This window comes from Methanolobus psychrotolerans, assembly GCF_002243045.1.
Taxonomy (GTDB): domain Archaea; phylum Halobacteriota; class Methanosarcinia; order Methanosarcinales; family Methanosarcinaceae; genus Methanolobus; species Methanolobus psychrotolerans.
The window spans coordinates 1-52,544 of record NZ_MBKP01000039.1 but is presented as its reverse complement, the minus strand read 5'-3'; the positions used below and the strand labels follow the sequence as shown (position 1 = coordinate 52,544).

31 protein-coding genes and 1 pseudogene are annotated in these 52,544 nt (G+C 43.1%); 16 read left to right on the top strand and 16 right to left on the bottom strand.

Annotated features, from left to right (window positions below; translation table 11 throughout):
* Positions 1-2,210 (bottom strand): PAS domain-containing protein (locus BB781_RS11910; RefSeq protein WP_129582704.1); only part of this gene is annotated, 2,210 nt, incomplete at its 3' end.
* Positions 2,211-2,622: 412 nt separating this feature from the next.
* Here BB781_RS11910 and BB781_RS16195 point away from each other — a divergent pair.
* The 3 genes from BB781_RS16195 to BB781_RS11880 all read left to right on the top strand — a co-directional run bounded on the left by BB781_RS16195 (position 2,623) and on the right by BB781_RS11880 (position 17,362).
* Complete coding sequence (locus tag BB781_RS16195; protein WP_242492650.1) at positions 2,623-9,138, top strand: PAS domain S-box protein; 6,516 nt, start codon at positions 2,623-2,625, stop codon at positions 9,136-9,138.
* A 274-nt stretch (positions 9,139-9,412) separates the two neighbouring features.
* Positions 9,413-16,978 carry a PAS domain S-box protein gene (locus BB781_RS11885; RefSeq protein ID WP_094228705.1) on the top strand — a complete coding sequence of 2,522 codons (7,566 nt, stop codon included), beginning with the start codon at positions 9,413-9,415 and terminating at the stop codon, positions 16,976-16,978.
* Between the two features lie 6 nt (positions 16,979-16,984).
* The gene (locus tag BB781_RS11880; RefSeq protein WP_094228704.1) at positions 16,985-17,362 is read left to right on the top strand and encodes a response regulator; all 378 of its coding nucleotides are present in this window, start codon (positions 16,985-16,987) and stop codon (positions 17,360-17,362) included.
* 40 nt (positions 17,363-17,402) lie between these two features.
* Here the strand turns inward: BB781_RS11880 and BB781_RS11875 are convergent, their stop codons facing one another.
* The 5 genes from BB781_RS11875 to BB781_RS11860 form a co-directional block, all read right to left on the bottom strand.
* Positions 17,403-18,674, bottom strand: coding sequence for a PGF-pre-PGF domain-containing protein (locus BB781_RS11875; protein ID WP_164997867.1), 1,272 nt, complete (start codon positions 18,672-18,674; stop codon positions 17,403-17,405).
* A gap of 147 nt (positions 18,675-18,821) precedes the next feature.
* Positions 18,822-19,355 (bottom strand): GNAT family N-acetyltransferase, encoded by a 534-nt coding sequence (locus tag BB781_RS11870; RefSeq protein ID WP_094228702.1) that lies wholly within the window; start codon positions 19,353-19,355, stop codon positions 18,822-18,824.
* Positions 19,356-19,423: 68 nt separating this feature from the next.
* A complete protein-coding gene (locus BB781_RS11865) occupies positions 19,424-20,131 on the bottom strand; it encodes a type 1 glutamine amidotransferase (protein ID WP_094228701.1) in 708 nt (235 codons plus the stop codon).
* Positions 20,132-20,230: 99 nt separating this feature from the next.
* A complete protein-coding gene (locus BB781_RS15780; RefSeq protein ID WP_164997866.1) occupies positions 20,231-20,371 on the bottom strand; it encodes a hypothetical protein in 141 nt (46 codons plus the stop codon).
* Positions 20,372-20,551: 180 nt separating this feature from the next.
* On the bottom strand, positions 20,552-21,082 hold the full coding sequence (locus BB781_RS11860) for an O-acetyl-ADP-ribose deacetylase (protein WP_094228700.1): 531 nt from the start codon (positions 21,080-21,082) through the stop codon (positions 20,552-20,554).
* A gap of 177 nt (positions 21,083-21,259) precedes the next feature.
* On the opposite strand from BB781_RS11860, the gene BB781_RS11855 reads away from it, so the two are divergent.
* From BB781_RS11855 to BB781_RS11845, 3 genes are read left to right on the top strand one after another with little or no spacing between them, the layout of a single operon-like run.
* Positions 21,260-22,744, top strand: a complete 1,485-nt coding sequence (locus BB781_RS11855) for an aminoacyl-histidine dipeptidase (RefSeq protein ID WP_094228699.1) — start codon at positions 21,260-21,262, stop codon at positions 22,742-22,744.
* A gap of 30 nt (positions 22,745-22,774) precedes the next feature.
* Positions 22,775-23,743: a YbgA family protein gene (locus BB781_RS11850; protein ID WP_094228698.1), complete on the top strand. Its 969-nt coding sequence runs from the start codon at positions 22,775-22,777 to the stop codon at positions 23,741-23,743.
* A 24-nt stretch (positions 23,744-23,767) separates the two neighbouring features.
* Positions 23,768-24,871: a (Fe-S)-binding protein gene (locus BB781_RS11845; RefSeq protein WP_242492649.1), complete on the top strand. Its 1,104-nt coding sequence runs from the start codon at positions 23,768-23,770 to the stop codon at positions 24,869-24,871.
* Positions 24,872-24,900: 29 nt separating this feature from the next.
* On the opposite strand, the gene BB781_RS11840 is transcribed toward BB781_RS11845, so the two are convergent.
* The gene (locus BB781_RS11840; protein WP_094228696.1) at positions 24,901-27,099 is read right to left on the bottom strand and encodes a diphthine--ammonia ligase; all 2,199 of its coding nucleotides are present in this window, start codon (positions 27,097-27,099) and stop codon (positions 24,901-24,903) included.
* Between the two features lie 553 nt (positions 27,100-27,652).
* Between BB781_RS11840 and BB781_RS11835 the strand changes: the two genes are divergently transcribed.
* Genes BB781_RS11835 through BB781_RS11825 form a run of 3 tightly spaced genes read left to right on the top strand, consistent with a single transcriptional unit; the run spans position 27,653 to position 35,357 of the window.
* A complete protein-coding gene (locus tag BB781_RS11835) occupies positions 27,653-29,647 on the top strand; it encodes a PAS domain-containing sensor histidine kinase (protein ID WP_094228695.1) in 1,995 nt (664 codons plus the stop codon).
* 34 nt (positions 29,648-29,681) lie between these two features.
* Positions 29,682-32,759: a chemotaxis protein CheB gene (locus BB781_RS11830; protein ID WP_094228708.1), complete on the top strand. Its 3,078-nt coding sequence runs from the start codon at positions 29,682-29,684 to the stop codon at positions 32,757-32,759.
* Between the two features lie 24 nt (positions 32,760-32,783).
* On the top strand, positions 32,784-35,357 hold the full coding sequence (locus tag BB781_RS11825) for a response regulator (protein WP_094228694.1): 2,574 nt from the start codon (positions 32,784-32,786) through the stop codon (positions 35,355-35,357).
* A gap of 158 nt (positions 35,358-35,515) precedes the next feature.
* Here BB781_RS11825 and BB781_RS11820 read toward each other — a convergent pair whose 3' ends face one another.
* On the bottom strand, positions 35,516-35,902 hold the full coding sequence (locus BB781_RS11820) for a hypothetical protein (RefSeq protein ID WP_094228707.1): 387 nt from the start codon (positions 35,900-35,902) through the stop codon (positions 35,516-35,518).
* 258 nt (positions 35,903-36,160) lie between these two features.
* Between BB781_RS11820 and BB781_RS11815 the strand changes: the two genes are divergently transcribed.
* The 3 genes from BB781_RS11815 (at position 36,161) to purQ (ending at position 37,792) form a co-directional block, all read left to right on the top strand.
* The gene (locus BB781_RS11815; protein WP_094228693.1) at positions 36,161-36,748 is read left to right on the top strand and encodes a CDP-alcohol phosphatidyltransferase family protein; all 588 of its coding nucleotides are present in this window, start codon (positions 36,161-36,163) and stop codon (positions 36,746-36,748) included.
* 100 nt (positions 36,749-36,848) lie between these two features.
* Positions 36,849-37,100 (top strand): phosphoribosylformylglycinamidine synthase subunit PurS, encoded by a 252-nt coding sequence (gene purS, locus BB781_RS11810; RefSeq protein ID WP_094228692.1) that lies wholly within the window; start codon positions 36,849-36,851, stop codon positions 37,098-37,100.
* A complete protein-coding gene (gene purQ, locus BB781_RS11805; protein ID WP_094228691.1) occupies positions 37,097-37,792 on the top strand; it encodes a phosphoribosylformylglycinamidine synthase subunit PurQ in 696 nt (231 codons plus the stop codon). The genes purS and purQ overlap by 4 nt, the downstream gene beginning before the upstream one ends.
* Before the next feature lie 42 nt (positions 37,793-37,834).
* Here the strand turns inward: purQ and rnhB are convergent, their stop codons facing one another.
* From rnhB to BB781_RS11790, 3 genes are all read right to left on the bottom strand, one after another.
* Positions 37,835-38,491, bottom strand: coding sequence for a ribonuclease HII (gene rnhB, locus BB781_RS11800; RefSeq protein ID WP_094228706.1), 657 nt, complete (start codon positions 38,489-38,491; stop codon positions 37,835-37,837).
* Positions 38,492-38,560: 69 nt separating this feature from the next.
* Positions 38,561-40,744, bottom strand: coding sequence for a type II secretion system F family protein (locus BB781_RS11795; RefSeq protein ID WP_094228690.1), 2,184 nt, complete (start codon positions 40,742-40,744; stop codon positions 38,561-38,563).
* A 28-nt stretch (positions 40,745-40,772) separates the two neighbouring features.
* Positions 40,773-42,908 carry a type II/IV secretion system ATPase subunit gene (locus tag BB781_RS11790; RefSeq protein WP_094228689.1) on the bottom strand — a complete coding sequence of 712 codons (2,136 nt, stop codon included), beginning with the start codon at positions 42,906-42,908 and terminating at the stop codon, positions 40,773-40,775.
* A gap of 350 nt (positions 42,909-43,258) precedes the next feature.
* On the opposite strand from BB781_RS11790, the gene BB781_RS11785 reads away from it, so the two are divergent.
* Positions 43,259-44,101, top strand: a complete 843-nt coding sequence (locus BB781_RS11785) for a UbiA family prenyltransferase (protein WP_164997865.1) — start codon at positions 43,259-43,261, stop codon at positions 44,099-44,101.
* A gap of 129 nt (positions 44,102-44,230) precedes the next feature.
* On the top strand, positions 44,231-45,850 hold the full coding sequence (gene pheT, locus BB781_RS11780; protein ID WP_094228687.1) for a phenylalanine--tRNA ligase subunit beta: 1,620 nt from the start codon (positions 44,231-44,233) through the stop codon (positions 45,848-45,850).
* Between the two features lie 369 nt (positions 45,851-46,219).
* Here the strand turns inward: pheT and BB781_RS11770 are convergent, their stop codons facing one another.
* The 5 genes from BB781_RS11770 to BB781_RS11750 are packed head-to-tail and all read right to left on the bottom strand — an operon-like array spanning position 46,220 to position 51,505.
* The gene (locus BB781_RS11770) at positions 46,220-47,008 is read right to left on the bottom strand and encodes an ABC transporter ATP-binding protein (RefSeq protein ID WP_094228686.1); all 789 of its coding nucleotides are present in this window, start codon (positions 47,006-47,008) and stop codon (positions 46,220-46,222) included.
* On the bottom strand, positions 46,999-48,018 hold the full coding sequence (locus BB781_RS11765) for a FecCD family ABC transporter permease (RefSeq protein WP_094228685.1): 1,020 nt from the start codon (positions 48,016-48,018) through the stop codon (positions 46,999-47,001). Before BB781_RS11765 ends, BB781_RS11770 begins: the two co-directional genes overlap by 10 nt.
* Positions 48,019-48,020: 2 nt before the next feature.
* Positions 48,021-49,781 carry a radical SAM protein gene (locus BB781_RS11760; protein WP_094228684.1) on the bottom strand — a complete coding sequence of 587 codons (1,761 nt, stop codon included), beginning with the start codon at positions 49,779-49,781 and terminating at the stop codon, positions 48,021-48,023.
* A gap of 3 nt (positions 49,782-49,784) precedes the next feature.
* On the bottom strand, positions 49,785-50,408 hold the full coding sequence (locus BB781_RS11755; protein WP_094228683.1) for a class I SAM-dependent methyltransferase: 624 nt from the start codon (positions 50,406-50,408) through the stop codon (positions 49,785-49,787).
* 14 nt (positions 50,409-50,422) lie between these two features.
* The gene (locus BB781_RS11750) at positions 50,423-51,505 is read right to left on the bottom strand and encodes an iron ABC transporter substrate-binding protein (RefSeq protein ID WP_094228682.1); all 1,083 of its coding nucleotides are present in this window, start codon (positions 51,503-51,505) and stop codon (positions 50,423-50,425) included.
* 352 nt (positions 51,506-51,857) lie between these two features.
* On the opposite strand from BB781_RS11750, the gene BB781_RS15775 reads away from it, so the two are divergent.
* Together BB781_RS15775 and BB781_RS11745 are read left to right on the top strand one after the other, a co-directional pair.
* Positions 51,858-52,007, top strand: coding sequence for a hypothetical protein (locus BB781_RS15775; RefSeq protein ID WP_164997864.1), 150 nt, complete (start codon positions 51,858-51,860; stop codon positions 52,005-52,007).
* 12 nt (positions 52,008-52,019) lie between these two features.
* A pseudogene (locus BB781_RS11745) lies at positions 52,020-52,544 on the top strand (S-layer protein domain-containing protein); the annotation flags it as partial.

Below are 52,544 nucleotides of genomic sequence, written 5' to 3'. Positions count from 1 at the left end.
TCATTGACTCCTTCAACGATAACCTTGTAATCACCGAAGTGTTTAGAGGCATCGGCACGAGTATCGAGTTTACCCTTGACCGCAGCTTTGGACAGCATGTTGGCATCAGAAACAAGTGCATTTATTGCATCGATACACTGGTTCAGGTTGTTCTTGATCTCATTGAAGTCACCGTTGTATTCATCAGTGATCTTATCCGGGATCTCTCCCTTTGCTATCCTGTCAACATACTCTGCTGCAACGTTAAGTGGACCTATTACAGCGTCAAGTGTATCATTGACTCCCTGGACAACTGCCCTGTAATCGCCATAGTGTTTAGAGGCATCTGCACGTGTGTCAAGTTTACCCTGGACAGCTGCCTTTGACAGCATGTTCGCATCAGCCACAAGTTCATTAATTGCATCGATACACTGGTTGAGATTGTTCTTGATCTCATTGAAGTCACCGTTGTAGTTATCGGTGATCTTTTCTGGTATCTCTCCCTTTGCTATCCTGTCAACATACTCTGCCGCAACGTTGAGTGGTCCTATGACAGCGTCAAGTGTGTGATTAACACCTTCAATTATATTCCTGTAATTACCTTCAAACCTGCTAAGATCAGCACGCTCATCCAATTTACCTGCAATCGCAGCTTCTGCAAGTTCACGGACACCATCTGTGATCTCCATCTCTTTGCTTATATCAAGGACATATTCGAGTCCTCCTACAATCTCTCCCTTCTTATTTTTCAGAGGTGCTCCGGAATATCTGATTGGCAGCTCACCGGAAGGTAATTTTGCGATCGTGTCACTTGTACACACAGAGTCTGTCTGCATAGCTTTTGCCACCTGGCAGTCAGCCGTGTTACAATGACCCGTATTGAAAAGGTTGAAACATTTCTGACCCATGCATTTTTCAGGTGTGCTGTTAACAGCAGAAGCTCCCGCCATGTTCATGAACTGAACATTGAAATCCCTGTCAACAATCATTACTGGTGTCGGTATTTTTTCAAGATAATCTGCCTTTGTGCATGCGTCATCAATTGCCTGCTTTACTTCTGTTTTGTCCATCACGATCTCAAGTGCACCGATGATCTTCCCATTCCTGTCTTTAACCGGAACACCTTCATAATCAATGAATAGGTCCTTTCCACCCGGATGAGCATCTGTTTCACTGGATACATTCTGTCCGGTTTTGATCGCTCTTGCACAAGCACAGTTCTCTGTACGACAGTCAGACGTCTTGAAATGGTTATAGCATTTCTCGCCGATCAATTGTTCTGGTTCCTGACCAATAACAACTGCACCTGTCTTATTCATATAAGATATGTTAAAATCCGTATCTATTATCATAAATGGGGTTGGTATCTGGTCAATGTGACCCACTAAAGCATCAATTACCTGATTGACACTTGAAATAAGTTCTGCATATTCCCCATTAAAGTTCCCTACGTTGCCCCTTGTGGTAAGTCTACCTTCAATTGCTGCATCAACTAGAACATTTGTTTCTTCCATTAGCTTATTGAGAGAATCGATACACTGATTCAGGTTATTCTTTATCTCGTTGAAGTCGCCTTTATATTCATCTGTGATCTTTGCAGGGATGTCTCCTTTGGAGATCCTGTCTATGTACTCTGCGGAAACGTTCAATGGACCTATTACTGCATCAAGAAGCTGGTTGATACTTTCCATGGCTTTCCTGTCGTTACCATCATAGGCTTCGATCTGGGCACGCGTGTCAAGTTTTCCCTCTATCGCTGCATCTACAAGTGTCAGTATTCCGTTGACAAGCTCCTCGTTCTTGTTTTCGGTGATGTCAAGGACAAAACCGTCAAGATGCTGTATGGTTCCGTCTTTATCCGCTATCGCCTGGCCATCTTCGTGCATCCAGCGGATGCTGCCATCCTTATGGATCATACGATATTCGATATCCCATGATCTGCCGGCATTTATTGCCTCACTGATCTTCCTGTCAACAGCATCGGCATCATCCTGATGAATGATGCTTCCATAAGACCGGACAGAATTATTAATGAAGTCTGAGGCAGGATAACCACATGATGAATTGACCTTTGGGGTTATATCGATCATTGTCCGGTCTTTATCATACTTGCACCTGTAAATAAATCCAGGCAGATTAGATACAAGGAACTGTAACTTCGATTCTTTATCAGACAATGTCTTTTTAATGTTAACTATCTCTTCTTGGAGCTTATCTTTATTACCAAACATATACAACACACCTCTTATTGCATGAACTGTGACTAATTGTCACACATCAAATTATTCAGTACAGTAATATAAGTCCGCATATTATATATAAGGTTTATTATAAAGTAAATAGTGATAATTGTAACTCCTTAAACCATGTGACTAAAAGTAATGCGCTTCATGCTGTATACTCTGAAAATAAAGCAGCATATAATTGATAGGATGAACGCAAAAAATCACTGAATGGTTGTAATTTATAATTTCTTTCATTTGTAAAACTATCAAAAGTAATATGGTAACTTTTGAACTAAGTACCCACTGATAAATTATATATGTATACAAATATTAGTAGATAGGAAGGTTGAACTGTTATTGTGATGTACATTTATTAAAATACTCGGAAAATAGTTAAGGAACAAAGTAGATGAAAAAAATGTCTTCTGGTCATAAATCATTTTTATCCTCAGAAACAGACGAAGAAAACGCTTGGATATCTGACATTAATTATCTGTCAAAATGGCAGGCCAATTTTCTGAGAACTCTTCTGGAAACCATACCAGAACCTGTATTTTATAAAGATTCACAAGGGAAGTATACTGACTGCAATAAGGCCTTTGAGAAACTTATCGGACTGACCCGTGGAGAGATTATCAGTAAGACTGTGTATGAAATAGGACCAGAGGAAATAGCCGACAAGTATTCAGAGAAGGACAAAGAGCTCTATCAAAAACATGGTAAACAACGGTATGAAGGGCAAGTTAAGACCAAAGATGGCGATATCAGAGATGTCATCTTTGACAAAGCAACCATAACAGGTACAAATGGCAACGTGGAAGGTATCATAGGCGTGATTTCCGATATCACTGAGCAAAAAAGAGTTGAAAATGAGCTACTTCTTAGAGAGGCCAGATTACGGAGCCTTGTAGATATCCTGCAGTCCAGACACGATTCTATCCAGGAGTTTCTTGATTTTGCACTCAATGAAGCCATTAAGCTCACTGAAAGCAAATTTGGTTATATATATTACTACAGTGAAACAAAAAAGAAGTTCACTCTTAACACGTGGTCTAAAGATGTAATGAAGGAATGTGAAATTACCAAACCCCAGACAACTTATGATCTGGACAACACAGGCATATGGGGGGAAGCGGTCAGACAACGTAAGACAGTAATAGTAAACGATTTCAATGCCCCGAATATACTGAAAAAAGGTTATCCTGAGGGTCATGTTAAGCTCCATAGATTCATGACAGTACCAATTTTCAGAAATGACCGGATAGTCGCTGTGGTCGGGGTTGCCAACAAAGATTCAGCTTACAATGAGAACGATACACTTCAGCTTACTTTGCTCATGGATTCTGTATGGAATATTATAAGACATATAGGCGCAGAGGGGGCGTTGCGGGAGAGTGAAGAAAAATTCCGTGGCCTCTTTGAACATTCTATTAGTGGTGTGGCTATCCATAAGATGATCCGTGATGAACAAGGCAATCCGGTTGACTATGTGTTCCTTGAGGCAAATGAAACATTTGAGAAGCATACAGGATTGAAAGTTGACGATGTTCTGGGAAAACGTGCAACTGAAGTTCTTCCGGGTATTGAAAGAACGTCTTTTATTGAAAAATATGGTAAAGTCGTAAGTACTGGTATCCCTGTTAATTTTGAAGATTTCTCTGAACCATTGCAGCGATACTACAACATAAGTGCATATCGTGTAGACACGGATATCTTTGCTACTGTGTTCCAGGACATCACTGAACGTAAGAATGCAGAAAGGAAACTCAGTGAGAGCGAGGAACGTTTCAGGAGATTGGCTGAAAATGCCAATGACCTGATATATCGCTATGAATTTGCGCCTAAGAGAGGATTCACTTACGTTAGTCCTGCTGCCACAAAGATCACAGGGTATTCCCCACAAGAGCATTATGAAGACCCTGATCTTGGTTTTAAGCTTGTGCATCCTGATGATCGTCAACTGCTGGAAAGTATGTCAAAAGGCGATCCAGACAGGACTACTGCTACGCTCCGCTGGATAAGAAAGGATGGGGAAATTATCTGGTCAGAGCAAAAGAATGTCTTCATTTATGATGAAAATGGAAATTTAATAGCCCTGGAAGGAATAGCCAGAGATATTACTGACCGCAAGCTAATGGAAGATGAGTTGGCCCGGAGTGAAGAAAAATATCGCTTGCTCTCAGATGTAACATTTGAAGGCATAATTATTCATGAAAATGGTGTAGTCGTTGAGGTCAATGAGGCACTGACCCGCATAATGGGATATACACGCGATGAACTATTAGGCAAGAATATATTACCAATGCTCATTTATCCTGATGATCTTGATATTGTCAGGCAGCAGATGGCTAAAAATACTGCAAAACCCTATGAAATTCGTGGAGTAAGAAAAGACGGATCATTAGTGCCCCTTGAAATTGAAGCATATGATCTCACACGTGCTGATCGTCAGGTTCGTGTAGCAGCAATAAGAGATATCACAGAGCGTAAGAAGGCCGATGAGGCTTTGTCAAATAGTAATTTGTACAATAAATCCTTGATCGCAGCTATTCCGGATTTGGTATTTGTTCTAGATATTGATGGTGTATTTGTTGATTATAAATCAGCGGATGATGAAAAACTGGCTATGCCTAAAGAGATGTTTTTAAACAAAAACATATTTGAAGTTCTACCAAAAAAACTGGCTACTGAACTTAAAATAGGCATTGATAAAGTTATAAAAGAACAGTTAACAGAAACAATAGAATATCAAATGCCTGTTAAAAATGAAATGGGGCATTTTGAATGCAAGATGGCTTCTTTTGGTGAATACAAGGTTATTGCTGTTGTTAGAGACATTACCGACCGCAAAAAGGCAGAAGAGATACTTGAAAAGGAAAAGTCTCTATTAAAAAGCCTTCTTGATTCAATACCTGATATGATATTCTTCAAAGACCTTCAGGGAGTATATCTGGGATGCAATCCTGAATTCTTGACTTTTGTAGGCAGGGATAGAGAAAGGATCATCGGTCATACAGATTACGACCTATTCAATAAGGAGCTTGCTGATTTCTTCAGAATGAATGACGCAACTATGGTGCAAGAAGGTAAAGCCAGACACAACGAAGAATGGGTAGGTTATCCAAACGGCAAAAAAGTTTTACTTGACACGCTTAAAGCACCTTTATTCAACTCTGCAGGAGATATTCTCGGATTGGTGGGTGTAGGCCGTGATATTACAGATAACTGGTATGCAGAACAAACAATTAAAGATCTAAATTCCCTTAACCAATCCACCCTTGATTCTTTAGATGCGAATATTTGTGTACTGGATGAAACCGGCAATATCATAAAAACAAACAAGTCATGGATGGATTTTGCTATTGCTAATTCTGCAGATATTGGCAAAGTAAGTGAAGGATCAAATTATATTGAAATAGCAAAAAGTTCAGATGGTAAAGATTCAGACCTGGGATTGAAATTCGCCAAAGGTATTGAAGATGTAATGTCGGGAAAAATTGATTTTTTTAAACTTGAATACCCATGTCATTCCCCGGAAAAAGAAAGGTGGTTCATAGGTAAGGTCCGGCCTTTTGAAAGTACTGATTCTTTTCCACGCAAAGTTGTTATTTCTCATATAGATGTCACAGAACGTAAACTTTCAGAGAAAAAATTGCAGACATACGCAGATGAGCTTGAAAAAAGCCATGAACAATTTATTCTGGCTGTAAATGGTTCCCGGGATGGCATATGGGACTGGGACCTGCGTGATGACAGTTTATACCTGTCTCCCAGGTGGAAAGAGATGATAGGTTATGAGGATTCCGAGCTCCCCAATGATTTCTCTACATTTAAGGAACATATCCATCCTGATGACAGAGTCAGAGTGATGGACTATATGCAAAATTATCTGCAAGGAAATATCTCTGAGTATCACATTGAATTCCGCTTCAGACACAAAAATGGGGAATATATATGGATACTGGCAAGAGGTTCATCTCTTGTGGACGAAAATGGTATTCCTTACAGAATGGCGGGTTCCCATACGGATGTAACGCAAAGCAAACAGGCAGAGTTAGATCTGAAGCAGTCACTAAATAATTCTCTCCAAAAAGAAACTGAAATTGAAGAACTTCTCAATGCAACTCATGCCATCCTTGAAAGCAATAATTTTGAAGACGCTGGAAGGCGCATATTCGATGCTTGTGCACGGGTTATAGGGGCAAAGGCCGGATATGTGGCACTTTTGTCAAAATCAGGGGAAGAGAATGAATTACTGTTTTTGGAAGATGGGGGTATGCCATGTTCTGTGAACCCGGATCTGCCAATGCCTTTAAGAGGACTGCGTGCTGAAGCATACGCCACAGGGCAGGTAGTGTATGATAATGATTTCATGAAGAGCAAATGGCTGGAATATATGCCAGAAGGGCATATGGTCTTACCCAATGTCCTGTTTTCCCCCTTGAATGTAGATGGCAAAACCGAAGGAATTATGGGTTTTTCCCATAAAGATGGAGACTTTGACGAAAATGATGCCAGACTTGCGCAAACATTTGGTGAATACGCTGCCATAGCTCTGAAAAACAGTAAGAATTACAATGATCTGGAAAACAGCAGGGCACAACTGCAATCAATAATTGACATTCTTCCGGGAACTCTTAATGTAGTTGATACTGAATACAATATTATTACTCTCAACAATGCTGATTTCAGGTTGAAACTGACAAAATATGATTCTGCCAGTGATATTATCGGTACAAAATGCTACGAAACGTATATGCAAAGATCATCTCCATGCCCCTGGTGTAAAGTTCAGGAAGTCATATCGACAGGAAAACAAGTTTTCGATGAAACAACTCCTGAGGACATACGCGAGATCAAAACCGGGAAGGCACTTCAGTTGTCGATATCTCCTATTAAGGACAAGCTTGGGAACATAAAAGGTGTTGTGGAATACGGAATTGATGTGACTTCCCTGAGAAATGCAAAATTACAGGCAGAAGCTGCAAACATGGCAAAATCCGAGTTCCTCGCCAACATGTCCCATGAGATACGCACACCAATGAACGGTATTATTGGCATGACCGGGCTGCTTCTGGATACTGAGCTAAATGAAGAGCAAAGGCATTACGCAGATACGGTACAGAACAGCGGGGAGACATTGCTTGGACTTATCAATGATATACTGGACTTCTCCAAGATAGAGGCCGGTAAGTTAGAGCTTGAAGAGCTGGACTTCGATCTGCACGAACTACTTGAGGATATGGCTGACATGCTATCGGTAAAGGCTCATGATAAGGGTCTGGAATTCATATGTGCCGCAGAACCGAACGTACCTCCATGTATCCGGGGAGATCCTGGCCGTTTAAAGCAGGTAATGATAAATCTGGTCAACAACGCGATCAAGTTCACAGAGCAAGGCGAGGTAGTGGTACGTGTGACCCTTGGATCTGAAACAGACTCTACCGCCACATTGCGCTTTTCAGTCAAAGACACCGGTATTGGCATACCAGATAACAAAAAAGATATTCTTTTTAATAAGTTCAGCCAGGTAGATGCTTCTACAACACGCCAGTATGGTGGTACAGGACTTGGTCTTGCAATTTCCAAGCAACTTGTGGAAATGATGGGGGGTGAGATCGGTGTTCAGAGCAATGAAGGCAAAGGTTCAGAGTTCTGGTTCACTCTCAGCTTTGCCAATGGATCAGAGGCAGAAGGTCTATGCAAGGAGAAACTGTCTTCTGTGATCGAGGGTTCACATGTGCTTGTGGTGGACGATAATGCCACCAATCGCGAGATACTTGCCAAACAACTCTCTTCGTGGAAGATAAAAGCAGAAATGGCCGAGGACGGTCCAATGGCTCTTCAGGCTCTCAACAGGGCATATGATGCAGGTGAACCTTTCCAGGCAGCGCTGTTAGATATGCAGATGCCGGGAATGGATGGTGACTCCCTTGCCCGTGTCATTGGGTCTGATCCAAAGCTCAAGAACAGTTCCCTGATAATGCTAAGTTCTCTGGGACACCATCCCGGCTCCCAATTGCAGGATAGAACAAACTTCAAAGCTTATCTTAGCAAGCCGGTCAGAGCATCTGAGCTGTACAACACTCTGTGCAATATACTTAGCATGGACAAAAAAGTACCAAAGTCACATTCTCATCTAAAAGACCGTTATACGCATGAAATTTCCAGCAGCGATCTGAGGATCTTGCTGGTTGAGGATAACATCGTAAACCAGAACGTGGCCCAGAGCATGCTGCAAAAACTGGGTTTTAGTGCAGATATTGCAAGTAACGGTGAAGAAGCAATAAAGGCTCTTGAAAATAATTCATACGACCTGGTGTTTATGGATGTACAGATGCCCGGGATGGACGGACTGGAAGCTACCCGGCACATAAGAGATCCTCTGTCTGCGGTACATGATCATGATATTCCTGTCATAGCAATGACCGCACATGCCATGACAGGTGACAAAGAACGTTGCCTTGAAGCCGGTATGAATGATTATATCCCAAAACCGGTTTCAATGCAGTCACTTATTGATCTAATGAATAAATGGCCACACACTATTCAAGAAAAAAGTCATGCAGACAATACTACAGGAGAAATGGAGGTCCCGACAGATCCTCTGATATTCAATAAAAAGTCATTCATGGAAAGAATGATGGATGATATAGACCTGGCCAGACGCTTAATAGATATTTTCCTGAAAGATGCACCAATGCAGTTGGATGCATTAAAAAAGGCTATAGATACTGGGGAAATGGAGGGGGTCAATCAGTATGCTCATAAGATAAAAGGTTCATCTGGAAACATAGGAGCTGAAGATCTTAGCAAAACTGCTGCAGATATGGAAAGCCTCTCCAAGGCAGGCAAGATCAACGAGGCTGCAGCTTTGATGATGGAAATGGAAAGCAAGTTTGAATTGTTAGTATCTCATTTGAAAGAACTGTAATAGAAAATAGGCAATGGACTGTATACTCGAACTTCATAAGCGATTCGGAACATCTATATAAGAATACATCTTGGGATTATAAGTATAAAGCAAAAAGGGTTGTTTGATCTGTTATTCACTGATCAAATGTATGAACTTGTAGAATGCACTGATTTTTCAATCAGGTATGTGTCATACATTTTTATCTTTGCATCTTGCTGCATCGGGAATCCAGATATCAAGCATTGCAAATTGCCTTTTGATTGATTATCCTCTTTATAAGACATAAGGGATCATGACAAAAATTGCTCCTTCGGAAGAATACGGAAAAAACCGTCAATCAATTTCACATGGTAATGATGGTCGTACAGAGCATGTATGCAAGAATGGTGAAAATAACAATAATCCTGTTTTTGTGGAAGCATTACTTGAAACCATTCCTGAACCTGTATTCTATAAAGATATTTCCGGAAAGTACATTGGATGTAACAGGGCATTTGAAGAGTTTACCGGAAAGCCAAAAGAAGAGATCATAGGCAGGACAGTCTATGACATGGGACCGCGGGAACTTGCAGAAAAATATGAGAATATGGACCGGAAGCTGTTCGAGCAACAAGGCAAGCAGATATACCAATGGAAGGTAATGTCGCCGGATGGTTTGGAAAAGGACGTGGTCTTTCATAAAATAGCTTTTACTGATCATTCTGGTAAAGTCGCCGGCCTTATTGGATTAATAGTAGACATTACAGAGATGAATAGGTCACTCATGGACTTGGGAGATAGTGAGAAGGATATTCATGCTCTCCTTAACGCTTCCACTGAGTCCGTATTGCTTATTGATATCACAGGGAAAGTCCTCGCATCCAACGAAACCGTTGCGCAGCGCATGGGAACTTCTGTTGGGATGCTTAGGGGAAAGAATATCTACGACTTTGTTTCAGAAGATGTGGCAAAAAGACGAAGACAAAAAGCCGATGAAGTAGTTGCAAAAGGCAAACCTGTTCATTTTGAAGATGAGCGTAACGGACATATTATTCACAATTCTATCTACCCGGTTTTTGACCATGAAGGGAAAACAGAAAAACTTGCAATATTTGGTGTGGATATCACCGCTTTTAAAGAAGCAGAATACACAATAATTGCACGTGAAGAACTATACAGAACCACCATCGAGACCTCTATTGACGGCTACTGGCATCTGGACATGGAAGGTAGGATCTGTGAAGTGAACGATGCATACTGCAGGCTCACCGGTTACACACGTGAGGAACTGCTTGGGATGAGCATCTCCGATCTGGATGTAAACGAGGATCCGGAACAGGCCGCTGCCCATATCTGTAAGGTGAAAGAGAGGGGAATTGACCGTTTCGAAACAAAACACCAGACAAAAGATGGCAGGATATTAACTATAGAGGTCAGTACAGCATACTCGGAAAAAGCAGGTCAGGGTCTTTTCTGTTTCTTGCGTGACATCACTGAGCGCAAGCAAGCTGAAGAACGCGAACAGCACCTTAAACAGGTACTTCTGGCTGTCAGGAACGTAAATCAGTTGCTTGTGCGGGAGAACGATCCCGATCGCCTTATAGAGCAGGCTTGCTCCAACCTTACCGGAACGCTTGGTTATTACAATGCATGGATGGTGCTCCTGGATACGAATGGGTCTGTAACGGCCACGGCTGTTTCGGGGGTTGAGATCGGCTGTGCGGCTATAAAAAAGCAATTGGAAAGTGGCAATTTGCCATTCTGCATGACCCTGGCCCTTGAACATAACGATATTGTAATTGTCGATCACCCGGATGCCAATTGTGCTGATTGTTCTTTATCCTGTGAGCATACGGGAATGTCTGGAATGGCCAATAGATTGCAGTTTGGTGACAGGGTATATGGTTTACTTGCTGTCATGATCCCCTCCGAATTTGCCCATGACAAGGAAGAACAGGACTTATTCGTTGAAATTGCAGATGATCTGAGTTTCGCTCTTCACAAGATCGCTGCAGAGAAGGCATTCAGGGAGAGTGAACAAAATTACCGGACGCTTGCTAATACCGGTCAGGCTTTGATCTGGACTTCCGGAAAAGACGGGCTTTGTAATTACTTTAATTTGCCCTGGATGCAATTCACCGGACGTACACTTGAGCAGGACCTGGGTGAAGGGTGGCTTGACAATGTTCACCCGGATGATATGGAGAATTGTCTGAAGACCTATTCGGATGCCTTTGACAGGCGCGAAAAATTCTCCATGGAGTATCGTCTGCGCAGGCATGATGGTGAATACAGATGGGTAATTGATGATGGTTCACCCCGCTACGACAGTACAGGGCAGTTCATAGGTTATATAGGTCATTGCCTGGATATCACCGAACGTAAGGTAATGGAAGATGCCTTGCGTAAGAGTGAAGCCCACGTAAAAAGGAAGTTAAGTGCCATTGTGGAACCGGAAGGCGATATCGGAACTCTGGAACTTGCAGACATCATTGATCATGAAGCCCTACAATCATTAATGGATGATTTTTTCCAATTGACCCAAATTGGTGGTGGTGCTATTGTTGATCTTCATGGTAAGGTTTTGGTCGCTACTAGCTGGCAGGATATATGCACAAAGTTTCATCGAGTAAATCCAAAAACATGTGCTAATTGTATTGAAAGTGATACACAATTGTCAAAAGGTGTGTCTCCTGACACATTTAAGCTTTACAGATGCAAGAATAATATGTGGGACATTTCAACTCCCATTATGGTGGGTGACTCACATATGGGGAACCTGTTCTTTGGACAGTTCTTCTTCGATGATGAGGAACTGCCATACGAGACTTTCAGATTGCAGGCAAATAAATATGGATTTGATGAAAATGAATATCTGGAAGCTCTTGAAAGAGTACCACGCCTGGATAGGACAAAAGTGGAAACAGTAATGGCGTTCTACACCAAGCTGACTGATATGATCTCAACGCTAAGCTATAGCAACATCAAACTTGCCAGGACACTAAATGAACTTGGCCATTCTCATGAATTGATGCATTATATTATTGGGCACACCCAAAGCGCCGTCGCAGTTCATGACAGGGACTTGAAGTATATCTATGTCAGTCAGCGTTATCTTGATGAGTATAAGGTAAAGGAAGAGGATGTTATTGGAAAGCACCATTATGATGTATTTCCGGATCTGCCTCAAAAATGGAGAGATGTTCACCAAAAGGCTTTGCAGGGGATTGTATCCAGTTCAGAAGAAGATCCTTATGAGAGGGAAGACGGTTCAGTGGACTGGACACGCTGGGAATGCCGTCCCTGGTACGAGGCAGATGGCTCAATAGGCGGTATCGTAGTCTACACGGAGATCATTACCGAGCGTAAAAAGGCAGAAGAAGCGTTAGAGAACGAAGTGATCAGGCGTCGTATTCTTATCGATCAGTCCGGTGATGGTATTGTTGTCCTTGATGAGAATGGTAAGGTTTACGAGGCTAACCAGCAATTTGCTGATATGCTTGGTTATTCTCCGGAGGAGGTCTCTCAGTTGTATTTATGGGGCTGGGACACTGAATTTACACGAGAGCAACTGCTTGAGATGGTAAGGGATGTTAATGAAACCGGTGACCGGTTTGAAACACGCCACCGACGCAAGGACGGTAGTTTCCTTGATGTTGAGATCAGTACTAACGGGGCGATATGCAACGGTGAGAAACTGGTGTTCTGCGTGTGCAGGGATATTTCTGAGCGTAAGCAGGCCGAGAAAGCCTTGCGCCAAAGCGAAGAGCGCTTTGCCCAGTTGTTTGAACAAGCTCCTCTGGGTTACCAGTCTCTTGATGATGAAGGACGCTTTTTGATGGTGAACGAAGCATGGTTGGAGACACTGGGATACAAACGTGAGGAGGTCATTGGCAAATGGTTTGGTGATTTCCTTGCTCCGGAGTTCGTAGAAGTGTACTGTGAGCGTTTTCCTGTTTTTAAAGCGAAAGGAATAATTCAGTCGGAATTTGAGATGCTTCACAAGACGGGCGAGAGAAGGCTCATCAGTTTTGAGGGGCGGATCGGTCACAAGATCGATGGCAGCTTCGAGCAGACACATTGCATCCTTTTGGATATAACCGAGCGCAAACGTGCCGAAGAAGCTCTCCGGGAGAGCGAGTCATTCCTGAGCGATGCCCAGTCCATAGCAAACATTAGTTCCTTTGTTTGTGATCTTGAGAATGGTTCGCTGGAATACTCCAGTAACCTCTTGAAGTTAGCCGGGCTTTCAGATGAGACTTTCTCAGGTAACATAGATAGCCTCATGAGCGACCTGGTGCACCCTGATGATCGCAGCTTTGTAGAAGAAGAGAAAAAGAAAATGTTCGAGCTGCGCAGGGCCTGGCCTATAGAGTTTCGTGTTGTGCTTCCTGACGGGAAGGAGCGCATATGGCAGTCACGATCACGATTCATGCTGGACAGGAATGGCATTCCCATCAAGTGTATAGGAACGCATCAGGATATCACTGAAAAGAGGGAATCCGACGAAAAGATGCAGGTTCTGGCAAGCCTTATGACAACTTCTCCGGCTTCGATCACCGTTCATGATTTTGAAGGCAATATCTTGTATTCAAATCCGAATACATACAAATTGCATGGATACTCGCAGGATGAAGCTGCACAACTTAATCTGCAACAGTTAGATGATCCACAGACCGCTCAGAAGATCTCTGAAAGAATGCAGGAGATAATGGACAAAGGCAGTGCATCCTTTGAAGCATGGCATATTAAGAAGGATGGTACAAAGTTCCCATTGCAAGTAAGCACAAAGCGTGTACACTGGCAGGGAAAGGATGCTGTGCTGAGTGTTGCATTGGATATAACCGATCAAAAGCGTGCGGAAGCGAAGCTGGAAGAGGAAGCGATAAGACGCCGCATCCTCATCGAACAGTCGCCTGACGGCATAGTGGTTCTCGATGAGCACGGCAAGGTCTTCGAAACCAATCAGAAATTTGCCGAGATGCTCGGTTATTCCCCGGCTGAGACACTTGAGCTGCATGTATGGGACTGGGATCAGCAATGGACCCAGGAAGAGCTGCTGGAGATGATCCGGGGCATTGATGCCGATGGTCTTCAATTCGAAACGGTGCATCGGCATAAGAACGGCAGTGAGATCTATATGGAGATCAGTGCTAACGGCGCAGTCTGTTCAGGACAAAAACTGGTGTTCTGCGTGTGCAGGGATATTTCGGAACGCAAGCAGTTCGAAGAGCAAATGAAAATATACGAACAGATCGTTTCTTCAACCCAGGACGGCATTTCTCTCGTAGATAAGAACTACAGGTATGTTACCGTTAATAATGCCTACGAAATGTTCTCGGGTAGGGGACGTGAAGAACTTGTCGGGCTTACCGTGGCAGAATATCTTGGGAAGGAAGTTTTTGAGAATGAGGTCCTGGAATATTTCGACAGATGCCTGAAGGGTAAGATCGTAAGTTACCAGGCGTGGATACATTACCCTATATTGGGCAAACGCTTTGTCGATATTACATATTCCCCATATATAGATAATGACGGTGAGATCGCGGGTGTGGTTTCAAATACCAGAGACATTACGGACACTAAAAAAGCAGAAGAGGCACTGAAGGAAACCAGTGACCGTCTGATACTGGCTACGCGTGCCGGAGGTGTGGGTATTTGGGATTACGACATAGAAAATAACACACTCTTATGGGACGAGCAGATGTTCCGCCTCTATGGAATAACTCCGGACCAGTTTGATGGTGCCTATGAAGCCTGGAAGACAGGTCTGCATCCTGATGATGTGGAGAGATGTGATTCTGAAACACAGATGGCACTGCGCGGAGAAAAGGAATTCGATACCGAGTTCCGGGTGGTCTGGAATAACGGAACTGTCCGCAACATCCGGGCTCTTGCTATCGTCCAGCGTGATGGATCCGGTCAACCGCTACATATGATCGGAACGAACTGGGATGTAACTGATCAGAAACTGGCTGAAGAAGAGCTAAAAAAGCGTGAGAAACTTCTTAGCAAGATATTTGAGATACTGCCGATCGGATTATGGTTTGTGGACAGCGACGGGAAGTTACAGAGCGGGAATCCCGAAGGGGTCCGTATATGGGGTGCTGAGCCGCACGTGGGGATTGGAGAATACAGGGTCTTCAAAGCCCGACGGCTTCCTTCAGGAGAAGAGTTAGCGCCCGATGAATGGGCACTGGCCCGTACCATAAGAGAAGGAATAACGGTTGAACAAGAGATGCTTGAGATCGATGCTTTTGATGGCGAGAAGAGAATAATCCTAAACTACTCAGCTCCGGTTCTGGATGATGATGGAGATCTGATGGGTGTCATTGTGGTCAACGAAGATATAACTTCTCTCAAGGATACTGAAAAAGCACTCCACGCAAGTGAACAATTATTCAAGACTGTTTTTGAGCAGGCATCTGTTGGTGTTGCTCAGGCCACCCCTGATGGTCGGTTGTTGAAGATGAATAGCCGTTTCTGTGAAATAGTGGGTTATTCTTCAGATGAATTAATTTCAATGAATTTCAGGGATATCACGCACCCTGATGATTTGCATCTGGAAGAAAAGTACATAATGCAAGTCTCTGCAGGAGAGATCGATTCAGCTGAATTCGAAAAGTGTTATATTCATAAAAACGGTCATAATGTCTGGGTAAAAGTTTATTCTAAAGTCATCAGAGATGAATATGGTTCGATCCTATATGCCATTGCAGTAGTTATAGACATATCCGAGCAAAAAAGTGCTGAAAAAGCACTCAAAGAAAGTGAAGAGAGACTGTCACTTGCAATGGAAGCTTCATCAACTGGTTTCTGGGATCTTGATCTGGATACTTATGAAACCTATATGAGTTCCGAGATATATACAATGAGTGGGTATGGACCTGATGAGCTTGCAAAAGATCTGTATACTTTTCTGAGTTTGATACACCCTGATGATGTAGAAACCATTACAAATACGATGAACACGGCTATTAATTTGCTGGAACCCCTGCATGTAGACCTAAGAATAAAACACAGATCTGGTGAATGGATCTGGGTTTCAATGAAAGGCAGGGCTACAGAGATTGACGAGAAAGGCCGGTCACATCGTCTCATAGGGACACAGGTAGACATCACTCCAAGAATTAAAGCAGAAGAAGCTCTTCTGTATGCCAGGGCTGCTGCGGATGAGTCAAACCGCATGAAAAGTGAACTGTTAAAGAATGTCACCCATGAACTCAGAACACCGCTAACTGCTGTAATTGGCTTTTCGGACCTGCTGCTCAGTGGAAACATTGAAAATAATGAAAGTAAACATAAGGAATATGCCAGGTACATTCACCAAAGTGGACAAGACCTGCTGACTATAGTTAACAGGATACTGGACTATACCAATGCAGAATATGGACTTCTGGAACCTCTTCAGTTGCAACGTGTCAATATAGATGATCTATTATCTCAAACCCGTGGCCTCCTTTTAACAAAGGCATTAAAGAAAGACATTAAAATCATTACAAAAACCGATAATGATCTCACAGATATTATTGCAGATGAGAACAAGTTTAAGGACATACTGTATAATCTTGTGGACAATGCCATCAAGTTCACACATAATGAAGGTTCGATAACGATAGAAGCGAAAAGCAGCAATGGCACTGTCCAGTTTTCTGTACATGATACAGGAATCGGTATAGAACACGAAAAAATAGACAAGATCTTTGAACCATTTGTACAGATAGATGGTTCTATCTCCAGGAAGTACGGTGGCACAGGACTTGGTTTGGCCCTGGTCAAAAAACTGGTCGAAATGCACGGTGGCAATATTTGGGTCGAGAGTGAGGTTGGAAATGGCAGTAATTTTATATTTAATATACCCCTAAATACTCTGGAGTGAAAAACTATGAGTTGTGTTTTAATCGCTGAGGATGACATTTTAACTTCAGTGTTGATTACGTCCATAGTGGAATCTGAAGGTCATAAGGCGTTCCACGCAAAAAACGGTTTAATTGCATTAGAAGCTACAGAAAAGTATCATTTTGACCTTATATTTATGGATATACAAATGCCAGGAATGGATGGGCTTGAGGTACTGAAGACATTGAAAGAAAACAATGCAACTTCAAGCATACCGGTAATAGCATTTACTGCTTCTATTAAGGGAAATAACGACAGGGAATTCTACTTGAAGGCTGGTTTTTCAGAATACTTATTTAAACCTGTATATGTAGACAAACTGAGGGAAGTTATAGGTAAATATCTGTCGTCTTCAGAGGTCTGATAAATTTTCTTGTGGTTTATTGTTGGTTGCATTGAGAGTTCTAAATGAATCTGCAACGTCTGCAAAGTAAAATGATGAATATGGAAGGACAAAAAAGTAATAAGCTGTTCTGTGCCAGTTTTGCGGAATTCGTGTCTGACACAACAGAAGCAGGACTTTTTGTATCCAGACTGTTTTCTTCTTCCGGTAATAATACCTTGTTGTCAGTATCACTATTTGAAATAACTTTCTCCATTGGATTTTCATATGGCACATCTGCGGTGATTGCAAACGGCGAGAATCCAGGGGTTTTTGCTTCATAGAGTATAAAATCCTCATTTTCTCCTGTCATTTCAGTGTCAAGTTTCTCCCATTTTCCATCAGAATATCTTTTCATGTGTATGTTGCCGGTTCCAATATCATTGGACTGCATCCATTTTTTAAGGACGATAAAAGAAATCCTGGTATCTTCAATGTTATTTTCAGTGGCATATCCTGCTTTTCCAACCCAGATGTTCATATTCCTGTAAATTATCCCGTCCGGTTTTTCAGAAACTGTCGATGACACATCCTTAAGTACCTCGATGGTACTTGTTATGAATCCGGCATTCTTCAGTGACCTGTAACTGATAGACCTGACAGGATTTGTATTCTCATCAAATAGATAAACAACATCATAGTCCCCGGTTACATAGAGCTTCTCTACTTCCATAAAGTCAATGTTCTCGGTATTCTCGCCGGTATCGCCGCCACCACCACCGCCACTCCCTCCTCCTGAGCTGGCAATGCTTTCCTGGATCAAAGATGCAGATGTTTCTATAATGTTGACCTGCGCATTGCTGACAGTTACGGGAATTGCCTTTCCGTCAGAATCACTCATTATCACATTGGAAAGACTGATAATACAGTTTCCTGTTTTATTGGAGGCTGTGAAAGTGACATGTGCAAAGTTTTCCGGCGTGCTTACTTCAGCTTTACCCAAAGTTACTGCAAACAGACCATTGATCCTTCCGTGCGGATTATCAATTGTTCCTCCGATAAAGATCGACATTATTCCTTCCTGCTTAAAGAATCCTCCGTCATCCACACGATTTGCAGTAATCATGTCGTTATCAAACGAAATGTCCAGTTGTGCACCTGCAATAGGTGTTTCTGGTTCTATATTGATGAATACATCAAAATCATGGTTTGCATATATGTCCTGACCGGACGGCGATATACAGACAACAGAATCTGCTGAGGCGAGCGGGATACAGAAGAGAATAAATGTCAGTATCAGGGATAAAAGTGTAATTCTTCTGTAAGGATTCAGGAGATATTTAGTTCTGCTCATCATCGTACCCGGCAACTGTTTAAAAACAGTATGTGCAAATATATATTTATATGTTGTTATTTTAATCAGGCAGATCTTACAATAAAGTATTGAAAATCAATACGAAATCAGTAAAAAAAATGAAATGCCTGTTTATTGAACTTGTTTTTAGTTTCCTCCAAGGTATTTTTCACGCGTCATGAGGAAATATTCAGTATTCCGTTCATCTTTCCATATAGTACCCTGATACATCATTCCTATCCTTTTTGCCAGATTCACCGAGGCAATATTTTCAGGTGAACAAAAAACAGCTACCCTTTCAATGTCAAGGACCAGTATCATGTATTCAAGCATTTTTTCCACAGCTTCCGTGGCATATCCCTTCCCCCGGAATTCAGGTTCAAGGGCATAATATATCTGTGTATCTGAAGAAAACTCCATTGCAGCAAAACCACATGATCCAATGACCTCTCCATTATCCTTCATGCATATTGCCATCGCAAAGAGTGGTTCATCTGTCCTGTACGATTGTATAAGAACATCCAGGAATGCCCCTGTTTCTTCAAGGCTCTGGTGAGCAGGCATATCTGTGGAACTGGTTATCTCCTCGTTGTTGAAGAACAAGTGTAATCTCTCAAGATCATCCTCCACATATCTTCTGATTATCAATCGTTCCGTATCTATCGATTGTGGGATCTTCATGGATTGATATTTCCTTAACTTATACTAAAAAGTTTTGAATATATCATGGACTTGATCCAGAAGTAAGTTCACATAACTCCTGCTATTTTCAGGAAATTGCCAAACAGTATTTTACCATTGCTGCTGTATTCATTGGCAAGTGATTCAAAATCAGTCATTAGTGTTTCCCTGTCCATTTCCTTTAGTTCAGGGTCGCTGTCCAGCCACACCATAAACATCTCCGGTGTCAGTTCGAAATGCCCCTGGATCCCATAGGCTTTTTCCCCTACCTTTATTATCTGATGCCTGCAATACTTTCCAGTGCCCATCAATTGCATTTCTTCAGTTATCTTTACCGTTTCACCATGTAAATGGAATATTTTCACAGGACTTTCAAGACCATTGAACAGAGGGTCATCTGCATATTCTGTTTCAATGCCGACTGAATAGTAATTTCCATCCTCCCCCCTCAAGCCAATCTCTTTGACGTCATTTGCATACACAGAACCACCGCATGCTTTAACCAGTGCCTGCATGCCAAGGCAAATGCCCAGATAAGGTATACCTGCATCAATTGCCTGCCTTACCATTGCAAGTTCGGTTATCATCTTCCCGGTTGTATCGTTGGCACTGTCCGGTCCGCCCAAAACAATGATCGCAGAATAACCAAGCGGATCAGGTAAATTATCCCCGGTATCAAGGTCGATAATTTCGTGAGGAATGGAATTTTTTGTAAGAATATCTTCAAGTATCCCAGGTCCTTCCCTCGGAATGTTTTTTACGATAAGCAGGCTCATGGTTCTCTATATTTGGCTTGCAGAATAAATGGTTTATGAACAAAGCTCATTGAAAATGATATCTTATCATATCTGTAAAATAAGAACAAAAAGAAAGGATCATTCCCTGTAGGCAGGATTCCCAAATACGTTTTTGAAAGAGTGTCTTTCGTTTTCCGTTTTTGATAATCCGGGAATCCTGACCTGAGGGGTATGTTTTTTGGCAAATATGGTACCACCACCAACCAACCTTGCTACCAACCAGCTGTACCACCGATCAACCTTACCATATGGATAATATTAATCCATAATTTTACTAGGTATAGTTGAATTTGCTAAGAACTCCTAAAGTTTTATCGTATTTAAATATATCTGCACTCGATTATATGCTAATTGTCATAATGATGATAGATGCTACCTGCTTGAATGGACCAGGGATATTCACAGAAGAGAAACCTGCTGTTCCAATGCATTTAAATAAAAAATATAGGAAGCTTCATTAAAACATATAAGCCTGACATCATTCAGTGAGCTTCCTGTTTTAAGATGTTCAAGTATTGTGCCAACAGCAAGTCCGGATGCAATTTCTACCGGGAAACCGTATGCTCCAATGCTGATTCCCGGAAAAGCAATGCTTTTGACATCATACTTTTCTGCCAGGGTGAGTGAATTCCTGTATGCATCGGTAAGAAGTTGTTCTTCCCGGAAACGTCCGCCTTTCCATACAGGACCTACCGTATGTATCACCCATTTTGCAGGCAGCATGTATCCTTTTGTAATCCTGGCTTCTCCGGTAGGACATCCTCCAAGAGCACGACACTCTTCCAGAAGCTGTGGACCCGCAGCGCAGTGAATGGCTCCATCCACACCTCCACCGCCAAGAAGTGAGTTGTTTGCTGCATTTACGATGGCGTCAACATCCTGTTCCACTATGTCCCCCATAATTACGCTGATTATTCCGGAAATATCCATATGATCCCTCAGTTTTCCTGTTTCATTACCTTCAAGAAAGAAATGTCAAGATTATTCTTATCTCTTTTGTATGCTATTATTAATACAGAACAGGCAATACAGAACAGGCACTATACCGTAATATTATCTAGAACATAATATTCAGGATTTGCATATTCAATCTATGAAGGTTTATCCATGGATGAAGTCACAGAGAAGATAATAACCATTTTCAGGGAAATAAGCAGCATTCCCCGACCATCCGGTCAGGAAGAGAAAATAGCCACATGGCTGAAGGAATGGGCACTATCACGATGTTTTAGCGTAAAGTTCGATAGTGTCAATAATGTAGTCATTAGGGTCCCTGCTTCAAAAGGATATGAGGACCTGCCCACAATAGTGATCCAGGGACACATGGATATGGTATGTGAAAAAACCTGTGGAAGCACTCATGACTTTACAAAAGATCCAATTATACCTGTTATCGAAGCTGACTGGCTAAGGGCAGAGGAAACAACTCTGGGCGCAGATAACGGAATAGCACTTGCCATTGCCCTGGCTCTTGCAGAAGATAGTAGCCTGAGCCACCCGGCACTTGAACTTCTTTTTACCGTGGATGAAGAAACCGGACTTACCGGAGCTAATGCACTTATGCCTGATTTCATCACCGGGAAGATATTATTGAATGTAGATTCGGAAGAAGAGGGTGTTTTTACCGTTGGCTGTGCCGGAGGATCGAACACAACTATCAGGATGCCACTTGAATATTCACCGGTACCTGAAGGTACATTATTTTTCAGATTGGTAGTGGGTGGTCTTTCAGGCGGTCATTCCGGTGTTGATATTCATGAAAAGAGAGCAAATGCCAACAAGCTGCTTGCAGAGGTCTTGCAATCACTTATGGAAGAAAACGACTTCATGTTGCGTGGTATAAAAGGCGGCTCTGCACATAATGCTATTCCACGACATGCGGAAGCAATCATTGCTTTTTCTCCGGATCAGAAAGAGAATGTCGTCTCTTTGATTGCCGGGTTTGAAAGCAAGTTAAGGTCTGAATATGCAGGTCTTGAGCCTTCTCTTTCAATAACCCTTGAAGAATCCGGTATAGATGTTGGAATTAAGGCAATAGATACTTCTTTTGCTCGTCGGGTCGTAGGTCTTCTTATGTCATTGCCACATGGGGTAGCTTCCATATCTCCGGCAATACCAAGCTTTGTAGAAACCTCAAGTAATCTGGCAATTGTGAATATAGAGAATGGCGAGCTGTTAGTAGTATCAAGCCAGCGCAGTTCTTTTGACCAGGGACTTGCAGAGCTCACAGGAAAAGTTACCTCGATTGCCGCAGATCATGGTGCGAATTGTTCACATGGTTCAGGTTATCCGGCGTGGCAACCGGATATGTCTTCGCCTCTTCTTCAGCGATGCAGGGAAGTATATTTCTCTGTGTTTGGGGAACATGCAAGGATCAAGGCTATACATGCAGGTCTGGAATGCGCTGTTATAGGTTCGAAATATGAGGGAATGGATATGATATCCTTTGGTCCCACCATAAAGAATCCACATTCTCCTGATGAACAGTTGTATATCCCATCGGTCAGGAAGGTATGGGACCTTGTGGTTGCTTTGCTTGCTTCATTTAAAGATGAAAAGGGTACGTTTGCCGGAAAGCAGAAGGAGTCATAATTATAACCTAGTAAGTATAACATTAATTCCATGAGACAATTTCCAAAACCAATCATTCTTGTAAGCAGATGTCTTGAGTTCGATAAAGTGCGCTATAACGGTCAGGTCATTCCTTCCAGAATAGTGCATGATATAATGCCTTTTGTTGATTTCATCAAAGTATGTCCGGAAGTTGGGATTGGCCTTGGGATTCCCAGGGACCCTTTGAGAATTATTAAGCAGGATGGCGAATATCGGCTTGTTCAGCCAAAAACAGGGGAAGACTTTACAGAGAAGATGAATACCTTTACGAACAATTTCCTTGATGGGCTTGGAGATATAGACGGTTTCATATTCAAAGGCCTTTCTCCAAGTATGGGGATTGATGATGTCAAGGTCTACGCAGGTGCACATATGGCTCCGGTAGTTGAAAAAAACGCAGGACTGTTTGCAAGAGAAGTTATTGCCAGGTACTCCGGTTATCCGATAGAAGAGAATGAAAGATTGCGTAATATTCGTATACGACATCATTTTCTGACCCAATTGTACACTTTTGCGGCTTTCAGGCAGGTGAAAACAGAATATTCACTTGATGCATTGCTTAAGTTCCATAAAAATAACCGTTTTCTGTTCATGACCTATAATGCTGACCTTCTGATAGAGATGTCAGCATTGTTGGGCTCGGGGAAAGAAACCAGTCTGCTGTTTGGGGAATATGAGTCTCTGCTAAAGCAGCTAATGAGAAAGCCCGGATCACTGGCTTTGAAAATTGAAACTGCAAGGAATATGTTCTCTATGCTTGAAGATACCACATCGGCTGAGAGCTCTTTATTTGAGGACATGCTCGGACGTTTTAAGAATAACTGGATCAGTGAAGATGCTGTTATTGAGTTATTGAGGATGTACTCATCACGCTCTTTTGGAAATGATGCTTATGAAGATACATTCCTGTATCCATATCCTGAAGAGATCAAGGGGCAGATTGATGAGAGCAGAGAAAAAGACTACTGGGACAAATGATCCGTTTTTTTTGTATGAGGTGATATGATGTATCGTTTTCAGGAAGAGATAGATTCATGTATAGATTGTAAGAAATGCTGGGATGTATGCCCGGTGAATATGGTCACGGATGGAAACCGTTTCACTCCACAGGGAAAGATCGAGTCCCTTGCAAAGATAGTTGCAGGTGAGGAGCTCACAAAGGATGAGTACGACAACATCTATCTTTCCACAAGGTGTGGTGCTTGTGATGATGTATGTCCAGTGAGTATCCCCATCATTGACATAATCCAGTATGAGAGGGAACTGCTGGCACAGCAGGGCAGGGAGCCTGCAAAGACCACTGCTATCTCAAATAACATCATTGAGCACAACAGTCCGGGTGCTAAAGACCCATCAAAGAGGTTTGACTGGATTACTGATGACCTTGACATTGCCGAAAGTTCAGAGATAGCTTACATGGCAGGCTGCTGGGTGGCATACAGTCAGCCGGATATTGCAAGGGCAACCATCCGCCTGCTCAATCATGCAGGCATCAGACCGATGATTCTCAAGGAAGAGAAATGCTGCGGGCTTTTCCTTCTTGACAATGGTCATCTTGAGCAGCTTGCAGAGCACGCGAAGAAGTTCGTCGATTATATAGAATCCCTTGGAGTGAAGAAGGTAATAGCCTCATGTCCCGGGTGTTACATGGTACTTGGCAAGGAATATCCTAAACTCTACCGTGAACTTGGATTTGAAGTTGAACTATCCCTTAATGTATTTAAGGATATGATCGATGATGGCAGGCTGAAACCAAAGAAACTCGACATGACAGTTTCTGTCCGGGATGCCTGTCCTGTGAGAGATTCAAAGGCTGTTCCACGCAGTATCCTTGAAAGCATGGGTATAGGAATTAATGAGCTCTTTGACGGCAAACAGGTATGTTGCGGAGGACCTGCCGGTCTTAAACCCAATTTCCCGGAGATCGCGGATGACATTGCCATGTTAACGGTGAAAGGATACAAGGACAAGGCTGAGATGCTGGCTTCGTATTGTCCTTTCTGCGTGCATCACATGGAAGGTGCGTGCAAGTCAAAGGATGAGGAAATGAATATCAGGGATATTTCGGTTCTGCTGGCTGAAAGTGTGCTTGGAGGCAAAGACTAGGCGGGTAAACAGGGAGATGTGAGAACACATCACTCTTTATCCACAAGTACTGCATCAGTAATAACTACCTTTGCCGTGTATTCGTCACGCTCAATAACTTCCATTTCCCGGATCTCTATCTTTTTTCTGTACATTGGTCCGTCTGTTACAAAACTCTCAAACTCACCGCCCTCTCCTGCCACATTGAGTCCGATCTTCTCATTGAGCTTGACAAGTTTCTCGATGTCCTTTTCTCCGATAATTCGTCCGACCCAGCTTTTATTCAGGCCGTATGCAGCCACGCTACTGAAGATGAACTCAAACCCAATGTCTAAAAGTTGGTGCATCTCTTTTTCCTGGTCGATGTGCCACAGGGGTGAGAACACCTTCAGCCCGAGTTCATCGCATACTTTTTCTATTCTCTCGCGCTGGTAATTGGAATACAGGGCACCGGTGACAACACCTTCTATACCGAACTCGTTTTTGGCGCGGATAATAGCATTTTTCATATCATCCAGTTCTTTTTCCTTCTCACCTATTGTGAGCTCTTCAATGAGTGGCAGTTCCATTGCTTCTGCCTGGAGGCGTGCAAGGTCGATGTTAGGGGTGTGGAACATATAAGAGTCGGGATTCTGGCTCTTGATGGTTATAAGGCACTCGATGGCATAATTCTGCTCCTGCATTATGTGCATTGCATAATTACTGTCCTTGCCGGAGCTAAAAAGCACGCCTAACTTGAGGTTTGGCTTACCGTAGAACTGCTTCAGGTATTCGGTCTTTGTCTTGCATCCTGCCTTCTTTGCAAGTTTGCCGATAGCCTTGTCAAAACGGCTTCCATATTGAGCCGCCTGTTTTTTGCGCTGGCTGACCTGGGCAGGAATTCCAAGCTCATCGGCAAGCAGACGTAAAATGAGTTTGTTCTGCTCATCGTTGATCTTGTATTGCGGTGGTATCTTTAGAGAATAATCCACAAACCTTTTGTCAAGATATGGCACACGTAACTCAATGTTGTTATTCATGGAAACGACATCGTCACGATAGGTATTCTTCTCATATATCTTCAGTACATCGGCATAGCAATCCCTGCTTATGTCGGTGGAACGCTTATGACGGTCATAGCCTGCGAAGATCTCATCGGCTCCTGAGCCTGAGAACATTACCCTGATGCCATCCTCCTCCCTTGCAGCTACACATGCTGCATACATGGTCAGTGCAACTCCAACCTTTGGTACATTGGTATCTTCTACAAGAGGAACTACGTCCTTAAGATACGTCTCTACTTCATCCAGTCCAATGCTTTTAACCACAAGGTCAAGTCCAAGCTCATCTGCCATCATCCGGGAGTATTCAATGTCAGGAGGAAGCTGTACTTCACAGAGGCCTGCGGTGTAACAGGTAAAATCTATTCCCGGCTTTTTTCCCATCATCTTGCACATGCATGCAATGATGGTGGAGTCCAGACCACCTGAAAAAAGAATACCGAATTTCTCATCAGGCATGCGTATGGAAACAGCATTTTCCAATAGTATTTTCATGTGCTCTTCTATTTCTGTGATGCTGCCTTCATGCAGGGGTGTTATGGAAAAGAATTCCCTGTTGTATTTCTCCAGGCTGCCGGTTTTTATGTTGTAGACGAGGATCTCCCTTGGGTTGAGCTCTTTGATCTCTGCATAGCCGTTTCTTGCCAGCGCTTTTTTCTCGGAGGCAAAGGCAAAGCCATCGGAGAGGCTATACCAGAGTGGTTTGAGACCTACGATGTCCCTTGCAATATAAACAGTGTCATCCAGCCAGTATGCGAATGCATAGACGCCAATTGTTTCGTGTAGTATTTCATCGATGACCTGCATGATTTCTGTTTGGGACGTTGTTTTGTTCCCTGTTCCAAATATCTGCTTTTCGATATGTTTCTCTATCAGCTTTATCAGCAGGTCTGCATCGTTCTGTGCTTCCACGCCGTATTTTTCATCAAGTTCCTTCCAGTTGTATATCTCGCAGTTTGCAACTATCTTTCCTTTATGTGCAATGGGCTGGAGTACGAAATTCACCATAGAGTGCAGCCGGTGTCCAAGTACATTCCTTTGTGAGATATCAGGGTCAATCCCCAGGGAATTGACGTCTTGTGCGATGTAAAGTTCGCCTGCAGTGCAAATACCTATACCATCCAGTCCTCTGTTCTTTGTTATTTCAAGGGCATGTAAGGTATGTTCCATTGCGTTTTCGTTATTGAAGAATCCTGTAATTGAGCACATATTTTCAGCTGGTGATTGTATTTTGAGTTCAAAAGGTCATTCTATTGTGATAAAGGCTTTGAGTATATCAGGGGTTTCAAAAGCATATTCAATTGACAATTTTTAAAGGGTTGCATCATCAATTGTTCACTGGCAGCAGATCAATACCGGCAAGAACAAAAAAGGAATTGCCTTATGACAACTCCACAATCCATAATAAATGACATGTGATACTTTTTGGTTGAAACTGAGGACATTCCTTTCATAAAAAAGTGATGAATGTCAAACTTCCGATATCACAAGGATTTGTTGACAATAAGAATCTGTTTACAATTCTAGTTTACGTCTATCCGATAAAAGTGGAGATGTTACATAAATATGATTAACAAACAGATATATATACATATAATAGCATATACAGAAACAGTGGGAATTGGGAAGTATATTTAGCTATGCATTTAAATTCGTAACTTTACATCAAATGTACTGTAGTGTTTTTAAATGTTTATTTTAACATAAAGGCGCCATTGTGAACTATTGGCGCGCTTGTATAGAATTGGGTCTGGAGATTTTGATGGAAGAACAACATAATATCCGTAATCAATATGAAGATATGTGTTCCTCCTTCGCAAACGAAGGATATTTGAGAGATATTTATCATGATCCTGAAGATGCCATCGAGTATAGCCGGACAAAAGATTTCTTTGCGGGAAATGAAGGCCTGTATAAATTCTTCTTTAAGGATAATAAGGAAGCTATCATTCTTGTAAATCCTGAAAACTCCGAGATTATCGATGCAAATTTTGCAGCACGTAAGTATTATGGCTGGACGCGCGAGAATATTCCACGTAAAATAGATGACATAAACGCTTTGTCAAATGAAGATATCAAAGCTGAGAACCAAAGAGCTGCAGAAGAAAAAAGGAATTACTTTTTGTTCAAGCATCGTCGTGCAAATGGTGAGATACGTGATGTCAAAGTTTTCAGTGGTTCAATGGCACTCAAATCTCAATCGTTGTTTTATTACATAGTTCATGACATCAATGAATGGAATTTAGCAGAAGAGGATTTGCAAAGGACAGAATTGCAGCTTTTTGATGCGGGAAAAATCGGACCGGTCGGGAGCTGGGAGTTTGACTTGAACTCCGGTAAAGTGTCTGCTTCAGACAAAACAAGGGAAATATATGGACTCGAAAGCGAAGAATTTACCATTGAAAAAATGCAAAAAATATCAATGCCAAAATACCGCCGAATGCTGGACGAAGCAATAAATGATCTCGTGAAAAAAAATGCTACCTATGATGTTCAATTTAAGATAATAAGACCTAATGATGGCAATGTCCGCTTTATACACTCTACTGCTGAATACTATAATGAAAAAAATATAGTAATTGGAATGATTCAGGACATTACAGAACGCAACCGTGCAAAAAGTGAACTGCGGGAAATGGACTCTCTTCTGAATGAAGTTGGCAGGATTGCTAAGATAGGTGGTTGGGAATTAGATGTAGCAACCGGTTATATTACCCGGACACCTGAAGTTGCAAGGATATATGAAATCGATAACAATGAACCTGTAAGTCTTAAATTTGCTTTGAGCTTTTATCCTTCCGGTTCAAAAGAACTTCTGGAAAAAGCTATTCAGAATACTGTAGAAAAAGGTGAATCGTTTGATCTGGAACTGGAAGTAATCTCAGCTAAAGGCAATCATAAATGGATTAGTACAATCGGCCACCCGAAAGAAAAGGCTGGTAAAGTTGTAAAAATAACCGGTTCATTGCAGGACATTACAGAACGGAAGCTTGCTGAAGAAGAACTGCTAAATGCTAAACTTGTTGCTGTGGCATCCACCCAGGTCAAAACTGAGTTTCTGGCTACCATAAGCCATGAACTCCGTACTCCCTTGACGGCTGTTATAGGTTTTTCAGACATATTACTTGATGACTCCTTTGGTAACCTGAATGAAACGCAAATAGAGTATATAAACTACATTTTAAAGGGAGGCAACCATCTACTTAAAATCATTAATGATCTCATTGATCTATCAACAATTGAAACCGGAAATATGGAACTTGACTACAGACTGTTCTATGTTTCGAATGCAGTTGACGAAATAAGAACGGTACTATGTTCTCTTGCAAGAAAGAAGAACATTGATCTGTTTATCGAAGTCGAGCCACAGCTTGGGGTAATAGACGCCGATAAAATCAAATTCAAACAGATCCTCTATCATCTTGCAAGTAATGCCATCAAATTCACACATGAAAAAGGTTATGTGACAATCAAAGCACAGCGTTGCGGTGATTTTGTCCAGGTCAGTGTAAAAGATACAGGGATAGGGATTTCGGATGATGATATGAATAAACTCTTCCATCCATTTAAACAACTACATTCACAACTCAATCGCAAATATGAAGGGATCGGAGCGGGTCTTGCCATTGTCAAAAAGTTTGTTGAGATGCACGGTGGAGAGATCAGGGTTGAAAGCAAAGAGAGAGATGGTAGTATCTTTTCATTTTTGATTCCAGTAAATCGTGAAGTTCATGATAATAAATGGCAATTGGTTTAATATTGTTGCCGGGCAGCTAAGTAGTGGAGACCATATGACTAAAAGAAAGAAGGACATAACGAAAGTAATCAAAGGAACGTCCGATGCTGGAGCTGCCGAGAAACAGGTTGATTCGGGGAAAGAAGCTGAAGTGCGAAAGACAGTTGAGAATGACACTGACAGCTTTCCAATCGTTGGTATCGGCGCCTCAGCCGGAGGGCTCGCAGCTTTTGAGGCTTTCTTTTCCGGTATGCCCACAGATACTGATCCGAACATGGCCTTTGTCCTGGTGCAACACCTTGCCCCGGACCACAAAAGCCTTCTCACTGGCCTGATCCGGCGCTACACCCGCATGCAGGTATTCGAGGTCGAAGACGGCATGGTGGTGCGCCCGAACTGCGCTTACATCATCCCGCCAAATCGGGATATGGCATTTCTCAACGGTTCTCTCCAACTGCTGGAACCATCTGATTCTTATGGCAAGCGCATGACAATTGACTTCTTTTTCCGCTCCCTGGCCCATGATCAGCATGAGCGTGCCATCTGTGTTGTGCTTTCTGGCACCGGCAGTGACGGTACCCTGGGTGTGCGTGATATCAAGGGTGAAGGGGGCATGGTCATGGTCCAGAATCCCGAATCTGCCGAGTTTGACGGCATGCCGCGCAGCGTCATCGCCACTGGCATGGTGGACTACGAGCTGCCGCCAGCCGAGATGCCTTCGCAGATCATCGCATATGTGGCACATGCTTTTGGCAAGCCCCCACGACCCGCCACCGCCCCGGTGCCCAGGATCGAGAACGCACTGAAGAAGATATTCATCCTGCTGCGCGCTCAGACTGGCCATGACTTTTCCCAGTACAAGCCAAGCACCATCCAACGCCGCATTGAAAGGCGCATGGCTGTTCACCAGATCGATACGCTGGAGGAATACCTAAAGTATTTCCAGCAGACCCCCATAGAGGTGGAAGCCCTCTTTGGCGACATGTTGATCGGCGTGACCAATTTTTTCCGTGATCCTGAAGCCTTCAAGGTCCTCGAGGAGCTGGTCATTCCCAAACTTTTTGCCGGCAAGCCCGCAGAGGGCACGATTCGCGTCTGGTCGTCGGGATGTTCCACAGGTGAAGAGGCCTATTCCCTTGCGATTATGCTCGATGAGCATCAGGAAACTCTGAAAAAGATTTTCAAAGTTCAAGTATTTGCCACCGACATTGACAGCCGGGCGATTGCCACGGCCCGTGCTGGCATTTATCCATCCAGCATCGCCACCGACCTATCACCGGAACGGCTGGCGCGCTTCTTTGTGGCCGAGCCCGGTGGTGGTGCCTACCGCATCCACAAAAGCATTCGCGACATGCTAGTCTTTTCCGAGCAGAATGTTATCAAAGACCCGCCCTTCTCCAAACTAGACCTGATAAGTTGTCGCAATCTCCTTATATACATGAATGGTGACTTGCAGAAGAAGCTCATCCCTCTGTTCCACTATGCTCTTAACTCAGGTGGTTTTCTCTTCCTGGGAACTTCCGAGTCCGTGGGCGATTTTGGCGATCTTTTTTCCGTGCTGAACCGCAAATCTAAGCTTTTTCAGCGCAAAGACGATTTTCACAGCTCACATCGTGTGATTCCGGCTCACTATCTGCTGCCTGCGACGACGGATGCGGCGGTCATGCAGACTGCCGGCAAGAAGGCTGTCCCCAACAAACCACTGTTGCGTGAGTTGACCGAAGCTGCGCTCTTGCAGTATGTCACCCCGGCCTCTGTGCTGGTCAACGGTCAGGGTGATATCCTCTATATCCATGGCCGCACTGGCATGTACCTGGAACCGGCTCCGGGCGAGGCCAGTGTCAACAACATCCTAAAGATGGCTCGTGAAGGATTACGGCGTGACCTGACCGTTGCCCTGCACAAAGCCACGGCGGGCAAGGAGATTGTGCAATACCCGGGTCTGCGTGTCAAAACCGGTGGTAATTCCATCACTGTTAACCTTACCGTCCGGCCGGTGTTGGCAGGTTCGGCCGGGATGCCGGAGACGGCCCTATATCTGGTCATCCTGGAAGAAGCGCTGTCCCCGGAACTCGAAAAGACACAGATGGCAGCCGCATTGCATACCATCGCAGAAGAGAACAGCCTTGATACTCTAGCCGATGCGCGTATCGTGGCGCTCCAGCAGGAACTGCGGGACAAGGATGAATACCTCCATGCCACCAACGAGGAGTTGGAGACATCTAATGAAGAACTCAAATCCTCTAACGAGGAAATGCAGTCGATCAACGAAGAATTACAATCCACCAACGAGGAACTGGAAACTTCCAAGGAGGAATTGCAATCGGTGAATGAGGAGCTGTCCACAGTTAATACCGAACTGCAAACCAAGGTGGCCGATCTTGGGCAGTCCAACAATGACATGAACAACCTGCTGGCAGGCACCGGCATCGGTACTATTTTTGTGGACATAGGACTGCGCATCCTGCGCTTCACTCCCTCTGTCACCCGGATAATAAACCTGATCCTGAGTGACGTAGGGCGGCCCGTGGGACATGTCGTCTCCAACCTTGTTGGCTACAGCAATTTGGTGGCGGACACACAGGCGGTTCTGGACACCTTGATTCCTAAAGAGATGGAAGTGCAGACTCTGTCGGGGACGTGGTACACGATGCGCATCCAGCCCTACCGAACGCTGGACAACGTGATTGAGGGCGCAGTAATCACTTTTATTGACATCACCAAGGCAAAAGAGGTGCAGGAGGAGCTACGATTAAACGGAGAGCGTATGCGGGTCGCACTTAAGGCATCTCCTGTCATGATCTTTAATCAGGATAAGGAATTGCGCTACACATGGATAAATAATCCTCATCCTGCGTTTTCCGTCAGGACGGTTATCGGCAAGACGGATGCCGACTTGCTGCTGGCAGAGGACGCCGCCAGGTTGACAACCCTCAAGCGGCAAGTGATGGAAAGCGGGGAGGGAACGCGGCAGAAAGTCCATATTAGCATAAACCGTAAACCACATTTCTATAATCTTACAGTGGATCCATTGTATGATACCGCCAGTAACATCATAGGGATCACTGGTGTCTCCATGGATATCACAGATCAGAAACTTCAAGCCTGGGATGATTCCGGGGAGAAAGAATAGCCGCCGGAAAATAAGGGAAGCACAATGAATATCAAAAATCTCCAACACGTAGACTCAGCGGAACTGCGCAGGCAGGCCGAAGAGATCGCCCGGAAAAAAGCCGACATGTTGCCGGAAAACCCAGAGGGTCAGTTGCCTGAAGAAACCCGGCAGGTGCTCCACGAACTTCGGGTGCATCAAATCGAGCTGGAGATGCAGAACGAGGAACTGCGCCGGGTGCAGCTGGAGCTTGACACTACACGGGCACGCTATTTCGATCTCTATGATCTGGCGCCGGTGGGTTATTGCACCATCAGCGAAAAGAGTATGATCCTGGAGGCAAACATCACCGCTGCCACACTGCTGGGCGTGGCCCGGGGTGCGTTGATCAGGCAGCCAATTACCCGTTTAATCTTCAAAAATGATCAGGACATCTACTACGTGCACCGTAAACAGCTCTTTGAGACCGGCGAACCGCAGGTGTGCGAGTTGAGGATGGTAAAACCTGACGGGGCAACGTTCTGGGCGTTACTGGAGGCCACAGTTGCGCATGAAGCCGACGGCGCGCTCGTCTGCCGCGTCGTGATGAGTGATATCACCAAACTCAAGACACTGGAAAACAACCTGATCATCGAAAAGGAAAAAGCTCAGGCAGCCACCAAAATCAAGAGCGAGTTCCTGGCCAATATGTCTCATGAAATACGCACACCTATGAACGGTGTGATTGGTATGGCCGGTCTGCTCCAGGACACTGAACTTAATGATGAGCAACGGTATTATGCAGAGACGATACTGGCAAGCGGAGAAATATTGCTTGCTATTATCAATGATATACTGGACTTTTCAAAGATGGAAGCAGGTAAACTAGAGATCAAGATGCTTGATTTTAATCTGCACAATATGCTGGATAATTTTGCTATCATGCTATCCATGAGGGCCCATGACAAAGGACTGGAATTTACCTGCGCAGCACAACCGGATGTTCCTTCTGATATAAGAGGTGATTCCTTACGTCTGCAGCAGGTGTTGACCAACTTGGTTGGCAATGCCATTAAATTCACACATCATGGTGAAGTGGTTGTACATGTAACAATGGAATCTGAGACAGACACGACAGCATTATTGCGTTTTTCAGTTCAGGACACCGGGGTTGGTATTCCAGAAGACAAAATAGACAATCTCTTCAACAAGTTTTATCAAATAGATAGTTCCACAACACGTCAATATGGTGGCACCGGACTTGGCCTTGCTATCTCCAAACAGCTTGTGGAGTTGATGGGCGGGAAAATCGGTGTGAAAAGTGAGGAAGATAAAGGCTCAGAGTTCTGGTTCACGATTAGTTTTGCCAGGCAGCAAAAAAGTGAGATTACAAAACTTCAGTCCGTTGCTATTCAAGGCGCACGTATACTCGTGGTGGATGGTAATGTCACAAATCGTGAGATGCTTAGAACTCAACTATCTTCATGGGGTGCAAAACCGAAGGAAGCTATGGACGGTCCCACGGCACTGGAAGTTCTTTACAAAGCACATGAAGACCATGAACCATTTAAGCTGGCAATCCTGGACATGCAGGTGCCGGGTATGGATGCCGGAACCCTTGCAAAGACTATCAAATCTGATGAACGACTTAAAGACACGAACCTTATAATGCTGGCATCCGGGGAACAGTGGCCCAACATCAGGCAATTTGAAAAAAGGTATTTTGAAGCATATCTGACCAGACCTGTGAAACAGTCAGAACTATTTGAAAAGTTATCAGCGTGTTTGGATATGAACAGGCAGGGCCAGAATGTACAATCTTCTGTTACCAGACATACTACTCATAGAGTGAGTACCAATTATGTAAAGATACTGTTGGCTGAGGACAGTATAATCAACCAGAAGGTGGCTCAGAGCATGTTAAAGAAACTGGGTTTTCATGTAGATACTGTAGCTAATGGTACAGAAGCAATAAAAGCCCTTGAAATCCATCCATATGACATGGTGCTTATGGATGTGCAGATGCCCGGAATTGACGGGCTGGAAGCTGCAAGGCTTATCCGTAGCCCGGATTCTGCAGTTCTCAATCGATCAATACCGATAATCGCAATGACAGCGCATGTTATGGCAGGTGATAGAGAATATTTTATAGAAGCTGGCATGGATGATTACATTTCAAAACCTGTTTCATTTGAGTCCCTGGCTAAATTGCTGGCTAGGTGGTTTGCAATGCAGCCAGAAGAGAAAACAGAGGATAGTTTACCTGCGGAAGATATGCTAAAGACTGCAGAACCATTAGTCCTTGACAAAGAGAGTCTTTTAAAAAGTACAATGGGAGATGAGGACCGAGCCCGTGAATTGATCACACTTATTCTGAATGAGATACCAAAAATGATCTGGCTACTCAAGGAAAGTATCGATAAGGGTGAAGTATACAATGCCAGTTTTCATTCACATAAGATCAAAGGTACTTTGGCAGCCACTGGCTGTATGGCCATGTCCTGTGTTGCCGCCCGGATGGAGGAAGCAGGCGGGAGGGGCAAACTGGATGAAATTGCCGCTATTATCCCAGAGCTGGAAAAACAGTTTGAGTTGTTTGTCAGCCTACTTAAGGATGCTGGAGATCACATTTTTTATTGAAATAAAAGGGTTGCACAATTATTTGTGAATGTTAGTCTGAAACTAGTAAATTATACTTATATTGTAAGTCTTTCACTTATAGAGAAATGACACTTTAAAATTCCATTTATGGTCTAGCCGATATATAGAAAACAGAAATGAAAAAGAAAACAATTTGCTCAGGGTTTACATTCCAGAGCAACACGTTCTTGCGGTGTGAGGGAGATGTAGAATCTCAGTATCTCTTCCGGATTCATGTCTACACCAAGGTTGTAACCATTTGCTCTGCCAGCCCTGAGAAACCTTTCTTCTTTTTCATGCTTCCTGAGCAACAGGTTTTCAGCTTCATCATCACCAAGTGTTGACATATCTACTTTTTTTAGAAGACCTATAAGCAAGAAGTTACTCTCAATACGTTTATAAAGGCTTTCTGTTTCGTGCTCAACCTTGTTTTCAGGCTCGAACAGATAGGCAGTCTCACCATTAGAACCCCTGTATGCCAGTGATATTTTCTTAAGTACCAGCTTTCCGTTCTCGCATACCAGAATCTTGCGTTCAGTCTTCATTTCATTGCCTCTGTTTTCTTTTCGCAGAATCCAAATCCACAGATATTTCATGCAAATCATGAGGTCGTACTATCAATGTACGATTCATTGTGTTTGTTCTACAATTGATGCTTCTTCAATGTGATATATAAGGTTATCTATACTTGACTGTCTAATGAGCATTATAATAATGAGGTTCAATTTTTCGATTTGCCATTTTTAAATTTAGGAATGCAATACCTGAAATAGAAAGACCTTCAAAAGGCTTACAGAAGTCATATGTTCAACGAATTCAAGAATATTGTCAGAGCGTCAATCCTGCCGGCAGCAAAATGGATACCATTATCTCCCAATTCACTTACCATCATAGGTTTGTTCATAAGTATCTGGGCAGCATTTGTATTTTCAACAGGGGATATCCGAGGCGGTGCTATGCTTATACTGTTCAGTGGATTCTTTGACATGATAGATGGTGCTGTTGCAAGGGCAAAAGGACGCATGACAGCTTTTGGTGCAGTGCTTGATTCTGTATGTGACAGGTATGCTGATTCCATTATCTTTGCAGGTATTATGTATGGGCTCATCGCAGGGAATATCGTCCAGATCACGGTCTTTTCAACTCCCACGTGGCTGTGGGTAGTCTTTGCTATCATGGGGTCATATCTTGTGAGCTATGTACGTTCAAGGGCAGAGGCAGCAGGTGTTATGTCCATGAATATAGGCATAGCTGAGAGGCCAGAACGCATGCTGATACTTGTTGCGGGTTCACTGAGCGGTTATCTTGGAGAATCGGTATTTATTATTGTAATCCTCACCCACATAACAATTATCCAGCGGCTACTCCATGCAAAAAAGTCACTTTCCTGAGGTAGGCAATGCCTGCAATGCAAAGATTATAATAGCAGGCGTATTATTAATTGCTTTATTATCTGTTGTAATGTTATCAAATGAGAGATGAGGATTCTAAATGCAATATCAGGCAGATGTAACAATTGAACTTAAAAGCGGTATGCTTGACCCGGAAGGTACAACCATTAAAAGGGCACTTGAACACCTGGGATATGAGACAGAGAATGTAAAAACTGCAAAAAAGTACACTATCGATCTCCAGGCAGAGAACATCCACGCTGCAAGGGAAAATGTAGAGGAAATGTGCCAGAAACTGATCGCTAACCCAATAATCCATAATTACTTTATCTCCCTGAGGGAATTTCAATGAGCATAGGTATTGTACAGTTTGGTGGCAGCAATTGTGATCTTGACGTATTGCATGTCCTGAAGGATGTTCTCGGAGTTGACGCTGAACTTGTATGGTACAAGGAAGAAAACCTGAAACGTTTTGACGGGATAGTCATTCCCGGTGGCTTCTCATACGGTGATTATCTCAGGGCAGGCGCTATTGCCGCACGTACTCCTATTATGAATTCTGTAAAGGAGCTTGCTGAAGCTGGTAAACCTGTCATTGGTATTTGCAATGGATTCCAGGTCCTCACAGAATCCGGACTTCTTGAAGGTGCACTCACAACCAACAATTATCCAAAGTTCAGGTGCGAGCCTGCCTTCCTGAGAGTTGAGATCACAGACACACCATTCACATCAAAGTTCAGGAAAGGAGAAGTTGTCAGTATTCCTATTGCCCATATGGAAGGAAATTTCTATGCGGATGAATCCGCACTTTCAGGACTTGAAGACAACGATCAGGTAGCCTTCAGGTATGTTGACAAAAATGGTAAGGTAACCGATGAGGCAAACCCCAACGGATCACAGGAAAATATTGCAGGTATCGTAAGTATAAAAAGGAATGTACTTGGTATGATGCCACATCCTGAAAGGGCATCCGAGGAAATCCTGGGCTCAAAGGATGGGATAAGGATATTTGAATCAATGGTGGAGTTCATCTCCGACCATTGATCCATCATTCTTTTTTGTTCCTACTATTTGTTTTATATCCTTTTACTCATTTTTTTCATTCATAACATTCTCTGCAGTTTTCCAGGAATGCCTTACAATATCAGGGAGGTCTCCGTGTTCTTTGAACCAATCTGCAAGGAACTGTTTAGTTTTCGGGTCTGAAGGATAACCGCTTCCAAAATCCATACCAATATCCTTTTTGAGTTCTTCTATCAGATAGTCCCTGCGTACCTTGGCTACAATCGATGCCGCAGAAACAACCGGATAAGTGGCATCAGCCTGATGCTTTGAAATAATGGTAAGTTCATCGGATTTTTCCGGATAGTTCTTCCTGTACTCTTCCAGAAGCCTTACCCCAAATCTCTCCTCATTGACATCGGCGGCATCCACATAGGCTTTTTCAGGATTAAGCTGTCCAAGGACTTTCGAGAATGCCATGACCATTATATCGTTCATGCTCATAAGTTTTCGAAGCTCGTCTATCTGCCTGGCTGATATTTCAAGGACAAAAACTTTCTCAGAGTATTTTTCTATCTGGCTGGCAAGCTGTGTTCTTTTTTTCGGGCTTATCTTTTTTGAATCTGCAACGCCCAGGTTCTTCAAAGCGTTAATATTTGACTCGTCAAGCAGCACGCCACCGATGCACATAGGTCCAATTACCGGTCCTTTTCCTGCTTCATCTATTCCGGCTGTTTTCATCGTATCCATTCCTGGTTTTCACTACTGCTATCAAAGCGGTTGATTGTAAAAAAGTATTTGCCACAGGTTTCAGATAAACAATGTGAAAATCGTATATCCTATGGCTACCATAATTGTGGAGTGCTTAAGTCCTGCCATTACACTGCCTTCTCCCATGGCACCTGCCATGAGTCCGGAGCTGAGTCCCTGTATTATGGATGCATGCTTGAAAAGGCGTGTATAGGCATCAAGGTCAAAGCTTCCAAGGAATCCTCCGGTCTGTGAGCCGGATGCTGCCATCTGCTCTCCTGCTGCTGCCATTTCCGACAGGAAGGTAGTGGAGATCACATATATCACACCGACAAAGACCAGGAATGATATGTAAATGATAACGATGTAGATCATCATACTCATGTTACGCTCTCTTTTCATTCCCTGCTCCGAAGCGGCATCTCTTGCGGCTACCATAAGCACTTCCCCAATATCTCCGCTGGACTCGTTTGCTTTTGTTATAAGTGACAGGGATCTTGTGACAACCTGCGTTCGCAGGCGGTTAGCAAATCGGATAAGACCGTCATTTATTTCAAGTCCCCAGAAGATGTCGTGCCATATTTTCCGGATCTCCCTGCTTAATGAGTCAGTATTTGACTTTGCCATAAGTCTGATGGAATCCCTGAGAGTCATACCAGTTTCGTTGGTGCTGGCAAGCTTCTTGAGAAAATCAGGAACACTGTTTTCAAGCTTCCTCTTTCTCCTGGCTTTTATTTCATGGAATATTGAAAGCGGTACAATGATTATGAATAATGCAAAGACCAATTTATCATCAAGGAAATCAACTAGCAGCATAGGATTACGAAGACTGTTGATATTCATTAACATTGGTACCAAGGTGACAAGTAATGCAACTGGTATTGTTAGTACAAGTGTTGTCAGGGGATTTTTGAACATTGGTGCAAGTGGATTTTTCACGATATTCCGCAAAGCCAGTGATTTCTTTGATTTGATGAATCCTTCAAAGTAACCTCTTTCACGCACCTTTTCTTCAGTTTCATCTGCAAGTTCGCCATTCTCGTCAAATCTCTGCTCCAGATCTTTAGGGATTACTGGTATCCCGTGATCAAGTGTCTGATTGGTTGGAAGAAGTTTAGGCTCTCCCAATTCTGTAGGGGTGATAATACTTATCATTACTACAAACATCAGTGAGCCTACCGGAAGGACTGCATAGATTATAGCGTAAACCATTGTTGTTGTCCCGGACCCCATGACAGCCATCATCACACCCATTATTATTATGAACAGAGGACCCGCCACAAAAGCAGTGACATATGATTCGGCCAGCAGTCCCAGTGTCTCAAGGAATCCTTTCTGATCAACTTCAGCTCTTACCAGGTACTGTTCTGATTTGTCACGGAAATAATTTGGAATGTTTCCTCCACTGTCGATAACAGTCAGAAGATTATATATGAGGTCCTGGAATCTGTCTGATGGTGTTATCTCAGAAGCATTGGAAAGTGCTGTTCGAAGGTCATGTCCGAAATAATCCATATCCCTTACAATAGAATCTACTTCCTTTGAGACTTCACCATATGTATCATGTGAATTTGCAAGAGCCCTGAAAACATCGATGATGTTCATCCCGCTCTTGCTCAGTGCATACATGAAAGTAACAGCATAAGGAAGCTGCATATCTATCTTTGCTTTTCTCTCACTTGCCTGAAGACCGGGGAACAACATGAACAGAGCATAGACAATCCCTCCCATTCCGATCATGAAAACACTAGTTATAAAAAATGCCAGGAATATTTCCTTAAATTCAAGAAGTACTGCAAAACGGGGACTGAATGTAATATTTGTTATCTTCTCCGGTAACCCTACCAGTACAATGGTTGTATAGGTCAGGAAAAGACCAATTATGGCACCAACTATTCCGGCAGCGATGGAATAAAATATGGCATTTGAAATGTACATCTCATGTGAGATGGGTATGCGTGCCTGATTCAGCTGTTTCTGAAGGTTCTCATAATTCTCTTTTCTGGCTTTTATCTTGTCTCCTACCAGTACATACGGGATCTTTTTCAAGATATTGAAGTAGAGCGATACTTTTTTAGTATAATTATTAGTGTCAAACTTCTTTTTAGCTCTTCTAGATTTCTTTTTACTATCTCTGGAAGTACCTTCATTTGTTTTTTCCTGCAAGGATGGAGATTCATCTGAAATAGTATCTGCCTGATCGGTCTTGATCAGTTCATCAGAAGTTTCTTTGGTCTCAGTCACAGTATCACGCCAGTATTTACGCCAGTATTTACGCCAGTTTCAATTTCCTAAGGACCTTTTCCGGTGTTGACTGGTAAGCATTGATGATATCAGATATTTCCTGGAAATCATTGATATTGTTGTTCACCATATATTCAAGGATTTTCTGGCGATAGTATAATTCCTGATCAATTCTTCCCTGTCCCCATCCACGTCTCATCTTTATATCGAAAAGAGCTTTTGATTCACCTGTGCGGATGAACATATCGGATTCGGAATCCCATACGAATATATCATTTGTCCTGATGTTCCTTGTATTCGGATCAATGTCGATTATTTCCACCAGTTTGATGTTTCTTCTTACACGTTTTCCTTTTGTATAGGTCTGTGACTGTATACTCATGATATCCAGTGCCTGTATCATAGTACGCGGAACACTGATAGGTGGGTTTTCCAGTCTGTGAATTGCAGATGCCACTGAGTCAGCGTGCATTGTTGAGAATGTTGTGTGTCCGGTGGACATTGCCTGGAAAAGGGTCAGTGCTTCCTTACCTCTTACTTCACCCACAAGCAGGAATTCGGGTCTCTGCCTGAGTGCAGCTTTCAGCAGGTCATACATGTCAACAGCTCCTCTTTCATCTGCTGTGAACGAATCCCTTGTAATACTTGGGATCCAGTTTGGATGAGGCAGTTTGAGTTCCCTTGTATCTTCAAGGGTAATGACCTTGGCTTTTTCAGGAATGAACAGTGAAACAGCGTTAAGAGAAGATGTTTTCCCGGATGCAGTACCTCCTGCATAGATAAGGCTCTTATTGTTTTCAATGCATAACCACAGGTAAGCCATTGACTCGGATGAGAAGGTTCCCCATTTGATAAGATCTACTGGTGTGATAGGTGTATCACTGAATTTACGGATAGTAAATGTACTGCCGTGTGCGGTTACGCTGGTACCAAGCGTCATCTGTATCCTTGAACCGTCGGGCATGGTTGCATCGACCATTGGCTCTGCAACAGAGATATGTTTTCCACTTCTCTGTGCCATCTGGATTATGAAAGAGTTGAGCTCATCTTCTTCATAAACAACGTTTGTTGCGATGTTCTGGTGTGCCCTGTGATACAGGAAAATTGGAACATTGTGACCATTCCCGGATACATCCTCTATGGAATCATCTTTCATCAGGGCATCTATTTTCCCGAATCTGACAAAGTCCCTTTTGATGTAATATGAGATCTTTTCAAGCATAGGAGGTGTTATCTCGATCGTATAGTCTTTAATAATCGACCTGATCTTTGATTCAAGGACTGCTTCTCTGTCATCATTCTCTTCATCTATCTCCTCCACAAGCATAACATCTCGAAGCCTGTCCTTTATTTCCAGAAGGAAGGTCTTTTCAAATTCTGTCAGTTCCGGTTCTACTATATTGTACAGATGTTTATTTTTGTCTTCATTGTACAATATTACAATGAAAGCATATGGCTCATTTACCCAATAACGCTCAACTTCCTGATACCCTTCAATGCCCTTAAATTCTGTAATAGGTCCATGTATTTCAGAGTCATAAGGCTCAATTTCAATATCCGTTTGTCTGAAAAGCCGTTTTATCTTTCCAATAACACCTATCTTTTCGTCCCCATCCTTGTTATCCTGTTCTTCTTCACTTTCTTCTTTGTTAACAGTAAGTTTTTCTTCATCAATAGCAGGGGGAATCTCTTTTTCTTTTATGACAGGCTCAGTAATTTGAGCATTATCTTTATCTACAGTCAACAGATCATCTTTTTTAGCTTCAGGGATTTTATTTTTCCGATGTCCGAAATTAGGCGATCTTGGCAGTAGTATTCCTATTTCTTCTGTACCCTCAATTGCAGAATCTTGTATCCATTCATCTTTCTCAGGAACAAGTTCATTTTTATCGAGGATGTGTGCGAATTCTTTCTCGAATTTCTCTTCAGATTCCTTTATTTTTGATATTTCTTTTAGAATATCCACACTCACAATTTCATCATCAGATGCTTCACTATCATTTAATTCATCACCCTGCATACCATCATCCTTTTCCCCTTTTCCTTTTCCAGACAAGTCTTCATCATCTGGCAGTTCGTTATCTGATACTTCCTTGAGATTATTTCTTTTACTGCTACTTTCGGATTTCTTATTTTCAGAAGTATTAAATTGAGCATCAGTCATTGTTTCACCGTTTGATGCATAAATATGATATATAATGAAATATCAAAAATCCAGATATATATCATTAGTATATTATAATTATGAATGCTTATTAAAGTTATTGTCCGGATGCATTTCTAGCTGAAGGTTAAGTATAGATCTCCCTTTCATGCGCCTTTCATCTTTGATATTGCGTTACAGTTTGTATGTTCAACGTTATATCTACAATGAGCATAAAAAACCTCAAAAAAATACAAATATAGTCATCATTTTAACATGTGTGTTCAAATCTATGTATTTTCATGTGTAATAATGTACATGCAGTTGGTTCTTGGTTTGGAAATAAGAATGATATTGTAAAGTTTATGACTATGATATGGAGAGAATTTATCTTTGGTGGTCATCTGTTCGCAACAGGTTCTGTAGCTGTAATAATGGCATGTGCCAGCATATTTATGGTTCCGGTAAGCTGGGATCTTCTCTTTTCATCTTATCTTTTGTTCTATGCCATCTATTTGTACGATTATTCAGAAGGTGCTTCTTCAGACGAACTGACAAATGAGAACCGGGCCAGGTATCTTCAATGCAAACATAAGAGCACCTATATCGTAATTATTGCATCTGTTATGCTATCGATATTGCTGTTCACCTTTGCAAATACTGTTACATTTCTGATTGGCCTTAGTATTCTGGTGCTCGGTCTTCTTTATGGAAGTCATTTCAAAAAACTAACAAAAAAGATACCTGCATTCAAAAACGTTTTTGTATCCATTGTCTGGTCTTTTATGGCACTCTTTGTCTTTGTTTATTATTCACTCCCAATTACCTATGGCGCATTGATGCTTGCACTTTTTATCTTCATAAGGATGATGAATATCCAGATACTTTTTGATGTAAGGGATGTGGAAGGCGACCGTGCAGAAGGCCTATTGACAATTCCTGCACTGTTTGGGGAAAAGAAATATCCGGTTATTTTGAAAATGATAAATTTAATATCAATTATCTTTGTAGTTGTGTGTGTGATCCGGGATATCCTTCCATTCTTCACTCTGGCTATTATCCCTATATTCTACTATGCTGTCCGTTACATCAATAAAGTGATAGAATCAAAGAAGAACTATTCTTCATATGTCTTTGCAGCATGTGAACCTATTATGTGGTCACTGCTGATCTTTGCGGGCAAATCTCTTTCCATGATATATATCATATCCTAAGGGATTTTTTTTATCGTCGGCATCGTTACCTTTGCAATCTTCAATATAAACAAAAACATTAAATGTAAAGTTGGATATGTTCTGCTAGATTAAAGCTAGTAGTACAAGGGAAGGAAAGAGGAAAACCCGATGCCGATTATAACCTTACCATATGATGACCTTGAAAAATTAACAGGAACAGACAAGGATACTATTATTAAGCGCGTTCCCATGATAGGCGCAGATATCGAGCGCATAGAAGAAGAATCCATAGATATCGAATTCTTCCCTGACCGTCCGGACCTTTACAGTGTAGAAGGCGTAGCACGTGCAATGCGTGGTTTTCTGGATATTGAAACAGGTTTCTGTGAATATGATGTAAGACCTTACACGGTTGAAATATCAAAGGACAAATACATTGATTCTGTCCGTCCCATATTTGGTTGTGCTATTGTTCGTGATGTGTCTTTCACATCAAATGCTATCAAGACTCTCATGGATCTTCAGGAGTCACTTCACTGGGCGCTTGGGCGTGACCGTAAAAAAGTGTCCATAGGTGTCCATGATCTTTCCAGGGTCAAGGCTCCTTTCCGCTACATTGCAGCAGATCCGGATTTCAGTTTTGTTCCCCTTGATTTTACAGAACCGATGACAATGAGGGAAATACTTGAAAAGCATCCAAAAGGAGTGCGTTTTGCGCAAATACTGGATGGTTTTGAGAAATATCCCCTTATACTTGATGCAAATGACAATGTTCTTTCGTTCCCGCCAATCATTAACGGTACACTTACAATGGTCACTGAGCAAACTACTGATCTTCTGGTCGATGTCACCGGCTTAAGCAACGAAGTGTACATTGCACTTAACATAGTTACAACTGCACTTGCAGAGCGTGGAGGCCAGATCGAGTATGTGAAGGTTGTAAATGCCGACGGGACAGAGTCCATTCCGCTGGACCTGAGCCCAAGAATAAAGGTATTGAACAGGTCTGAGATCTATGAACTCATAGGTATGGAGCTTCCGGTTACTGAGATAATAAAGCAGCTTAACAGGATGGGTTTTGGTGCCAGGGAACTTGAGGATGGCTACATGGAAGTATTGGTTCCCCGCTACCGTGCCGATATTCTGGACAATTCCGATATCATTGAGGATATTGCAGTTGGATATGGATTTGATAAAATACCTGCTGTTTTCCCTATGAACGCCACTGTAGGCAAATCCCACCGAATCTCCGAAATAAGTTCCGACATAAGAGAAATAATGACAGGTCTTGGTTATTCACAGGTCATGCCATTTACTCTTACAAGTGACAGGGTCCACTTTGAATGGATGTGCAGGGGAAAAACAGATGATGTAACATACGTCATGCATCCAATCAGTGAAGAACAGACCATGGTCCGGACAACCATACTGCCAAACCTCATGGAAATCCTCTCCATGAACCAGCACAGAGAACTGCCACAACGCATATTCGATGTTGGTGATGTTGTCATCAATAATAAGAACGGTCTGCATCTTGCAGCAGTCTCCATCAGCCCGCTGGCCAATTTCACAGAAATAAGGGAACTTGTAGATGGCCTGATGCGTGAACGAATGGTAGAATATGAAGTGACTGAATCCGATGACCCTGCTTTTATGGAAGGCAGAAGGGCTGATATAATAGTAAATGGTAAAAAGATAGGGGTCATGGGCGAGCTGTTCCCGCAGGTGATTGTCAACTTTGGCCTTGGACAACCGGTTGTAGGATTTGAGATCGATCTTATGGATTGATATGGCTGAATTACTTTAAAAATATAATGAATGTGGCATGGAAAAGTACCGGAGGGCTGAAAAGCTCTCTTTATTCTAAAGCTATCATTACATTGGAAGCTTTCTGCTGGATTCTTCGTTATAATTGAAGTGATTTCTGTACCTCCGGATAGTTATACTATGATTTCCGTATTGACCATTTCGGATGTAATGTTCTTGATTTTACCCTTTAATGTATTTCTTGCACTGATTTTCATTTTATCTTCTCCTTTTTGCTAAATATTATTTATGATAATTTCTTCATTTATATATCTTATAAGTAATGATGTTGTAACATATTTTCCGAGTATTCCTTTTTTAATTTACAATCAACAAATAATAATTTTTCCTCTAATTTTTTCCACTTCCACAAGGAAAGCACACTTTTCTGTCAATGTCTGCTATGTCCCTCACAGCAACATTTACACCATATACAGATGACATCATCTGGCTGTTAACAACCGATGTAACCGTACCTGAAGCAATGAGCCTGCCCCCCGTTAGTGCGACTGCACTGGTACCAATAAGAAAAGCGTGATCTGGTGCATGTGTGTTCATGACGATTGACATGCCGGATGCTGCCAGTTTCTGCACGGTTTCCAGTACCAACACCTGGTTCCCAAAATCAAGATGTGAGGTTGGTTCATCTAGTAAAAGCAGCGCAGGCTCCTGTGCAAGTGCACGGGCTATAAGAACCATTTGACGCTGACCACCACTGAGACTGTTAAGCGTCCTGTCTGAAAGGTCTTCAACACCTACTTTTTCAAGTGATCTCCGCGCAATTTTCATATCTTCTTCACCAGGTGAAGCAAAAAGGGAAAGATGAGGCGTGCGACCCATAACCACAAAGTCCAGTACATTAAAAGGGAACACTGTCTCATTCTGCTGTGGAACATATCCTACTTTTTTGGCTATGGTTCCCGAAGCAAGGTATCTTGTATCTTCTCCCATTATACGAACTGATCCAGCAGCCGGTTTGAATATTCCTGCAATACATTTGATCAGTGTGGATTTCCCGGCTCCATTAGGACCCAGCACGCACATGACCTCCCCATTTCCCATGGAGAAAGAAACATTTTCAAAGACCGGTCCGTTACCATATGAATATGCAAGTGAATCAACTTCCAGTATCAGATCCATCCCATACGCCCCCTTTTCAGAAGATATGCGAATAGAGGTGCACCAAGCAGTGAGGTGATTATACCGAGTGGGATTTCCGTTGCAGCGACTGTCCGTGCCAGATTGTCCACCAGAAGCATGAATGATGCCCCTATTACCATGCTCATTGGCAGCAGACGATTGTAATTAGGCCCCACTATCATTCTCGAGATATGCGGAACCACCAGCCCGACCCAACCAATGACTCCGCTGATACTAACTGCAGCAGAGGTAACAAGGGTCGCACATATGATAATTATCAGACGCATTCTGCCAGCATTGACCCCCAGTGATCTGGCTTCTTCATCACCTAATGAAAGGATATTGATACGCCATCTAAGAAGGAGCAGTACCAAAGATCCGACAAGCATTGGTAGTATGACCCAGTGAAGGTCGTTATATCTTATGCTGGAGAGACTTCCCATGAACCAGAATACGATGGCTGGAAGGTCATTGTAAGGATCTGCCACATATTTTACAAGCGATATGAAAGCATTGAATATGGAAGCCACTATTATCCCGGCAAGAACGAATACAAGTGTTCCGGTGCCTTTACTAACCTTACCCATGATGACTGCAGCAAACACTGCCACAAGCCCGAAAATAAAAGATAACAACTGTATCGCAAGATAGCTGTCATACAGCAGTATTGCAATACACGCACCAAAACCGGCACCTGCCCCAACCCCCAGTATATCGGGAGACACGAGAGGATTGCGGAATATGCCTTGAAATGCTGCTCCGGATATAGAAAGGGCGGAACCTGCCATCAAAGCTGCCAGTATGCGGGGTAACCTTATGCTGAACAATACTGTATGCTCTGTGGATATTGGTGCATCGGTGGCAAAAAGCAGGAATGATGCGGTTCTTACGATGTCATCAATAATAAAGGATGATGATATCTGGTATCTTCCCACAAAAAGAGAACTAAAGAGCAGCACCAAAGGCAACAGATAAATGCAAATCGTGCCATATCGCTTGAGATCAGGCATAATTACCTCATCATTTGAAGAGGCCACTTGCCTGATGTGGGGCGATGGAACGACCTGTTGGGCCTTGCATCTTCATAACTGATGCCGTAGAAGCGCCGGTAGAACTCATCTGCTTCATCTTTAAGATCGATTCCCAGCTTTCCGGGGTACATCTTGCTGGCGATGTAGAGAAGCCCCAGTATCCACCGCGGGCTACCAAAATCCCATGAAGGGGGCATTTCATAGACTCTATGCTGCTTCACGGCATCCGCCACTATACCATATTGATTACACAGATCGTAGAATTCATCGAGGGGACGTGAAAGGAATCCGGAAATGAAGATCGTTCTCGGGTTGTTCTTGTTGATAAAATCGGGGTCCACATTCAAGCCGGGTTTGCCTTCCTTCTGCAAGGCTTTGTTGATGCTTATTCCTCCGGCAAAGGTCACGAGGTTGTTCTCAGCTCTTCCGGCGTTCATGGCAAAAAGTGGGGAGCCCATGCAGTAATACACCGGATGGCCTGTGTTTTCCTTTGCAACGGCACTGACCAGTTCAAGGCGTTCACGGATAAAGGAAGCCAGTTCCTCGCCTTCCTGCTCGGTACCTGCTTTCTCTGCGATGAGCCTGACCAGCTCAAGATAAGAAGAAGGCTGTTGTATCATATGATGTACCTGCATGAGGGTTTCGGCATTGACCATCTCTCCCCACACCTCAAGCAGTTTCTGGTCATCAAGGATACCCATACACGTGAGCACGGCATGGACCATGCTGAAAGCCCGGCTTATCCTGTAGCCGCCCGTGAAACCTACATCATTGAAAAACTTAATCGAGGCAGTACCTTTAACAGGAACGATGTAACCACAACTGCATTTATGATCTGTCCATGGATGCAGCAGCCTGGCCCCCATAGGTCCGTAGAATTCCCGCTCTGCAAGAAGGTTACCGCAATGAAGGCAGTAGGTATGCAACATATCAGTACCAGGTGAATTGAACAGGTATACATGGTCCATGTGTTCGCGCAGGGACTTGCATATCCTTTCGGTTTCCCCTATAGAAGGCTCCAGGCTGATGGGTGCGTCCCCGAAGGGAATGAACCTCATCACCTGTACAGGTATCTGCTGGGAGATCTCCGAGAGCTTTCTGGCAACCTGCATCAGATCATCTTCGTTCCCTCTGGAATACATGAGGGATGTTTCTACATGCACACCCATTTCCACAAGTCTTGACACATTGCGGAAAACAGGCTGTGACGAATGTACGCCACATGTTCTGTAGTTGTTGTCAGAATATCCTTTGATTCCAACGTTCACGAAATCCAGCAGGTTTCCGAGCTCTTCCAGTGTATCTTCCGTGAAATAGCAGTTTGTTGAGCAACCAACAAGCAGATCGTGCTCTCTCGCAAGTATTGCAAGTTTCTTGAAATTATAGTAGTTGGCAGCAGGTTCGTTGAGTGTCGAAACAACGCCAATGCAGTCCTCCTGCAGTGCTTTGTCAACTACCTGTAAAGGGCTTAAGGTCGGCCAGCCAAGCGACCGGTTCGAGGCAAGGAGCCTTGCCACGCAGCCTGAGCAATTAAAATTGCATCCGGTGCTGAAGACCTGCATGAACTTTCCCGACGGATAGAAATGTAGCATGGGTATGGTTTCGATCGAAACCTGATAGGCACCCATGTATCCAATATTCGGATCCTGGAATATGCTGTTCCCGTCGCTCATGTAGGTACCACATCTTCCTCTGCTGTGTTCGTTTATGTCACAACCTATCTCACATATCCTGCATTGCATTTTTCAGCCTCCCTTGCTTATCACTACCCAGAATCCAGAGCCATCATGCACTGTATGGCATGCAAGTCCGGTCTGCCTTCCGGCTTCCTGTATGGTTCTCAGGTTCTCCGGGCTGAGGCGCTTTTTTGAATCATTGGACCAATTCGGGTCTAGAGCGGTCATTTTTTCAGCTATCTGTTCTTTCAGCTCCGTCGTACCAAAACCACCGCCTATCCATGCCTGTCCGCCAAGAGCAAGAACACGGGCGATTTCCACAAAGGCGATTGGAAGGTCTTTCCAGAAAAAGACCGATCCACGGCTCACAACAAGATCTGCATATCCATCAGGGAACGGGAGATCATGAACGTCAGCATGCACAGGTGTAACTCGATCAGTTACACCATGGCGGTATGCTTTGTCCTTTGAGAGTTCGCACATCTCCTGTGACATATCAACAGCATATATCTGCATAGGGCTAAGTTCTGCCACAGCAATTCCCAGGGATGCTATACCGCATCCCAGGTCCAGGCAAATGCCTTCCTTAATTCCGCTCTCTTTGATTATACGGGCCGCTATAATAGGGTATATGGGAGCAAAGATATGCTCCGCAATATACGGGAAACCCGGAGAGTTGCCATTTTCCTTCATATTTTCGCCTCTGTTTACGGATTTAACAGCGAGTTTAGTTCATCATCCGTGAGTTCATAATGGAAGAAATCCACGTAGAACTCACGGGTCAGCTGTTCAAGATCCATATCTTCAAAGAGTTCGGGATACAGCATTTTTGCGGTCCAGGCGGTTCCTATTATAAGGTGCGGTCCCTGTGGCCTGTCTATCCAGCAGAAGGGGTTCTGCGGTGCAAGATACACACGTTTGTTCTTAACTGCATCCAGGTTTGCCCAGAGTGGATCAGAATATACCGCTGAGTAGAACTGAGGGCTGGAAGCAAGAATCACTTCCGGCTTCCAGCTTATTATCTGTTCCATGGATACAGGTGTCATGCCGTTTCCGGGAGTAAGCGGACAGTCGGCGACATTAATGCCTCCACATATGTCAATTACCTGAGAGTGCTGGGAACCGGAGGGGTCTGTCATGAGTCCTTTAGGGCCTTCTGCATAGTATACGCGCACTCTTTCGTCTTCAGGAATATCTGACACCTTGCTGTTGATATCATCCAGGATTGAAGCCCTGAACTCTATGAGTTTTTCAGCCTGCTCTTCAACTCCTAGCAGGTTCCCTACATACTCAATTGTGGGATCTGATTTTTCTACGAATATAATAGAATCCTCGATGGAAACAACAGGGATACTGCCAAACATCTCCTGACGACGCTGTATCGCATCATCTATCTTACCGTCGGTGGTGTAACCTTCAATCACTATGTCCGGATGCATGGTGATTATGGTTTCATAATTCCCAGTCTGTGTCCCGTACCAGCCCCCTATAACCGGAAGTGTGAGATACTTTTCATCTATCAAACTGTGGTTGAAACTATTGATAAAATTCCACCCTGCAAGTTTATCGGGCGCAAGCATATACACAAGGATAGTGGACGGCGGGGATGTGGCTACAGCGGATTTGATATCTTCGGGAACTGTAAGTTCTCTGCCTAACATGTCATTGATCTGCACGGTGCCCATATCCTGTACAGGTTGTTGTTCTCCTGCCTGCTCCATACATCCGCATCCGGTCACAGCCAGAAGCAACATGAACATAAGTAATAATGTACCTACTTTTCTATTCATAACGACACCAATCTACTTATTATTTTTTAGCGTTATGTCCAAACAAACATAATGGTATAAAAGCTTATCCTATTTCATAAGAAACATGAGTGGATGACATATTATTATTCTTACTCTGTGTTAATAACATATAGAAATCTATTTATGTCAGAATGCAGATGAACATCCGTTATGTTCGAGCGGATATAACGATATCAATTCAGTTCCCAATAAACACTTTCCTCTTCCGTGACGTACGTCAATGTTGGCTGGTTAAATGGAAGTGAACTAGCAGGTGTTCAAAAACGACGGAACAACAAGAAGGATAAACAGGTGGTAAATACAACGTTTTTATTGCAAAGGAGGTCTTCAGATGAATCTAGTAAAAGAAACAGTCACTATATGGGTGGTAATTTTGGTTTTGACCATGATGCCTGCAAGTGCATCATATATAACCTACAATATCAGAAGTACCGTATATGACAGCTCCGACTCTTTCACCCCCGCAGGTGATTTCTACTGAGACGCTAACACATTCTCTGGATTCTGGTATCAGATCAAGCCCGGTCTTTCCAGTGAGGTTCTCTATTTCCACAACAGTGTGAATGCTTCATCGACCATGCAGCTTGGGGACAAGATCGCTGAAGGTGATCTCTATTACGTTAGCAAGCCCCAGATGAAAAAGACCAAGATCGGCGACATAGACGATGAAAGTACATTTATCGTTGATGGTGTGGATCTCAAAAAATACTACCTGACGGGTTTCTTTGGGGCACAGCACGTGGTAATGCCTGAAGATCCCTCTTCCCTCTCTGCCGGCTGCCAGCCGAATAAGATAGCAAAGATCCTAATGGAAACAGATGATGATGGTAAAAAGCAGATGCTCTCTGGTGAAACATGGGATCTTGCAGGCGGCTGGTCACTTGTTGTGCAGCAGGTGGATGTAGAAGGTAAAAAAGTATGGCTGCAGTTAAACAAAGGTGGGGAAGAGATAGATTCCGCAGTTGTGTCGGGTGACACAGAGCTGGCAAACACTGAAAGAACATATCTCTATAAGGAC

Bases quoted from the DNA above. Each gene is read 5' to 3' on its own strand.
- BB781_RS16195 (WP_242492650.1), top strand. From the start codon at position 2,623: ATGTCTTCTGGTCATAAATCATTTTTATCCTCAGAAACAGACGAAGAA.
- BB781_RS11885 (WP_094228705.1), top strand. From the start codon at position 9,413: ATGACAAAAATTGCTCCTTCGGAAGAATACGGAAAAAACCGTCAATCA.
- BB781_RS11880 (WP_094228704.1), top strand. From the start codon at position 16,985: ATGAGTTGTGTTTTAATCGCTGAGGATGACATTTTAACTTCAGTGTTG.
- BB781_RS11875 (WP_164997867.1), bottom strand. From the start codon at position 18,674: ATGAGCAGAACTAAATATCTCCTGAATCCTTACAGAAGAATTACACTT.
- BB781_RS11870 (WP_094228702.1), bottom strand. From the start codon at position 19,355: ATGAAGATCCCACAATCGATAGATACGGAACGATTGATAATCAGAAGA.
- BB781_RS11865 (WP_094228701.1), bottom strand. From the start codon at position 20,131: ATGAGCCTGCTTATCGTAAAAAACATTCCGAGGGAAGGACCTGGGATA.
- BB781_RS11860 (WP_094228700.1), bottom strand. From the start codon at position 21,082: ATGGATATTTCCGGAATAATCAGCGTAATTATGGGGGACATAGTGGAA.
- BB781_RS11855 (WP_094228699.1), top strand. From the start codon at position 21,260: ATGGATGAAGTCACAGAGAAGATAATAACCATTTTCAGGGAAATAAGC.
- BB781_RS11850 (WP_094228698.1), top strand. From the start codon at position 22,775: ATGAGACAATTTCCAAAACCAATCATTCTTGTAAGCAGATGTCTTGAG.
- BB781_RS11845 (WP_242492649.1), top strand. From the start codon at position 23,768: ATGATGTATCGTTTTCAGGAAGAGATAGATTCATGTATAGATTGTAAG.
- BB781_RS11840 (WP_094228696.1), bottom strand. From the start codon at position 27,099: ATGTGCTCAATTACAGGATTCTTCAATAACGAAAACGCAATGGAACAT.
- BB781_RS11835 (WP_094228695.1), top strand. From the start codon at position 27,653: ATGGAAGAACAACATAATATCCGTAATCAATATGAAGATATGTGTTCC.
- BB781_RS11830 (WP_094228708.1), top strand. From the start codon at position 29,682: ATGACTAAAAGAAAGAAGGACATAACGAAAGTAATCAAAGGAACGTCC.
- BB781_RS11825 (WP_094228694.1), top strand. From the start codon at position 32,784: ATGAATATCAAAAATCTCCAACACGTAGACTCAGCGGAACTGCGCAGG.
- BB781_RS11820 (WP_094228707.1), bottom strand. From the start codon at position 35,902: ATGAAGACTGAACGCAAGATTCTGGTATGCGAGAACGGAAAGCTGGTA.
- BB781_RS11815 (WP_094228693.1), top strand. From the start codon at position 36,161: ATGTTCAACGAATTCAAGAATATTGTCAGAGCGTCAATCCTGCCGGCA.
- purS (WP_094228692.1), top strand. From the start codon at position 36,849: ATGCAATATCAGGCAGATGTAACAATTGAACTTAAAAGCGGTATGCTT.
- purQ (WP_094228691.1), top strand. From the start codon at position 37,097: ATGAGCATAGGTATTGTACAGTTTGGTGGCAGCAATTGTGATCTTGAC.
- rnhB (WP_094228706.1), bottom strand. From the start codon at position 38,491: ATGAAAACAGCCGGAATAGATGAAGCAGGAAAAGGACCGGTAATTGGA.
- BB781_RS11790 (WP_094228689.1), bottom strand. From the start codon at position 42,908: ATGACTGATGCTCAATTTAATACTTCTGAAAATAAGAAATCCGAAAGT.
- BB781_RS11785 (WP_164997865.1), top strand. From the start codon at position 43,259: ATGATATGGAGAGAATTTATCTTTGGTGGTCATCTGTTCGCAACAGGT.
- pheT (WP_094228687.1), top strand. From the start codon at position 44,231: ATGCCGATTATAACCTTACCATATGATGACCTTGAAAAATTAACAGGA.
- BB781_RS11770 (WP_094228686.1), bottom strand. From the start codon at position 47,008: ATGGATCTGATACTGGAAGTTGATTCACTTGCATATTCATATGGTAAC.
- BB781_RS11765 (WP_094228685.1), bottom strand. From the start codon at position 48,018: ATGCCTGATCTCAAGCGATATGGCACGATTTGCATTTATCTGTTGCCT.
- BB781_RS11760 (WP_094228684.1), bottom strand. From the start codon at position 49,781: ATGCAATGCAGGATATGTGAGATAGGTTGTGACATAAACGAACACAGC.
- BB781_RS11755 (WP_094228683.1), bottom strand. From the start codon at position 50,408: ATGAAGGAAAATGGCAACTCTCCGGGTTTCCCGTATATTGCGGAGCAT.
- BB781_RS11750 (WP_094228682.1), bottom strand. From the start codon at position 51,505: ATGAATAGAAAAGTAGGTACATTATTACTTATGTTCATGTTGCTTCTG.
- BB781_RS15775 (WP_164997864.1), top strand. From the start codon at position 51,858: ATGAATCTAGTAAAAGAAACAGTCACTATATGGGTGGTAATTTTGGTT.